General features: G+C 72.3%; 51 protein-coding genes and 1 pseudogene (2 of these 52 cut by a window edge). 23 read left to right on the forward strand and 29 right to left on the reverse strand.

Annotation, left to right across the window (positions count from 1 at the left end):
- Positions 1-850, reverse strand: the 5' portion of a protein-coding gene (locus AB0910_RS01020) for an ROK family transcriptional regulator (RefSeq protein ID WP_366742346.1). The gene continues 509 nt to the left of window position 1, outside the view; the window shows 850 of its 1,359 coding nt (coding positions 1-850); it begins with the start codon at positions 848-850; its stop codon lies beyond the left edge, outside the window.
- Between the two features lie 142 nt (positions 851-992).
- On the opposite strand from AB0910_RS01020, the gene AB0910_RS01025 reads away from it, so the two are divergent.
- The 4 genes from AB0910_RS01025 to AB0910_RS01040 are packed head-to-tail and all read left to right on the forward strand — an operon-like array spanning position 993 to position 5,574.
- Positions 993-2,318 (forward strand): sugar ABC transporter substrate-binding protein, encoded by a 1,326-nt coding sequence (locus AB0910_RS01025; RefSeq protein WP_366742347.1) that lies wholly within the window; start codon positions 993-995, stop codon positions 2,316-2,318.
- A 10-nt stretch (positions 2,319-2,328) separates the two neighbouring features.
- Positions 2,329-3,336, forward strand: coding sequence for a sugar ABC transporter permease (locus tag AB0910_RS01030; RefSeq protein ID WP_366742348.1), 1,008 nt, complete (start codon positions 2,329-2,331; stop codon positions 3,334-3,336).
- Positions 3,329-4,192, forward strand: a complete 864-nt coding sequence (locus AB0910_RS01035) for a carbohydrate ABC transporter permease (protein ID WP_366742349.1) — start codon at positions 3,329-3,331, stop codon at positions 4,190-4,192. Before AB0910_RS01030 ends, AB0910_RS01035 begins: the two co-directional genes overlap by 8 nt.
- A 20-nt stretch (positions 4,193-4,212) precedes the next feature.
- The gene (locus AB0910_RS01040) at positions 4,213-5,574 is read left to right on the forward strand and encodes a GH1 family beta-glucosidase (protein ID WP_366742350.1); all 1,362 of its coding nucleotides are present in this window, start codon (positions 4,213-4,215) and stop codon (positions 5,572-5,574) included.
- A gap of 100 nt (positions 5,575-5,674) precedes the next feature.
- Here AB0910_RS01040 and AB0910_RS01045 read toward each other — a convergent pair whose 3' ends face one another.
- The 6 genes from AB0910_RS01045 to AB0910_RS01070 form a co-directional block, all read right to left on the reverse strand.
- Complete coding sequence (locus AB0910_RS01045; protein WP_366742351.1) at positions 5,675-6,616, reverse strand: PfkB family carbohydrate kinase; 942 nt, start codon at positions 6,614-6,616, stop codon at positions 5,675-5,677.
- The gene (locus tag AB0910_RS01050) at positions 6,613-7,602 is read right to left on the reverse strand and encodes a zinc-dependent alcohol dehydrogenase family protein (RefSeq protein WP_366742352.1); all 990 of its coding nucleotides are present in this window, start codon (positions 7,600-7,602) and stop codon (positions 6,613-6,615) included. Before AB0910_RS01050 ends, AB0910_RS01045 begins: the two co-directional genes overlap by 4 nt.
- On the reverse strand, positions 7,599-8,498 hold the full coding sequence (locus AB0910_RS01055) for a carbohydrate ABC transporter permease (protein ID WP_366742353.1): 900 nt from the start codon (positions 8,496-8,498) through the stop codon (positions 7,599-7,601). The genes AB0910_RS01050 and AB0910_RS01055 overlap by 4 nt, the downstream gene beginning before the upstream one ends.
- Positions 8,495-9,469, reverse strand: a complete 975-nt coding sequence (locus tag AB0910_RS01060) for a sugar ABC transporter permease (RefSeq protein WP_366742354.1) — start codon at positions 9,467-9,469, stop codon at positions 8,495-8,497. The genes AB0910_RS01055 and AB0910_RS01060 overlap by 4 nt, the downstream gene beginning before the upstream one ends.
- A complete protein-coding gene (locus tag AB0910_RS01065) occupies positions 9,466-10,830 on the reverse strand; it encodes a sugar ABC transporter substrate-binding protein (RefSeq protein WP_366742355.1) in 1,365 nt (454 codons plus the stop codon). The genes AB0910_RS01060 and AB0910_RS01065 overlap by 4 nt, the downstream gene beginning before the upstream one ends.
- A 129-nt stretch (positions 10,831-10,959) precedes the next feature.
- Complete coding sequence (locus tag AB0910_RS01070; RefSeq protein WP_366742356.1) at positions 10,960-11,721, reverse strand: DeoR/GlpR family DNA-binding transcription regulator; 762 nt, start codon at positions 11,719-11,721, stop codon at positions 10,960-10,962.
- 333 nt (positions 11,722-12,054) lie between these two features.
- Here AB0910_RS01070 and gndA point away from each other — a divergent pair, with 333 nt between their 5' ends.
- Positions 12,055-13,497: an NADP-dependent phosphogluconate dehydrogenase gene (gene gndA / locus AB0910_RS01075; protein WP_366742357.1), complete on the forward strand. Its 1,443-nt coding sequence runs from the start codon at positions 12,055-12,057 to the stop codon at positions 13,495-13,497.
- Positions 13,498-13,580: 83 nt separating this feature from the next.
- On the opposite strand, the gene AB0910_RS01080 is transcribed toward gndA, so the two are convergent.
- The 3 genes from AB0910_RS01080 to AB0910_RS01090 all read right to left on the reverse strand — a co-directional run bounded on the left by AB0910_RS01080 (position 13,581) and on the right by AB0910_RS01090 (position 14,926).
- A complete protein-coding gene (locus AB0910_RS01080; RefSeq protein ID WP_366742358.1) occupies positions 13,581-13,793 on the reverse strand; it encodes a hypothetical protein in 213 nt (70 codons plus the stop codon).
- A 129-nt stretch (positions 13,794-13,922) separates the two neighbouring features.
- Positions 13,923-14,267 (reverse strand): GNAT family N-acetyltransferase, encoded by a 345-nt coding sequence (locus AB0910_RS01085; protein WP_366742359.1) that lies wholly within the window; start codon positions 14,265-14,267, stop codon positions 13,923-13,925.
- 101 nt (positions 14,268-14,368) lie between these two features.
- Positions 14,369-14,926, reverse strand: a complete 558-nt coding sequence (locus AB0910_RS01090) for a DoxX family protein (RefSeq protein WP_366742360.1) — start codon at positions 14,924-14,926, stop codon at positions 14,369-14,371.
- 218 nt (positions 14,927-15,144) lie between these two features.
- Between AB0910_RS01090 and AB0910_RS01095 the strand changes: the two genes are divergently transcribed.
- Both AB0910_RS01095 and AB0910_RS01100 read left to right on the forward strand, forming a co-directional pair.
- The gene (locus AB0910_RS01095) at positions 15,145-15,429 is read left to right on the forward strand and encodes a DUF4235 domain-containing protein (protein WP_366742361.1); all 285 of its coding nucleotides are present in this window, start codon (positions 15,145-15,147) and stop codon (positions 15,427-15,429) included.
- Between the two features lie 53 nt (positions 15,430-15,482).
- On the forward strand, positions 15,483-16,121 hold the full coding sequence (locus AB0910_RS01100; protein ID WP_366742362.1) for an endonuclease: 639 nt from the start codon (positions 15,483-15,485) through the stop codon (positions 16,119-16,121).
- A gap of 160 nt (positions 16,122-16,281) precedes the next feature.
- Here the strand turns inward: AB0910_RS01100 and AB0910_RS01105 are convergent, their stop codons facing one another.
- Entirely contained in the window at positions 16,282-16,476 is a 195-nt protein-coding gene (locus AB0910_RS01105; protein ID WP_366742363.1) for an antitoxin, read from the reverse strand.
- A gap of 87 nt (positions 16,477-16,563) precedes the next feature.
- Entirely contained in the window at positions 16,564-16,956 is a 393-nt protein-coding gene (locus AB0910_RS01110) for a luciferase family protein (protein WP_366742364.1), read from the reverse strand.
- A 174-nt stretch (positions 16,957-17,130) separates the two neighbouring features.
- Here AB0910_RS01110 and AB0910_RS01115 point away from each other — a divergent pair, with 174 nt between their 5' ends.
- Positions 17,131-17,523 carry a PPOX class F420-dependent oxidoreductase gene (locus AB0910_RS01115; protein WP_366742365.1) on the forward strand — a complete coding sequence of 131 codons (393 nt, stop codon included), beginning with the start codon at positions 17,131-17,133 and terminating at the stop codon, positions 17,521-17,523.
- Between the two features lie 21 nt (positions 17,524-17,544).
- Here AB0910_RS01115 and hpnH read toward each other — a convergent pair whose 3' ends face one another.
- Positions 17,545-18,546: an adenosyl-hopene transferase HpnH gene (hpnH, locus tag AB0910_RS01120; protein ID WP_366742366.1), complete on the reverse strand. Its 1,002-nt coding sequence runs from the start codon at positions 18,544-18,546 to the stop codon at positions 17,545-17,547.
- Between the two features lie 118 nt (positions 18,547-18,664).
- Between hpnH and AB0910_RS01125 the strand changes: the two genes are divergently transcribed.
- Positions 18,665-19,303, forward strand: a complete 639-nt coding sequence (locus AB0910_RS01125; RefSeq protein WP_366742367.1) for a helix-turn-helix domain-containing protein — start codon at positions 18,665-18,667, stop codon at positions 19,301-19,303.
- 69 nt (positions 19,304-19,372) lie between these two features.
- Here the strand turns inward: AB0910_RS01125 and AB0910_RS01130 are convergent, their stop codons facing one another.
- Positions 19,373-20,062 (reverse strand): helix-turn-helix domain-containing protein, encoded by a 690-nt coding sequence (locus AB0910_RS01130; protein ID WP_366742368.1) that lies wholly within the window; start codon positions 20,060-20,062, stop codon positions 19,373-19,375.
- Between the two features lie 179 nt (positions 20,063-20,241).
- On the opposite strand from AB0910_RS01130, the gene AB0910_RS01135 reads away from it, so the two are divergent.
- Positions 20,242-22,458 (forward strand): MMPL family transporter, encoded by a 2,217-nt coding sequence (locus AB0910_RS01135; protein ID WP_366742369.1) that lies wholly within the window; start codon positions 20,242-20,244, stop codon positions 22,456-22,458.
- A 45-nt stretch (positions 22,459-22,503) separates the two neighbouring features.
- Here AB0910_RS01135 and AB0910_RS01140 read toward each other — a convergent pair whose 3' ends face one another.
- The 6 genes from AB0910_RS01140 to AB0910_RS01165 all read right to left on the reverse strand — a co-directional run bounded on the left by AB0910_RS01140 (position 22,504) and on the right by AB0910_RS01165 (position 30,065).
- Positions 22,504-24,438, reverse strand: coding sequence for a cellulase family glycosylhydrolase (locus AB0910_RS01140; protein ID WP_366742370.1), 1,935 nt, complete (start codon positions 24,436-24,438; stop codon positions 22,504-22,506).
- A 97-nt stretch (positions 24,439-24,535) separates the two neighbouring features.
- A complete protein-coding gene (locus AB0910_RS01145; RefSeq protein WP_366742371.1) occupies positions 24,536-25,612 on the reverse strand; it encodes a LacI family DNA-binding transcriptional regulator in 1,077 nt (358 codons plus the stop codon).
- On the reverse strand, positions 25,609-26,436 hold the full coding sequence (locus AB0910_RS01150) for a carbohydrate ABC transporter permease (protein WP_366742372.1): 828 nt from the start codon (positions 26,434-26,436) through the stop codon (positions 25,609-25,611). The genes AB0910_RS01145 and AB0910_RS01150 overlap by 4 nt, the downstream gene beginning before the upstream one ends.
- Before the next feature lie 16 nt (positions 26,437-26,452).
- Positions 26,453-27,385 carry a sugar ABC transporter permease gene (locus tag AB0910_RS01155; protein ID WP_366742373.1) on the reverse strand — a complete coding sequence of 311 codons (933 nt, stop codon included), beginning with the start codon at positions 27,383-27,385 and terminating at the stop codon, positions 26,453-26,455.
- 64 nt (positions 27,386-27,449) lie between these two features.
- On the reverse strand, positions 27,450-28,721 hold the full coding sequence (locus AB0910_RS01160) for an ABC transporter substrate-binding protein (RefSeq protein WP_366742374.1): 1,272 nt from the start codon (positions 28,719-28,721) through the stop codon (positions 27,450-27,452).
- Between the two features lie 294 nt (positions 28,722-29,015).
- Positions 29,016-30,065 (reverse strand): NAD(P)-dependent alcohol dehydrogenase, encoded by a 1,050-nt coding sequence (locus AB0910_RS01165; RefSeq protein WP_366742375.1) that lies wholly within the window; start codon positions 30,063-30,065, stop codon positions 29,016-29,018.
- A 337-nt stretch (positions 30,066-30,402) separates the two neighbouring features.
- Here AB0910_RS01165 and AB0910_RS01170 point away from each other — a divergent pair, with 337 nt between their 5' ends.
- The gene (locus AB0910_RS01170; protein WP_366742376.1) at positions 30,403-31,296 is read left to right on the forward strand and encodes a helix-turn-helix transcriptional regulator; all 894 of its coding nucleotides are present in this window, start codon (positions 30,403-30,405) and stop codon (positions 31,294-31,296) included.
- A 34-nt stretch (positions 31,297-31,330) separates the two neighbouring features.
- On the opposite strand, the gene AB0910_RS01175 is transcribed toward AB0910_RS01170, so the two are convergent.
- The 4 genes from AB0910_RS01175 to AB0910_RS01190 all read right to left on the reverse strand — a co-directional run bounded on the left by AB0910_RS01175 (position 31,331) and on the right by AB0910_RS01190 (position 36,904).
- Positions 31,331-31,708 (reverse strand): ATP-binding protein, encoded by a 378-nt coding sequence (locus tag AB0910_RS01175; RefSeq protein WP_366742377.1) that lies wholly within the window; start codon positions 31,706-31,708, stop codon positions 31,331-31,333.
- A gap of 121 nt (positions 31,709-31,829) precedes the next feature.
- Positions 31,830-33,269 (reverse strand): glucose-6-phosphate dehydrogenase, encoded by a 1,440-nt coding sequence (gene zwf / locus AB0910_RS01180; protein WP_366742378.1) that lies wholly within the window; start codon positions 33,267-33,269, stop codon positions 31,830-31,832.
- A gap of 89 nt (positions 33,270-33,358) precedes the next feature.
- On the reverse strand, positions 33,359-35,041 hold the full coding sequence (locus AB0910_RS01185) for a SpoIIE family protein phosphatase (RefSeq protein ID WP_366742379.1): 1,683 nt from the start codon (positions 35,039-35,041) through the stop codon (positions 33,359-33,361).
- Between the two features lie 180 nt (positions 35,042-35,221).
- Positions 35,222-36,904 carry a hypothetical protein gene (locus AB0910_RS01190; RefSeq protein ID WP_366742380.1) on the reverse strand — a complete coding sequence of 561 codons (1,683 nt, stop codon included), beginning with the start codon at positions 36,902-36,904 and terminating at the stop codon, positions 35,222-35,224.
- A gap of 151 nt (positions 36,905-37,055) precedes the next feature.
- Between AB0910_RS01190 and AB0910_RS01195 the strand changes: the two genes are divergently transcribed.
- From AB0910_RS01195 to AB0910_RS01210, 4 genes are all read left to right on the forward strand, one after another.
- Entirely contained in the window at positions 37,056-37,490 is a 435-nt protein-coding gene (locus tag AB0910_RS01195) for a MarR family winged helix-turn-helix transcriptional regulator (protein ID WP_366742381.1), read from the forward strand.
- 71 nt (positions 37,491-37,561) lie between these two features.
- Positions 37,562-38,536 carry an NADP-dependent oxidoreductase gene (locus tag AB0910_RS01200; protein ID WP_366742382.1) on the forward strand — a complete coding sequence of 325 codons (975 nt, stop codon included), beginning with the start codon at positions 37,562-37,564 and terminating at the stop codon, positions 38,534-38,536.
- Positions 38,537-38,644: 108 nt separating this feature from the next.
- Positions 38,645-40,801 (forward strand): SMI1/KNR4 family protein, encoded by a 2,157-nt coding sequence (locus AB0910_RS01205; RefSeq protein WP_366742383.1) that lies wholly within the window; start codon positions 38,645-38,647, stop codon positions 40,799-40,801.
- A 275-nt stretch (positions 40,802-41,076) separates the two neighbouring features.
- Entirely contained in the window at positions 41,077-41,850 is a 774-nt protein-coding gene (locus AB0910_RS01210; protein ID WP_366742384.1) for a polysaccharide lyase family 7 protein, read from the forward strand.
- Between the two features lie 61 nt (positions 41,851-41,911).
- Here AB0910_RS01210 and AB0910_RS01215 read toward each other — a convergent pair.
- A pseudogene (locus AB0910_RS01215) lies at positions 41,912-42,019 on the reverse strand (SAM-dependent methyltransferase); the annotation flags it as partial.
- 218 nt (positions 42,020-42,237) lie between these two features.
- On the opposite strand from AB0910_RS01215, the gene AB0910_RS01220 reads away from it, so the two are divergent.
- Positions 42,238-43,035: a helix-turn-helix domain-containing protein gene (locus AB0910_RS01220; protein ID WP_366742385.1), complete on the forward strand. Its 798-nt coding sequence runs from the start codon at positions 42,238-42,240 to the stop codon at positions 43,033-43,035.
- Between the two features lie 68 nt (positions 43,036-43,103).
- On the opposite strand, the gene AB0910_RS01225 is transcribed toward AB0910_RS01220, so the two are convergent.
- Complete coding sequence (locus AB0910_RS01225) at positions 43,104-44,483, reverse strand: MFS transporter (protein WP_366742386.1); 1,380 nt, start codon at positions 44,481-44,483, stop codon at positions 43,104-43,106.
- A gap of 211 nt (positions 44,484-44,694) precedes the next feature.
- Between AB0910_RS01225 and AB0910_RS01230 the strand changes: the two genes are divergently transcribed.
- From AB0910_RS01230 to AB0910_RS01260, 7 genes are read left to right on the forward strand one after another with little or no spacing between them, the layout of a single operon-like run.
- On the forward strand, positions 44,695-45,585 hold the full coding sequence (locus AB0910_RS01230; RefSeq protein ID WP_366742387.1) for a DUF6282 family protein: 891 nt from the start codon (positions 44,695-44,697) through the stop codon (positions 45,583-45,585).
- Positions 45,586-45,633: 48 nt separating this feature from the next.
- Entirely contained in the window at positions 45,634-46,548 is a 915-nt protein-coding gene (locus tag AB0910_RS01235) for a hypothetical protein (RefSeq protein ID WP_366742388.1), read from the forward strand.
- Positions 46,545-47,330 (forward strand): aldolase/citrate lyase family protein, encoded by a 786-nt coding sequence (locus AB0910_RS01240; RefSeq protein WP_366742389.1) that lies wholly within the window; start codon positions 46,545-46,547, stop codon positions 47,328-47,330. Before AB0910_RS01235 ends, AB0910_RS01240 begins: the two co-directional genes overlap by 4 nt.
- Positions 47,331-47,385: 55 nt before the next feature.
- Entirely contained in the window at positions 47,386-48,315 is a 930-nt protein-coding gene (locus tag AB0910_RS01245) for a 3-keto-5-aminohexanoate cleavage protein (RefSeq protein ID WP_366742390.1), read from the forward strand.
- Positions 48,312-49,073, forward strand: coding sequence for an SDR family NAD(P)-dependent oxidoreductase (locus AB0910_RS01250; RefSeq protein ID WP_366742391.1), 762 nt, complete (start codon positions 48,312-48,314; stop codon positions 49,071-49,073). Before AB0910_RS01245 ends, AB0910_RS01250 begins: the two co-directional genes overlap by 4 nt.
- On the forward strand, positions 49,066-50,322 hold the full coding sequence (locus tag AB0910_RS01255; RefSeq protein WP_366742392.1) for an iron-containing alcohol dehydrogenase: 1,257 nt from the start codon (positions 49,066-49,068) through the stop codon (positions 50,320-50,322). Before AB0910_RS01250 ends, AB0910_RS01255 begins: the two co-directional genes overlap by 8 nt.
- Positions 50,319-51,746 (forward strand): aldehyde dehydrogenase family protein, encoded by a 1,428-nt coding sequence (locus tag AB0910_RS01260; RefSeq protein ID WP_366742393.1) that lies wholly within the window; start codon positions 50,319-50,321, stop codon positions 51,744-51,746. Before AB0910_RS01255 ends, AB0910_RS01260 begins: the two co-directional genes overlap by 4 nt.
- A 72-nt stretch (positions 51,747-51,818) precedes the next feature.
- Here AB0910_RS01260 and AB0910_RS01265 read toward each other — a convergent pair whose 3' ends face one another.
- The 3 genes in view from AB0910_RS01265 to AB0910_RS01275 are tightly spaced (at most 14 nt apart) and all read right to left on the reverse strand, a layout consistent with a single transcriptional unit that may run on beyond the window.
- Positions 51,819-53,519 carry an ABC transporter family substrate-binding protein gene (locus tag AB0910_RS01265; protein WP_366742394.1) on the reverse strand — a complete coding sequence of 567 codons (1,701 nt, stop codon included), beginning with the start codon at positions 53,517-53,519 and terminating at the stop codon, positions 51,819-51,821.
- Positions 53,520-53,533: 14 nt separating this feature from the next.
- On the reverse strand, positions 53,534-55,660 hold the full coding sequence (locus AB0910_RS01270) for an ABC transporter ATP-binding protein (RefSeq protein ID WP_366742395.1): 2,127 nt from the start codon (positions 55,658-55,660) through the stop codon (positions 53,534-53,536).
- Positions 55,657-56,201, reverse strand: the 3' portion of a protein-coding gene (locus tag AB0910_RS01275; RefSeq protein WP_366742396.1) for an ABC transporter permease. 412 nt of this gene lie beyond the right edge of the window; the window shows 545 of its 957 coding nt (coding positions 413-957); the start codon falls outside the window, past its right edge; the stop codon is at positions 55,657-55,659. The genes AB0910_RS01270 and AB0910_RS01275 overlap by 4 nt, the downstream gene beginning before the upstream one ends.

Here is a 56,201-nt window from a genome sequence, read left to right on the forward strand (position 1 = left end):
ACCGCTCACGCATGGCCTCGGCGCCCGCGTACGCCTCGAGGCAGCCGATGGAGCCGCACCGGCAGCGCCGCCCGCCCATGTGCACGGTGGTGTGCCCCCACTCGAAGGCCGTCCTGCGGCGGCTCTCCTCGACCAGGGCGTGCCCGTTGATGACACTGGCGCCGACGCCCGAGCCGACGAGGGCGATGGCGGCGGTCTCGGCGCCGCGGCCGCCGCCGAACCACATCTCGGCCTGGCCGAGCGTCTTCGCGCCGTTGTCGATGAAGAGCGGCACCTCGGCCGGGACGCCGAGCGCCGACCTCAGGAGCCGCTCGAAGGGCACTTGGCTCCAGCCGATCGTGGGTCCGTGCACCACGGCGCCGTCAGGACCGCCCGACTCGATGATGCCGGGGGTGCCGATCCCGATGCCGAGCAGCCGCGCCGGGTCGGCCCCGGCGGCCGCGAGCACCTCGGCGACGCCGCCGCCGACATGGGAGACGATGAGCTCCACGTCGTAGTCGTACTGTTCGAGGAGCCGTTCGGTGCGGGCGAGTTCCGTCAGGGACAGGTCGAAGAGCTCGACGCGCACCCGGGTCTCGCCGATGTCGACGCCGATGAGCAGCCCGCCCGCGGCGGCGACGCGCAGCAGCGTGCGGGGGCGCCCGCCGTCGGAGTCGACGACTCCGGCCTCCTCCAGCACGCCCTCCGCGGCGAGTTCGGCGACGACGTTGCTGATGGAACCTGAACTCAGGCCGGTGCCGGCGCCGAGCTCCTGGCGGCTCAAGGGCCCGTCGAAATACAACCGTTGCACGACCCGGGCGCGGTTGCCCCGCCGCAGGTCACGCACCGTTCGTCTGCCGCGCTCAGCCATGTGGCTCCTTCCCGTGACGCAACATACCCCCGTCACAAACCTTGACGCGACCTTCTCTCACCTCTTAAATCACGGCATAAATTAAGTCATGGAGGCCGTTCGACTCTCGAACGCTGCCACCCCCGGAAAGGGGCCACCTCACATGCGCAAGACCAGAGCCGCAGCAGCCGTCACCGCCGTCTCCGTCATCGGATCCCTCCTCGCCGCCTGCGGCGGGGGTTCGTCGTCGGACGGCGGCGGCAGCAACGAGTCGCCGAAGACGCTCACCTACTGGGCGTCGAACCAGGGCCCCAACGTCGACTACGACAAGAAGACCCTCGGTCCCGAGCTGGCCAAGTTCCAGAAGCAGACCGGCATCAAGGTCAAGCTGGAGGTCATCCCGTGGTCCGACCTGCTCAACCGGATCCTCGCGGCCACCACGTCGGGCCAGGGCCCCGACGTCCTCAACATAGGCAACACGTGGTCCGCCTCGCTCCAGGCGAGCGGCGCGCTGCTGCCCTGGAACAAGGCGAACTTCGACGCGATCGGCGGCCGTGACCGGTTCAACACCTCGGCGGTCGCCGCGGCGGGGTCGCCCGACAAGGACCCGGCGGCGGTCCCGCTGTACTCCCTTGCGTACGCGCTCTACTACAACAAGAAGATGTTCAAGGACGCCGGGATCACCACCCCGCCCACCACCTGGTCGGACGTGGTCGAGGACGGCCGGAAGATCTCGAAGAACGGCACCTCGGGCAAGTGGGGCCTCGGCCTGGAGGGCAGCAACCTCCAGGAGAACATCCACATCTCCTACGTCCTCGCCAAGCAGCACAACGCCGACTTCTTCGACACGTCGGGCAAGCCCACCTTCACGTCCCCCGGCGCTGTCGACGCGGTCATGCAGTACGTCGACATGATGCAGAAGAACAAGATCATCAACCCGGGCAACGCGGAGTACGCCCAGAACCAGTCCCTCCAGGACTTCGGCAAGGGCAAGACGGCCATGGTCATGTGGCAGGCCGCCGCCAGCAACTTCACCTCCCAGCACCTGTCCGCCGACGACTGGGGCGCCGTCCCGATGCCCGTGCAGTCCGGCACCCCCGGCACCGGCTCGCAGGTCAACTCGATGGTCGCCGGCATCAACATGGCGATCTTCAACAACACGAAGAACATCGACGGCGCGAAGAAGTTCGTGAAGTTCATGACCAGCGACACCGAGCAGGTCATCCTCAACAAGGCGTACGGCTCGGTCCCGCCGGTGAAGGCCGCCGACGGCAACGCCGCCTTCCAGCAGAGCGACATCCAGGTGATGGCGAAGACGCTCCAGACCAGCGCGACGCCGCTGCCCCAGGTGCCCTCCGAGTCGCAGTACGAGACCCAGGTCGGCACCGCGCTCAAGAACCTCTGGGCCGACGTGGCGGCGGGCAAGACCGTCACCAAGGACACGGTCAAGAGCGAACTGTCCAAGGCCCAGCAGCAGATGACCCAGTGAGGCCGGCTCCATGACCGCCACCGTGACATCCCCCAGTGCGCGCGACGCGGGCGGCGAGGAGCCGGGGACCGGGGGTGCGCGCAAGAGGCCGCGCATCCCCGGCCGGCTGCGCCGCATCGGGCTGCCGTACCTGCTGCTCCTGCCCGCGATCCTCTTCGAACTGCTCGTCCATGTCATCCCGATGGTCGTCGGGGTCGTCATCAGCTTCCGCCAGCTCACCCTGTTCTTCATCCACAACTGGGGCGCGGCGCCCTGGTCCGGGCTGTCGAACTACAAGGTCGCCGTCGACTTCGACAGCGCGGTGGGCAAGGCGCTGCTGCACTCCTTCTTCATCACCGTCCTGTTCACCGTCCTGTCGGTGGGGCTGTGCTGGCTGTTCGGCACCACCGCCGCGGTCATGCTCCAGGACAAGTTCAGGGGCCGCGGCACGCTGCGGACGATCTTCCTCATCCCGTACGCGCTGCCGGTCTACGCCGCCGTCATCACCTGGGCGTTCATGTTCCAGCACGACAACGGCATGGTGAACCACCTGCTCCACGACCAGCTGCACCTCACCGACCAGCCGTCGTTCTGGCTGATCGGCAACAACAGCTTCTACACGCTGCTCGTGGTGTCGCTGTGGAAGGGCTGGCCGTTCGCCTTCCTGATCGTGATGGCCGGCCTGCAGAACATCCCGTCCGAGCTGTACGAGGCCGCCTCGATCGACGGCGCGGGCATCTGGCAGCAGATCCGCAAGATCACCCTGCCGTCGCTGCGCTCGGTCAACCAGGTGCTGGTCCTGGTGCTGTTCCTGTGGACGTTCAACGACTTCAACACCCCGTTCGTGCTGTTCGGCAAGAACGGCAACGCGCCGGGCAGCGCCGACCTGATCTCGTTCCACATCTACCAGTCGTCGTTCTCCTCCTGGAACTTCGGCTCCGGCTCGGCGATGTCCGTCCTGCTGCTGCTGTTCCTGCTGGTCGTCACCGGCGTGTACCTGGCCGTCACCTCGCGCGGAAGGAAGGCCTCCGATGTCTGACACCACCAGGTCGGCCATGGCGCCGCCGCGCTCCTTCCTGTGGACCCGCCGGATCGTGCTGACGATCCTGGTGCTGTTCACCCTGCTGCCCGTGTACGTGATGGTCTCCAGCTCGCTGAAGCCGCTGGAGGACGTGCAGGGCAAGTTCACCTGGATCCCCTCGCACCTGACGATCCGGCCGTACATCGACATCTGGTCGACGGTGCCGCTCGCCAAGTTCTTCGTGAACTCGGCGATCGTCTCCGTCGCCGCGACGGCCTGCTCGGTCGTGATCGCGGTGTTCGCCGCGTACGCGGTGAGCCGCTACCGCTTCCGCGGCAAGCGGCTGTTCACCGTGACGGTGCTCTCCACGCAGATGTTCCCCGGCATCCTGTTCCTGCTGCCGCTGTACCTGATCTTCGTCAACATCGGCAAGAGCACCGGCATCGACCTGTACGGCTCGCGCGGCGGACTGATCATCACGTACCTGACCTTCTCGCTGCCGTTCGCCATCTGGATGCTCATCGGCTACTTCGACTCGGTGCCGCGCGATCTGGACGAGGCGGCCATGGTGGACGGCTGCGGCCCGTTCGGGGCGCTGTTCCGCGTGGTCGTGCCGGCCGCCGTGCCCGGCATCGTGGCGGTCGCCGTGTACGCCTTCATGACGGCGTGGGGCGAGGTGCTGTTCGCCTCCGTGATGACCAACGACAACACCAAGACCCTGGCGATCGGCCTCCAGAGCTACTCGACGGAGAACAACGTCTACTGGAACCAGATCATGGCCGCCTCGCTGGTGGTCAGTGTGCCCGTCGTCGTCGGGTTCCTCCTGCTGCAGCGCTACCTGGTCACAGGACTCACCGCGGGCGCGGTCAAGTGACCCTTTCAGAAAGGCAGTTCGTGAACGAGCTCGACGCCCTTCCGGCGGACTTCACCTGGGGCGTGGCCACCGCGTCGTACCAGATCGAGGGGGCGGTGGCCGAGGACGGCCGCGCCCCCTCGATCTGGGACACGTTCTCGCACACCCCGGGAAAGATCGCCGGCGGCGACAACGGCGACGTGGCCTGCGACCACTACCACCGGGTGCCCGAGGACATCGGCCTGATGCAGGGCCTCGGTGTCGACGCGTACCGCTTCTCGCTCGCGTGGCCGCGGATCGTGCCGGACGGCGGCGGCCAGGTCAACAAGGCGGGGCTCGACTTCTACGACCGGCTGGTCGACGGCCTGCTCGAAGCGGGCATCCGCCCCTTCGCCACGCTGTACCACTGGGACCTGCCCCAGGCGTCCCAGGACCGCGGCGGCTGGCCCGAGCGCACCACCGCCGAGCACTTCGCGCGGTACGCGGGCATCGTGGCCGAGCGCCTCGGCGACCGCGTAAAGGACTGGGCGACCCTCAACGAGCCGCTGTGCTCGTCGTGGATCGGGCACCTGGAGGGCACCATGGCGCCCGGCGTGCGCGACCTGACGGCCGCCGTACGCACCTCGTACCACCTGCACCTGGGCCACGGCCTCGCGGTGCAGGCGGTCCGCGCGGCGTCCTCCGACGCCCGGGTCGGCATCGTCAACAACCTGAGCCCGATCCTGCCCGCCTCGGACAGCGAGGCGGACCGCGCCGCCGCCGTGCGGGCCGACGGACACACCAACCGCTGGTGGCTCGACCCGATCCACGGCCGCGGCTACCCGCAGGACATGGTCGAGGTGTACGGGGTCGACCTGCCGGTGCGCGAGGGCGACCTCAAGACCATCGCGGCGCCGCTCGACTGGCTCGGACTGAACTACTACTTCCGGCAGTTCGTGCAGGACGACCCCGAGGGGCCCGCGCCGTTCGCGAGGATGGTGGACGCGCCGGTCGCGGACCGCCCCCACACGTACATGGGCTGGGAGGTGTACTCCGACGGCCTGGAGGAGCTGCTGCTGCGGCTGAGCGACGAGTACGGGGCCCGCCGCCTGTACGTCACGGAGAACGGCTCCGCCTACCAGGACACCGTACGGGCGGACGGCACGGTCGACGACCCGGAGCGCACCCGCTACCTGGAGGACCACCTGGCGGCCGTGGCCCGCGCCGCCGCCAAGGGCGCGCCGGTCGCCGGGTACTTCGCGTGGTCGCTGCTCGACAACTTCGAGTGGGCGTACGGCTACGACAAGCGCTTCGGCCTGGTGCACGTCGACTACAAGACCCAGGTCCGCACGGTCAAGTCGAGCGGGCACCGCTACGCCGGGATCATCAGGGCCGCGCGGGAGCGGGCGGCGCGCGCCGCCTGACCCGTGCCCCCGCCGGCCGGTGTCAGGACGGCCGGAAGCCGCGGGGCCGCCGCCCTTCCCCCTCGGGGAGTGCGGCGGCCCCGTCGTCATGGGCCGGGCCTCAGGCCCGTGCGGGCACCGGTCCGGCCAGCGCGGTGCCGGGGCTCGCCACCACGGAGGCGGCCGCCCGCCCGGCGAACTCCAGGATGTCCGCGGCCCGTTCACGGCTCACCCGGACCGGGGCGCCGGGCTCGGGGCCGAGCGCCACGATCCGGTGCAGGGCCCCCGCTGCGAACGCGTCGCCCGCGCCGATGGTGTTGACCACGGTCACGGGCGCGGCGGCCACCTCGACCCGCTCGCCGTCCGGGGTGAAGGCGACACTCCCCCGCGCTCCCCTGGTGAGCAGCACGAGCTTGTCCCGCGCCGCGAGGTCGGCGCAGGCGTCCTCGGGCGCGCGGCCCGGCCACAGGACGGCGATGTCCTCGTCGCTCACCTTGACGACCTGGGCGGTGGCGCACAGGTCGCGCAGCCGCAGCGCGCCGCTCACCGGGTCGATCGTCCGGTCGCTGCGCACGTTCGGATCGACCACCAGGACGCTGGAGCGTGCGGCGGCGCGTGCCGCCGCGGCGACCGCGGTCGCCGCGGGCTCGACCACGGCGGCCAGGCCGCCCGCGTAGACGGCGGCGAAGCCGTCCACGCGGGCGGACAGGTCCGCGATCCTGAAGGTCGCGGTGTCCGCCAGGTGGAAGTGGTACCCGTTGGTCTCGGGCCGCGGGTCGGTGACGGCGAGCGTGGTCGGCAGCGGCGAGCGCGCGGTGAGTGTGAGGTCCACGCCCGCGCCCGTGAGGACCGCCTCCAGATCGCCGGCGAAGGCGTCGCCGCCGAGCGCGCCGGCGAACCAGCTGGGGGTGGCGAGCCTGGCGAGCCCCACGGCGACGTTGACGGGCGCGCCGCCCGGCTCGGCCGCGTAGCGCCGCGCCGCGCCCGGCGCCCGCCCCTGCGGTACGAGGTCGATCAGCGCCTCGCCCAGCACGAGGACGGCGCCCGGCGGCGGCGTGCTCACGGCTCGACCACGATCTTGCGGCCCTTGCCCGCCTTGAAGCGGTCGAGGGCCTGCGGGTAGTCCTCCAGGGACAGCCGGTCGCTGATGAACACGGACGGGTCGAGCACCCCCGTGGCGAAGAGCGCGGCGGCCCGCTCGTAGCTGTGCAGCACCGCCATCGAGCCGGTGATGGTGATCTCCTGGTTGTAGATCTTGTACGGCTCGATCACGGCGGTGGTCGCGTAGTCGGCGACCCCGAACTGGAGGAACGTGCCGCCCTTGGCGACCCGGCCGAGGCCGTCCTGGATGGCGCGCGCGTTGCCGGTGGCGTCCACGACGACGTCCCAGCCGCGCCGGGTCTCCAGCTCGTCGGCGCTGCCCGCGGAGCGCGAGCAGCCGAGCTTGACCGCGGTGGCGAGGCGGTCGGGGTTGACGTCGAGCATGTCGACCGAGGCCGCGCCGGTCCGCTTGGCGAGCTCCAGCATCATCAGGCCCATGGTGCCGGAGCCGTAGATCAGCACCTCCGCGCCGAGGGTGGAGCTGAGCACGTCGTAGCCGCGCACCGCGCAGGAGAGCGGCTCGATCAGCGCGGCGTCGTGGACGTCGACGTGGTCGGGCAGCTTGACGCAGTTGGCGACCGGGGCGACGGCGAACTCGGCGGCCCCGCCCGGCTTGCTGACGCCGATGGCGTTCCACCGCTCGCAGAGGTTGCCCCGGCCGATGCGGCAGTAGTGGCACTCGTGGCAGTGCAGCGAGGGGTCGACGGCGACCCGGTCGCCCACCGAGAGCTCGGTGACGTCGGTGCCGAGCGCGACGATCTCACCGGCGAACTCGTGGCCGGGCACGATCGGCAGCGTCGGGGCGAACTCGCCCTGAAGGATGTGCAGATCGGTGCCGCACAGGCCGCAGGCCGCGACCTTGACGAGTACGTCGCGGGGGCCAGGCGTGGGATCGGGCACCGTTTCGACGGACACCTTGCCGGGAGAGGCGATGATCGCTGCCCTCATTTGACTGCTCCAAGAGACAGGCCCTGGACGAGTTTGTCCTGGGCGGCGAAGCCGGCGGCGAGCACCGGCAGGGACACGACGACGGACGCGGCGCACAGCTGGGCGAGGAACAGGCCCTGGCTGGTGACGAATCCGGTCAGGAACACGGGCGCGGTCTCGGCGCGCACACCGGTGAGCACCCGTGCGAACAGCAGCTCGTTCCAGCTGAAGATGAAGCAGATCAGCGAGGTGGCGGCGATACCGGGCGCGGCGACGGGCGCCACCACCCGCAGCAGCACCGTGGGCAGCCGCGCGCCGTCGACCTGCGCGGCCTCGATGATGGAGACCGGCACGTCGGCGAGGAACGACTGCATCATCCACACCGCGATGGGGAGGTTCATCGAGGTGTAGAGGATGACGAGCAGCCAGACGTTGTCCAGGAAACCGGTGTTGCGCGCGAACAGGTACACCGGGAGCAGGCCCGCGACGATGGGCAGCATCTTCGTGGACAGGAAGAAGAACATCACGTCCGTCCACTTCTCGACGCGCCTGATGGACAGCGCGTAGGCGGCGGGCAGCGCGAGGACGAGCACCAGGGCGGTGGAGACCACCGACGTGGTCACCGAGTTGATCAGCGGCGGCCAGGGGCTCGCGCCGCCGCCCGAGCCGAAGAAGACGCGGTAGGCGGAGAGCGTCAGGGGCGCGCCCGGCGAGGGCGGGTTGGTCGCCGCGTCCGCCTCGGAGTGGAAGGACGTCAGCAGCATCCACAGCGCGGGCGCGCAGAAGAGGATGCCGATGATCCAGGCGACGAGTCCGGTCCAGGCCGTCCTGCGCCGCTCCTTGCGGGAGCGCGCGGTGTGCGGGGACGCGGGCCTCGCGGGGGCCGCCGCGGTCGCCGGAGTGATGGTGGTGGTCATGCCCGTCCCGCCTCCTCGGTGAACAGGGACGAGACGACGCGCAGCGCGAAGGTCGCGATGATGATCGTGCCGATCACCACGACGACGCCTTCCGCGGAGGCGAGTCCGTACTCGTGGGCCTGGTAGAAGGTCTGGTAGATGGTGTAGGGGAGGTTGGCGCTGCCGAGTCCGCCCGCGGTGATGGTGAACACGGCGTCGAAGTTCTGGACGATGTTGATCGAGCCGAGCAGGATGCCGAGTTCGAGGTAGCGCCGCAGGTGCGGCAGGGTGATGAAGCGGAACATCTGCCAGGGTCCCGCGCCGTCGAGGCGCGCGGCCTCGATCGCCTCGGCGGGCCTGCTCTGGAGCCCGGCGAGCAGGATCAGCATCATGAAGGGGGTCCACTGCCACACCAGCGCGATCTCCACCGCGGTCAGCGGCATGTCGGAGATCCAGTCGGGCTGGGCGGCGGAGTGGTCGCCGAAGAGGGACGCGATCCAGCTCCAGGCGCCGTTGAGGAGCCCGTACTCGGGGTTGTAGAGGACGTGCTTCCACAGCAGTGCGGCGGAGACGGGCACCAGCAGGAACGGTGTGATCAGCAAGGTGCGCACCAGGCCGCGGCCGAAGAACTTACGGTCGAGCAGGAGCGCGAGCAGCAGCCCGACGACGACGCTCGCGACCACGACGGCGACGGTGAGCAGGATCGTGGTGAAGACCGCGTCGCGCAGGTCGGGATCGGTGAAGACAGTGGCGTAGTTGCCGAGGCCGTGGAAGGTGCGGCCCCGGGGGGAGAGCTGGTTCCAGTCGAAGAGCGAGATCACCAGGGTCGCCACGAAGGGCAGCTGGGTGACCGCGATCAGGAAGATCAGGGCGGGCATCAGCGGTGCCCTGGTGGCCCAGGCGCGCGCCCTGCCGGGGGTGCGTCCTGAGCGGGCCGCGCGGCCCCCGGACGCGGGGGCGTCCGGCGCGGTGGGGACGGTTGTCGTGGTCATCGCTGCTCCTGTGCGACCTTGTCGGCGAGATCCTGCGAGCGCTTCAGCGCGGTGCCCACGGACTGCTTGCCCGCGATGGCCGAGCTGATCTCCTGGGACACCTTGGTGCCCAGGTCCGTGAAGTCGGGGATGTCCACGAACTGGATACCGGGCGTGGGGCGCTTCTGCACGCCGGGGTTGCGCGGGTCGACGCCGGCGATGGACGACTTGGTGACGGCGGCGAACGCCTCGGCGCTGTTGAGGTAGTCGGGGTCGGCGTAGGTGGAGGCCCGCTTGCCTGCGGGCACGTTGGACCAGCCGAAGGTCTTGCCCGCGAGCCGCTCGTACTCCTTGCTCGACGCCCAGGAGATGAACTTCCAGGCGTCGTCCTTGTTGCGGGACGCCTTCTGCACACCCCATGCCCAGGTGTAGAGCCAGCCGGAGTGCTGGGTCTTGTCGACGGGCGCGGGCACGTAGCCGATCTTGCCCTTGACCGGGGATCCTGAGCCTTCGAGGGAGCCGGCGCCGGCCGTCGAGTCGTACCACATGGCGGTCTTGCCCTGGGTCATGTTGTTGAGGCACTCGGCGTAGCCGGACTGGGCCGCGCCCGCCTCGCCGTGCTTGCGGACCAGGTCGACGTAGAACTTGGTGGCCTTCTCGAAGGCGGGCGAGGTCAGCTCCGCGTTCCAGTCCTTGTCGAACCACGTGCCGCCCATGGTGTTCACGACGGTGGTGAGGGGCGCGATCATCTCGCCCCAGCCGGGCAGGCCGCGCAGGCATATCCCCTTCACGCCGGGCGAGGCGCCGTCCACCTCGGCGGCGAGGTCGGCGACCTGCTGCCAGGTGGGGTGGGCGGGCATCGTCAGGTGCTTCTTGGCGAAGAGGTCCTTGCGGTACATGAGGAACGACGACTCGCCGTAGAAGGGCTCCGCGTACAGGTGCCCGTCGGTGCCGCTGAGCGACTCGCGCATGGGGGCGAGGACGTCCTGCTGGTCGAAGGCGGCGTCCTTGGCGGCGTAGCCGTCGAGCGGGGCGAGCCAGCCGTACTTGGCGTAGAAGGGCACCTCGTAGTTGCTGATGGTGGCGATGTCGTACTGGCCCGCCTGGTTGGAGAAGTCCTGGGTGAACTTGTCGCGGGCGTCGTTCTCGGGGAGCACGGTGAAGCGGACCGTGATGCCTGTCTTCTTGGTGAAGTACTTGGCCGTGAGCTTCTGCAGGTCCGTCATCTGCGGGTTGTTCACCATGAGGATGTTGAGCGAGGGCCCGCCGCCGGAGCCGAGTCCCCCGCCGCCCGCTCCCGCGCACCCGGCGAGGAGCACCAGAGCCGTCGTACTCGCGCCAAGACGTACGTACCTTCGACGGCCTCGCCGCTTGAGTGCCATGGGGGTTCTCCCGATCGTCGTCGTTCGGTGGATGGTTGTCGGTGGATGGTCATGGGTGGGTGAGGGGGCCCGCCGGTCCCGGTGGTACGTGCGGGAGCGCGGCGGGCGGGGCCCGGGGGCCCGGCCCGCTCAGACGCGCAGGACCTGCGGGCCGAGCAGGGTGTAGCGGTGGGCCTCGGCCGAGGAGAGCCCGGCGTCGGTGACGATGGCCTCGAAGTCGGAGACCTCCGCGAACCGGCAGAAGCTGACCGCGCCGAACTTGGTGTGGACACCGGTCAGGACACGGCGCCTGGCGCTGCGGATGGCCTGCGCCTTCACCTCGCTGACCGCGGGGTCCGGGGTGGTCATGCCGTACTCGCGCGAGATGCCGTTGGACCCCATGTACGCGAGGTCGATGACGAACTCCGAGAGCATGCGGGTGGTCCAGTGGTCGACGGTCGCCATGGTGGCGCCGCGCACCCGGCCGCCGAGCAGCAGCACCGACGTCTTCTCCGCGCCTGCCAGGACGGTCGCCACGGCGAGGGAGGCGGTGACCACGGTCAGCTGGCGGTCCCTCGGCAGCGCCTCTGCCACCAGCTTCGGTGTGAAGCCCTCGTCCACGAACACGGTCTCCGCGTCGCCGAGCAGGTCGGCGGCGGCGCGCGCGATCCGCGACTTCTGCGGGACGAGCCGGGTGGTGCGCACGGCGAGCGTGGTCTCGAACCCGGCGCTCTCCACCGGGTAGGCGCCGCCGTGGGTCCTGCGGACGAGGCCGTGCTCCTCCAGGGCCCGCAGGTCGCGCCGTACGGTCTCCTTGGCGACGCACAGCTCGGCGGCGAGCTCCGTCACCTCCACGGAGCCGTCCCTGCGGGCGACGTCGAGGATCGCTCGTCGGCGTTCGTCGGGGTCCACTTGCACACTTCCCTGCTTGCTGCTCACACGGCCCTGTGCCCGGTCGGGTCCCCTACCCGTTCGGGCGCATGCGTCGTTTGTACAAGCAAGGACCCCCGCTCGACCAGGTTCTTCGCCATGGCTGCTGTGTCCGTTCACGCCCGTTTCACAGGTCGCCTTTGAGCAGGTCATGACCGATCGGGCGCCCGGCAGGGCCCGCCGCCGTGCCCGATCGGGCCCGCGGGCCGCCCGCTCCGTGCCCGCGGCACGTGGATCGCGGAATGAACGCCGCTGCCCGACCATTGGTGATCAGATGGAAGCAGACATCAGCGGACACGCATCAGGAGTACTCGTATGAGTGGTACTGCCCAGATCGGCGTCACGGGCCTCGCGGTCATGGGCCGCAACCTGGCCCGCAACTTCGCACGGAACGGGCTGACGGTCGCCCTGCACAATCGCACCACCGCCCGCACCCGGGCCCTCGTCGACGAGTTCGGCGACGAGGGCTCCTTCGTGGCGGCGGAGAGCGCGCGCGCGTTCGTCGACGCGCTCGAACGGCCGCGGCGGCTGATCATCATGGTCAAGGCGGGCGAGCCGACCGACGCCGTCATCCAGGAGTTCGCCCCGCTCCTCGAAGAGGGCGACGTGATCATCGACGGCGGCAACGCGCACTACGAGGACACCCGGCGCAGGGAGCGGGAACTGCGCGAGCGCGGCATCCACTTCGTCGGCGTCGGCATCTCGGGCGGCGAGGAGGGCGCGCTGCACGGCCCGAGCATCATGCCGGGCGGCTCGGCCGAGTCGTACGCGTCGCTCGGCCCGCTGCTCGAACGGATCGCGGCGAAGGCGCCCGACGGCACCCCGTGCGTGACGCACGTCGGCCCGGACGGCGCGGGACACTTCGTGAAGATGGTGCACAACGGCATCGAGTACGCGGACATGCAGCTGATCGCGGAGGCGTACCACCTGCTGCGGTCGGTCGCGGGCTATTCGCCGCAGCGGATCGCCGACACGTTCCGCCGCTGGAACACCGGGCGCCTCGACTCGTATCTGATCGAGATCACCGCCGAGGTGCTGTCCCACACGGACGCGGCGACCGGCGGCGCCTTCGTCGACATCGTCGAGGACCGGGCCGAGCAGAAGGGCACGGGCCGCTGGACGGTACAGACCGCGCTCGACCTCGGCGTCCCGGTCTCGGGCATCGCGGAGGCCGTGTTCGCGCGCTCCCTCTCCGGCCACCCGGCGCTGCGCGAGGCGTCCAGGTCACTGCGGGGCCCGGTGGCGGAGCCGCTGGACGAGGAGGCCGCGGCCCGCTTCGCCGACCAGGTCGAGCAGGCGCTGTACGCGTCGAAGATCGTCTCGTACACGCAGGGCTTCCACCAGATCCAGGCGGGCGGCGAGGAGTACGGCTGGGACATCGACCTCGGGTCGGTGGCCGCGATCTGGCGTGCGGGCTGCATCATCAGGGCCGCGTTCCTCGACCGGATCCGCGGCGCGTTCGACTCCCGCCCCGACCTGCCGAGCCTGCTCCAGGACAAGCAGTTCGCCGAGGAGATCGGCGCGGCCCAGGACGACTGGCGGGCCACACTCGCCACGGCGGTGCGCCAGGGCGTGCCGACGCCCGGCTTCTCCGCCGCGCTCGCCTACTACGACGCGCTGCGGGCCGAGCGGCTGCCCGCCGCGCTCACCCAGGGCCAGCGGGACTACTTCGGCGCGCACACCTACCGGCGCACCGACAGGCCCGGCTCGTTCCACACGCTGTGGGGCGGCGACCGCACCGAGGTCGCCGCGGACTGACCGCCGGGCCGCGGGCTGCGCGCGGCACGAGGAGGGGCAGGACCCGGCGTGCGGGTCCTGCCCCTCCTCGTGCGTGCCGGGACTCAGCCGAGCGGCCCGGGCGCGGGCTCCGGTTCCGGCACCGGGTCGGGCCCGGGCGGCTTCGGGATCGGATCGGGCGAGGGGAGCGGCTCGGGCGGTACGGGCGTCGGCCCCGGCACGGGTCCTGGAGCAGGGCCCGGCTCGGGTCCTGGACCCGGGGGGCCCGGCGGCGGGGTGGGCGTGGGAGGCACCGGGTCGGGGTGCGGACTGGTCATGTCGGACCTCCAAACACGGGACGTCTCCGACAAAGGGGACGTCTTCTCCACTGTCTCCCCGTCGCGTGCCCAGCCGCGCAGCGCCCACGCATGATCCGCCGGGATCGGCCGCCCCGCCGGCTCACCGCGTCACGCGCGGCCCCGGCGCGCCGCCGCCTGCCGCCTGGCCTCGGCCACCAGCGCGGCGGGCGGCTCGGGCGCCTCGTCGGGGTAGCGCTCGGCCCAGCGGGCGGCGTACGGGCACAGCGGCACGACGGGCACGCCCTCTGCGGCGGCCATCCGGTAGAAGTGCCGTACGAGCGCGCCCGCGATGCCCCTGCCCTCGTGCGCCTCGTCGACGACGGTGTGCACGGCGACCAGCGCCGGCGGGTCCGCGTCGAGGACGAAGTAGGAGACGGCGCCTGCCTCGGTGCCGTCCTCGCGTGCCGTGAGCCGGCCGCGCGGGCGGTCGTCGCTGATGTCGATGTCTGCCATGCCGTGAGTCCTCTCCGGCCGGCCGCGGAGCCAATCCTCCGTGCATACGCGGCGCGGCGTGCGCGTCAGGAGTGGCGTGCGCGTCAGGAGTGGCGTGCGCGTCAGGAGTCCTGCGCGCCGTCCGGCTCGGCGGGGGCCGCCTGGGCGAGGGCGGCGGCCCGCCTGCGGATGACACAGGCGGCGGCGATCCCGCTCACCACGAAGGCGGCCGGGACCATCCAGGAGCGGTCGAGCCGGTGGCCCGTGACATGGTCGAGGCTGTAGCGGCCCGCCCCGGTCAGGCCGAGGGCCGCGGCGCTCCAGCCGAGGTAGCCGGGGTGTTCGAGGCCGCCCGAGGTGCTGAAGAAGCCGTTGGGGGCGTGCACGGACGCGGCGCCCGCCATCGTCCCCGCGGCCGCCGCGCCCGCCGCGGGCGTCGCGAGCCCGAGCGCGATCAGCACCCCGCCGCCCGCCTCGCCGAGCCCGGCGGCCAGGGCGTTCTGCCGGCCCGGCTTGAAGCCCATGGACTCCATCGCCTGGGCGGTTCCTTCGAGGCCGCCGCCGCCGAACCAGCCGAAGAGTTTCTGCGCGCCGTGCGCGGCGAGCACCGCGCCGGTGCCGAGCCGCAGGGCGAGCAGGCCGAGGTCGCTGTGGTCACGGTGGAGGACACGCTTCTTCATCGGGCGACTCCCAGAAAGTGGAGGACGGTGGGACCTGGCGGTACGGGGCGGCCTCGGCGGCGCGCCCGCGGTTCCCACTCTCCGCCCGGCGGTGCCGCACGGCAGCCGTGCGGTACGCCGATCGGGTGGGCCGCGCGGCCGCGGTCCGCTCGTGTGCCGGGTCCAGTGTGCCCGACCGCGTCCGGGGAACCCGGTGCCGCGTGAGGAAAAAGAAGAAGATGAAACTGCCGCTGATGTACAAGCCCCTCGGGTTCGCACTCGGCTGGGCCGGCGGAGCGGTGGCGGGCGCCCTGTTCCACACCACGTGGAAGGCGATGCGCCACGAGGACGACGCGCCGGACGCGCTCGACCGCGAGCGCGGGTGGGGCGAGGTGCTGATCGCCGCCGCGCTGGAGGGTGCCCTGTTCGCGGTGGCACGCAGTGTGGTGGACCGCGCGGGCGCGAAGGCCGTGGAGCGGGCGACCGGCACCTGGCCCACGAAGGACGAGGGCGGACGGAACTGAGGGCGGCCCGCCGGCACGCGGCAGCCGCCCACGACGACACGGAGGTGGACGCGATGGCTCGCAGGAGCCAGGGGGACACCGTCGAGCAGCTGCTCGACACCTACGGGAGGACCTACGCCGACGAGGCGGGTATCCGGCTGCGGGACACGCCCCAGCCGCTGTACCGCCTCCTGGTGCTCTCACTGCTGCTCAGCGCGCGGATCAGCAGCGGGATCGCGCTGGCCGCCGCGCGTGCCCTGTCGGACGCGGGGATGCGCTCGCCGCGCGCGATGGCGGACGCGACCTGGCAGCAGCGGGTGGACGCGCTCGGCGAGGGCGGCTACCGGCGCTACGACGAGCGGACCGCGACGCAGCTCGGCGAGGGCGCCCGGCTCCTTCTCGACCACTACGGCGGCGATCTGCGCCGCATGCGCAAGGAGGCGGACGGGGACCGGGACGCGCTGCACCGGCTGCTCCAGCAGGTGCCGGGGATCGGCCCGGTCGGCGCCGACATCTTCCTGCGCGAGGTGCAGGACGTCTGGCCGGAGGCCGCGCCCTATCTGGACGCCAAGTCCCGCAAGGGCGCCCGCTCGGTCGGGCTGCCCGACGACCCGCGCAGGCTGGCCGGGCTCGCGGGCGACGACCCCGCGGTCTTCGCCGCCGCGCTCGTCCGCGTCTCGCTCGACCGGCACGCCGAGCTCGCCGGCGCCTGAGAGCCGGCGGCCGTACAGGCACCGCCGCCCGGGTCCGCGGCTTCGCCGACCAGGGCGGCGGTGTGCGCGTCCGCTGTCACGGGCAGGAGCCGCGGGCGGGCGCCGGTGTGCGCCGCACACGGGGTGCGGCGCACACCGGCGCCCTGGGCACGAGGGGGGATCAGCCGCGGCCGTGCTCCCCTGACGAGGAGTCGTTCCCGATCTGCTCGTCCATCTTCTTCTGGGCGGAGTCGACCTGGCTCCCGTACTTGTTGCCGGTCTTCTTGTCGACGGCGTCCCCCGCCTTGTCCACGCCCTTGCGGGCCGTGTCCTCGTGCCCCTTCATCATGCCCTTGAGCTTGTCGAGCATCGACATGGCTTGGCTCCTCACTCGGGACGTACTACTCCCCACCATCCATGCCGGGCGGCGATCCCGCATCCGCAGGAGGCCGCGGCGCCCGCGTCAGGGCGCGTACGAGTAGGCGCGGGCCCTGCTGCACGGGTCGGTGCGGTGCCCGCTCGCCGCGTCCACCGCGTCGTCGGGCAGCCGGGCCGCGCCCTGGAGCGCGGCGCTCACCAGGGTGACGAGGAGGTCGATGTCGGCCCCTGTCTCCAGCCGGACGGTGACCCATCCGGAACCGGGCCGCAGCCGCAGCGCGGTCGAGTTCTTGAGCGCGGGACGCAGCTTGGTGATCATGGCCCCGGTGAGGTGCACGTCGGCCTCGTGCTCGCCGTGGAAGTGCACGATGTCGCGGGCGCCCGCGCGCAGGCACGCGTCTGTGCCGCAGTAGCCCTGTCCGGCGCTGAGACCCGGCCAGGCCATCAGCCGTTCTCCGGCATGTCTGGCACCGTTCATGCGTTCAGCCTGCCCTATCGGGGGCGCCCGGCACAGGGGATCGCGATAACGGAGCGGACTCGGAATCGGGCCCGGGCCCGGCGCCCGCCCGCCGCGCGTGCGGCCCGCCGGGGCAGCGCCGGTTCACCCGTACGTGGCCCCGGCGGCGGCGCCTGCGGGTAGGGTGCGGCCACCATGGAACTCACCGATCACGTGACCGCGCTGCTGCGCGGGCCGAGCACCTGTTACCTGACCACGCTGATGCCCGACGGGTCTCCGCAGATCACCCAGGTCTGGGTCGACACGGACGGCGAGCACGTCCTCGTCAACAGCGTGCGCACCCACCTCAAGACGAGGAACGTCACCCGCGATCCGCGCGTGGCGCTGGCCGTGGCCTCGCCGAAGGACCCGGCGCGGTACCTGCAGATCCGCGGCCGGGTCGTCCGGGTGACGGCCGAGGGCGCGGTGGACCACGTGGAGGCGCTGGCCCACAGGTACCTGGGCGGCCCCTACCCCTGGTACGGCGGCCGGGACCAGGAACGCGTCCTGCTCGTCATCGCGGCGGACAGCGTCACCGCCTCGCCCTGAGCCCCGGCCGCCGGGCGGGGCTCAGCCCGTCACCGCGCGCAGGGACTGCTTGAGCGAGCCCATGGTGGCGAGGACCGCCGTCGGCTCGTAGCCGCAGTGCGCCATGCAGTTGTCGCAGCGCGGGTCCTTGCCGCGGCCGTACTTGTCCCAGTCGGTCTCTTCGAGGAGCTCGCGGTAGGTCTTGGCGTAGCCGTCGCCCATCAGGTAGCAGGGCCGCTGCCAGCCGAAGAGGGAGTACGAGGGGACACCCCAGGGGGTGCACTCGAACTCCGCCTTGCCTTCGAGGAAGTCGAGGAACAGCTCGGAGTGGTTGAGGCGCCAGCGCTTGCGCCTGCCGTCGGCGAACGCCTTGCGGAAGACCTCGCGGGTCTGCTCGACGCCGAGGAAGTGGTCCTGGTCGGGGGCCTTCTCGTAGGCGTAGGCGGGCGAGATCTCCAGCCGGTCGACCTTCAGCTCGTCGTTGAGGAAGTCCAGCACCTCGATGACGCTCTCGGGGGTGTCCGTGTTGAAGAACGTGGAGTTGGTGTAGACGGCGAAGCCCGCGGCCTTGGCCTGCTTGATCGCGGCGACGGCCTTGTCGAAGACGCCTTCCTTGCTCACCGACTCGTCGTGCCGCTCGCGCATCCCGTCGATGTGGACCATCCACGCGAAGTTGCGGTGCGGGGTGAACTTGTGGATGTGCCGCGGCAGCAGGACCGCGTTGGTGCACAGCACGACGAACTTGCCGCGGTCGAGCAGCTCCCGCGTGATGACGTCGATCTGCGGGTGCATCAGCGGTTCGCCGCCGGCCAGGGAGACCATCGGCGCGCCGCACTCCTCGACGGCCCCGATGGCCTGGGCGACGGGCATGCGCTGCTTCAGGACGCCCGCGGGGTGCTGGATCTTGCCGCAGCCGTTGCAGGCGAGGTTGCACGCGAACAGCGGCTCGATCTCGACGATGAGCGGGAATTTCTCGACCCGTTTCATCTTCTGTTTGACGAGGTGGCTGCCCATCTTGACGGTCAGGTTGAGCGGGAGGGCCATGACCTTTTCTCCGTTCTCACGGAGCCGGGCTCCGTCGCGGACGCGTACCGTGCATGCCCCTGTTCTCACGCATACACGATGCTCTGAACATACAGACTGTATGGGACAGAATAAAGGCATGCCAGCGCAACCGAAATCCGTGCCGAGCCGCCGTGCCGACCATGTCGCCGACACCCGGGGGGCGCTGCTGGGCGCGGCGCGGTCCCTGTTCGCGAGCCGGGGATACGCGGCCACGGGCACGGAGGACATCGTCTCCGCCGCCCGGGTGACCCGCGGCGCCCTCTACCACCACTTCCGGGACAAGGCCGACCTGTTCACCACGGTGATGGAGCAGTGCGCGCGCGAGATGGCGGAGCGGCTGATCGAGCAGGAGACGCGGCGCGCCGAGGCGGAGCACCAGGAGGACACCTGGAGTCTGCTGCGCACCGGCTTCCAGTCCTTCCTCGACGCGTGCGCGGACCCCGACTTCCAGCGGATCGTACTGATCGAGGGGCCCGCGGTGCTCGGCCACAGCGCGTGGGACGCACTGGTGGAGAAGCACGGGTACGTGCTGCTCGAAGAGGTGCTGTCACAGGCGGTCGCCGAGGGCCGGGTCGACCCGATGCCAGTGCGTCCGCTGACCCGGATGCTCGGGGCGCTGATCTCCGAGGCGAGCCTGTACATCGCGCGCTCCGAGGACCAGGAGCGGGCGCGCGCCGACGCGGGCGCGGTGCTCGACCGGATGCTCCTCGGCCTGCGCAGGCAGGACGCGGGCTGAACCGCCCCGGCGGGCGGTGGCCCCGCCCTGAGGTGCGGTGCGGTGGCCCCGCCCGGTGGCGTGTGCCCGTCAGCCGTCGCCCATCGCCGTGTACGCCTCGTCGAGCAGGTCGTTGACGCGGGCGACGGTCCGCTCCTCCTTGGGGAGTTCGACGCACGCCTTCAGCGCGGAGAGCAGCGGCGAGATGGCCGCGCTCGCGAGGACGCGGGCCCGGAACGCGAGGTCGGGCGGCGACGCGGGGCCGGGGGGCGGGGGCGGCGCGGCCTCGGGCTCCGCTTCCCCGCAGGGGGCGAACGGCAGGGCGAGCAGGCGCACGGTCGGCGCGGCCGCCCCCGCGAGCCGGGGGCGCAGCCCGTCGGCGAGGCCCTCGCAGAACTCCTCGATCATGCGGTGCATGCCGGGTCCCGACTTGTCGAGCAGCCGCTCCCCCATGTCCCGCACGAGCAGGCCCATGACATGCGGATGCAGGTGCTGGAGGGTGCGCAGCGCCCGCCACACGGCGGTGAAGGGGCGCTCCTCCCGCGGCCGGCCGGCGGTGAGGTCGCGCAGGATCGGGATCAGCCCGCGGACCTCGGCGAGCACCAGGTCGTCCTTGAACGGGAAGTAGCGGTACACGGTGCGCTCGGTGAGCGCGCAGGCGTCGGCGATCTGCCGCATGGTCGTCGCCTCGAAGCCCTGCTCCCCGAAGAGGCGCAGCGCCGCCGCGAGGATCCTCGCGCGCGTGGTCTCTCGGCCGCCCTGCCGTTCCACATCCGTCACGCGGACAGTTTCGCACGCCGGTCAGCCGGGGCGGCCCGGCAGATGTCAGGTCTGACAGGGGGGCGATGTCAGGTCTGACACGAGTGCTAGCGTAGGCCCGGATGTCAGACATGACATCGGGCGCGTCCGCCTGTATGCCTGTACGCCACCGCACCCGTCAACACTTCCGGAGAGCCAGCATGGCGAGTCTTCTCTACCGTCTCGGACGTTTCTCCTTCCGCCGCCGACGGCTTCTGCTCTCGATCTGGCTGGCCGCGCTCGCGGCGATCGTCACCGGGTTCGGGGTGGCGGGCAGCGCGCTCGACGAGCAGTTCTCCATCCCCGGCTCGCAGTCCCAGCAGGCGCTCGACCGGCTCAAGGAGGTGGAGCCCGCGGCGGGCGGCGTGAGCGGCCAGATCGTCTTCACCGCTCCCCCGGGCCACCGGCTCACCGAGCGGGCGTACGCGGCGGGCATGCAGGCCACGCTGCGGGAGGCCGCCCACGCGCCGCAGGTCGGGGCGGTGATCCCGCCGCAGAAGACCGGCACGGTCACCCCCGACGGGCGGACGGCACTCGCGCAGGTGCAGTACGCGGTCTCCGCGCCCGCTGTGAAGACCAGCAGCCTCGACGCGCTCAAGGACACCGCGGGGCCCGCGGAGAAGGCGGGGCTCACGACGCGTGTGGGCGGCGCGGTCTTCGGCACCCGGGGCGTGCAGATCGGCTCCACCGAGGTGATCGGCGTCGTCGTGGCGCTCGTGGTGCTGGTGATCACCTTCGGCTCGCTGCTCGCGGCGGGGATGCCGCTGGTCACCGCCGTCGGCGGGCTTGCCGTTGCGCTCTCCGGCCTGATGCTGCTGACCCATGTCTTCTCGATCTCGTCCACGGCCATCACCCTGGCGGTGATGCTGGGCCTCGCGGTCGGCATCGACTACACGCTGTTCATCCTCTCCCGGCACCGCTCGCAGCTGGCCAGGGGCATGGAGCCGGAGGAGTCGGCGGGGCGGGCGCTCGGCACGGCGGGCAGCGCGGTCGTGTTCGCCGGGCTCACCGTCGTCGTGGCGCTGGCCGGGCTCTCCGTGGTCGGCATCCCGTTCCTGACCGTGATGGGGCTCAGCGGAGCGGTGACCGTGGTGGTGGCGGTGCTCGCCGCGACCACGCTGCTGCCCGCGATGCTCGGCTTCGCGGGACGGCGGCTCGTGCCGAAGCCCACCTCGCGCGCCGCGCGCCGCGAGCGCAGCGACCGGCCCGCCATGGGCGCCCGGTGGATCACGGCCACCACGCGCAGGCCGCTGGTGACGGTCCTCGCCGGCGTCGCCGCCCTCGTCGTACTGGCCATCCCGGCACGGGAGTTGCAGCTCGCGCTGCCCGACAACGGCTCCGCGCCCCAGGGTTCGACCCAGCGCGAGGCGTACGACACGGTGTCGGACGCCTTCGGCCCCGGGTTCAACGGGCCGCTGCTGATCCTCGCCGACACCGCGCACGCCGACGGCGGCGCCCGGGGCGCGCGCTCCGAACTCACCCAGGTGGCCTCGGATCTGAAGAAGCTGCCGGGCGTGGCCGCTGTCACCCCGCCGCAGCCCACCTCGTCCCGCACCGACCAGGTGCTCCAGCTGGTGCCGGCCACGGCGCCCGACGCCGAGGGCACCCAGGACCTGGTGCACACGGTGCGCGACTACGCGGACGGCGTGCGGGACCGCTCGGGCGTCTCGCTCGCGGTGACCGGCACGACCGCGGTCAACGCCGACGTGTCGAGCAAGCTCAGCGCCTCGCTCGTGCCGTTCGCCGCGGTCGTCGTGGGGCTCTGCCTGATCATCCTGCTGATCGTGTTCCGCTCGCTGGTGGTGCCGCTGAAGGCCACCATCGGATTCCTGCTCTCGGTGGCCGCCGCCTTCGGCGCGGTGGTCGCGGTCTTCCAGTGGGGCTGGCTCGCCGACGCGCTCGGCGTGACGAGGACGGGCCCCGTGGTCAGCTTCCTGCCGGTGATCCTGATGGCCGTGCTGTTCGGACTCGCCATGGACTACGAGGTGTTCGTGGTCGCGGGCATCCACGAGGAGTACGCGCACCGCGGGGACGCGAAGGAGGCGATCAGGCGCGGGGCGCCCGGCGCCTTCCGCGTGGTGACGGCAGCCGCGCTGATCATGATCGCGGTGTTCGCCGGATTCGTGACGCTCGACGACGCGATCGTGAAGCCGATCGCGTTCGCCCTGGCCTTCGGTGTGCTGGTGGACGCCTTCGTGGTGCGCATGACCCTGGTGCCGGCCGTGCTCGCGCTGGTCGGGCGGGCCGCCTGGTGGCTGCCGGGGTGGCTGGCCCGGATCCTGCCCACGGTGGACATCGAGGGCCGGGGCCTGCCGCCCCTGGCGGCGGACGGCGCGGCGGACGACGACCGGGCGCGCGAGGTCTCGCGCGGGCGGTGACGGGCGGCCGGGGGCGCGGCGGACGGGGCCGCGCCCCCGGCTCGGTCAGCCGAGCCGCAGGACGCGCACGCCGTACGGCGGCAGGGTGACCTCGTCGACCGGCGCGCCGCCGCCCAGCTCCCGCAGGGCGGCCCCGGCGCGGGGGCGCACCGTCTCGTCGGCGCCGCTCTGGCTCACCAGCCACACGAAGCGCCGCCCGTCCTCGTGCCGCACGGTGTCGGCCCCGACGAACGGCGAGTCGACGGTGACCGGCCGTGCGGCGCCCGCGACCTCGGCGAGGGCCGCGTACAGGCGGTGGGTCGCGTCCGGGTTGACCCGCGCGGTGCGGGCCGCCATGTGCTCGACCGGGTAGGTCGCGAGGACCGTACGGCCCCGGCCCACGGCGTGTTCGAGCAGGGCGGGCCTGCCGTGCGCGTCGGTGGCGAGGACCCGCGCGCCGCGCGGCTGCACCGGGAGGTACGCGCGGCTGTCCTCGTTGCCCGCGACCGGGAAGCGCAGGGTCTCCCCCGCCGCGATGCCGCCGAAGTCCGCGGTGAAGGTGAGCGCGAGCTCCCGGTCGTCGACGGGCTCCGCGACCCCGTAGGTGAGCTGGTGCTCCACCCCGAACAGGCCGTCGAGGCCGTCGAACCAGGGGCCGCGGGTGCCGGGGTGCTCGCCCGAGCAGAACGACAGGTAGACGGTGGCGCCCGTGCGCGCCCTGCGCTCCAGCTCCCTGCGGGTCCTGGTGGTGAACTGCCGGGTGGCGGGCAGCAGATAGAGCGCCGCCTCGCCCGGCAGGCCGTCCGCCTCGCGGGTGAGCGCGACCGGCAGGTCGGCGGCGCGCGCCGCCACGTACGCCTGGTGCAGCGAGGAGAAGATCAGCGGCCGGTCGGCTGGGCGGCTGTAGGGGTAGCCGCGTTCGAGGAAGGCGGGGACCACCAGGGCGGCGTCCGCGTCCGTCCGGTGGCAGCGCACGTAGTCGGTCGCCTCCAGCACCTCGGCGAAATCGGCGAGTTCGCGCAGCGGCGGCTTGGGGCGCCCGTCGGCGTCGGTGATGCCGAAGTGCATCTCGAAGGGGTGGTGGTCGTACGGGGAGCGGTCCCACAGGGCGTCGTAGTCGGTGTTGTTCCAGGCGATCCAGCCGGTGGCGCCGCCGAGCAGCGAGTTGTGCAACGTCTGCCGGTAGTAGACGGCCGCGGCGTCGGCCGAGACGGTGTCGGTGGACACCCCGAACTCCTCCAGGACCACGGGCTGTCCGGTGACGGAGGCGAGTTCGCACTCGAAGGCGGCCCGGTAGTGCTGGCGCACCCGGTCGGTGTCGGAGCGGTAGACGTGCGGGCCGACGAAGTCGACGTACTCCGCGGTGTCGCGCAGCGAGAAGCCGTTGTCCCTGCCGGTGACCTCGATGCCCCAGGCGCCGTCGCCCAGCGAGACGGGCTGGGTCCCGCCGGCCGCGCGCACCGCGTGGCACATGGCCTGCGCCCAGGCGGTGACGACGTCGCTCGACGGCGGGTCGACCTGGTAGACGCGTCCGTACCCGGGCATCTCGTTGGTGATAAGCCAGCCGGTCACAGCCGGGTGGTCCTTGAACCTGCGGGTCATCTGGTGGACGAACCACGCCTGGCGGCCCACCATCCACACGTCCTCGTAGAGGTCGCGGCCGCCCCGCCAGGCCGGGTCCCAGTTCTCGCCCGACATGTGGCCGACGATGAAGGTGGGTACGGTGGCCATGCCGCGTTCGGTGTGCGCGTCCAGGAAGTCCCGGAAGCGGTCGCACAACTCCTCGTCGATCCGGTGGGGTTCGGGGTGGAAGTCGGGCCAGTAGAAGAACGACCTGGTCATGGTGAGGCCGTGGTCGCCGAGTACGGCGAGCTCCTGGCGCACCACCTCGGGGTCGTAGTCCCGCCACATCAGCGGCCCGCCGGTGCGGGACCAGAAGTTGGCGCCGAGCCAGGGCAGCACGGCGGCGTCGTGGGTGAGGTGGGCGGTGTGGCGTCGCATACGGGTTCTTTCCTCGGTGCGTGCGGTGTGCCCCGGCCCGGGCGCGGCGCGGGCGGTGTGCCGGTGCGGCCCCGGGGGCCGGTGGTGCTCGGTGCGGTCAGGGTCCAGGCGCCCGGCAGGTGGACTCGCGTACCACCAGCCGGGGCGGCCCGGTCGGCGGGGCCGGTTCTGCGTCCTCCCCGCACCGCGCGAGCAGTGCCCGCGCCGCGGCGGCGCCGACCTGCTGCACCCGCTGGTCGACGGTGGTGAGGCGGGGGTGCATCCAGCGGCCGAGCGGCAGGTTGTCGTAGCCGACGACGGAGAGGTCCTCGGGGACGCGCAGCCCGGCGCGCAGCATCGCGCCGATGCCGCACACGGCCATCGAGTCGTTGGCGTAGACGACGGCGGTGGGCCGCGCGGCGGCGGCGAGCAGACGCTCCGTCGCGGCGAGCGCCGCCGCTTCGGAGAAGTCCGTTTCCAGCACGTCGGCGGGCTCGGTGCGCGCGGTGGCGAGGGCGTCGCGGAAGGCGGCGAGCCGCAGCCGGGTGTGGAGGAGTTCGGCCGGCCCTGTGACGTACGCGATGCGGCGGTGGCCGAGCAGCAGCAGGTGCTCGACGGCCTCCCTGACGCCCGCGCCCTGCCGCGGCAGTCCGACGCTCGGCACGGGCGGTCCGCTGTCGGGCGCGCCGAGCAGCACGGCGGGCAGGCCGAGCCTCCGCAGCAGCGCGGGCCTGGGGTCGTCGGCGCGTGCGTCGGTGAGGACGGCGCCGTCCACCCGGCCCTCGGCCGCGAGCCGCTCGTACAGGGCGCGTTCCTGCTCGGGGCCCGCGACCAGGTGCAGCAGCAGGCCGTAGCCGCGCGGCGCGAGTTCGCCTTCGAGGCCGGTGATGAGCTCGCCGAAGTGCGGGTCGGCGCCGAGCACGTCGGTGGGCCTGCGCACGACGAGCGCGAAGGTGCGGGTGCGGGCGCTGCGCAGCGCGGTCGCGGACGCGTGGGGCGACCAGCCGAGCGAGGCCGCGGCGGCGAGCACCCGGTCGCGGGTGGCCTCGGAGAGCCGTCCGGTGCCGTTGACGGCCTGGGAGACGGCCGCCGTGGACACCCCGGCGGCCGCGGCGACCGCCTTGATGGTGGGCCGGGTGCCGCCCCCGGGGGCCCGGCCGCCGCTTGCACCCCCCGGTGCCTGACTGCCGCTCACATCTTCACCGCCCCGCTGACCAGTGCCTGCTGCATGCGCCTCTGGAGAACCGTATAGACGATCCAGACCGGGATCAGCGTGAGGACCGTGCCGGCGGTCAGGACGCCGTAGTCGGTGCCGGTCAGCGCGCGCAGCGTGGGCAGCGCCACCTGCACGGTGCGCTGGTGCGGATCGGGGCCGATGATGACGAGCGAGTAGAGGTACTCGTTCCAGAAGGACAGGAAGTTCAGCAGCACCACGGTCGCGATGCCCGGCAGGCACAGCGGTGTGTAGACGTGGCGCAGCAGCGCGAAGGTGGTGGCGCCGTCGAGGCGGGCCGCCTCCTCCATCTCCCTGGGGATCGTCCGCATGAACTGCACGAGGATCACCACCGCGAGCGGCAGGGCCGTCGCGGGCAGGAACAGCATCATGAACAGCCGGGTGTGGAAGAGGCCGGTGGCCGCGGCGAGCAGGAACGTCGGGAACAGCGCGGCGAACGTCGGCACCAGGAAGCCGAGCGAGAAGATCCGTTCTGCCGCGGCGCCGAAGGGGCCGTCCGAGCGGGCGACGGCGAAGGCGGCGGGCACCGCGAGCACCACCGTGACCAGCAGCGCGACGGCCGTCACCAGGACCGAGGAGAGGATCGCGGCGCCGAGGCCCGCGCTGGTGAAGGCCCGGCCGAAGTTGTGCGGCGACAGGGAGGTGGGCAGCGAGAACGGCGCGGCGAAGATCTGGTCGTTCGTCTTGAACGCCGACACCAGCAGGTAGTAGAGCGGTACGAGCAGCAGCAGCGCGTACAGCCAGGCGAGGACGTGCGCGGGCAGCCAGGACTTGCGGAGCTTCACGGGTGCCTCCTTGACGTCAGTGGGCCGGGCGGAAGACGCGGCGGATGGTGAGCAGCCCGGCGAGTCCGACGAGGAAGAGGACGACGCCGACGGTCTGGCTGTAGCCGAGGTCGGCCGCGATGAACGCCTTCTGGTAGACGAGGAAGGAGAGCGTCGTGGAGGAGGAGCCCGGCCCGCCCTGGGTGAGCAGCAGCACGTTCTGCGCGGAGTCGAAGAGGGTCCACAGGAACTGGAGCATCGTCACCACCCCGGCGTAGTCGCGTATGACGGGGAAGTGGATGCGCCACATGGTGCGCCAGTGGCCGGCGCCGTCGAGCTGGGCCGCCTCGCCGATCTCCCCGGGCACGCTGCCGAGCCTGGCCGCGAACAGCACGGCGGTGAAGCCGATGCCGCTCCACACGTCGAGCAGGATCACGCAGGCGAGCGCCGTGGAGGGGGAGGCGAGCCAGGCGTCCTCCAGGGACCCGAGACCGGCCGCGCCGAGCGCGCCGTTGAGCAGGCCGTCGGGCGAGAGGACGGCGTAGAAGACCATCGCCTTGGCGGAGGTGGAGATCAGCCCGGGGATGAACAGCAGGTAGCGCAGGACCCGGTGGCCCGGCGGGCGCTGGACGACGTAGTAGCCCAGCATGTACGCGCACACGAGCATCACGGGCAGGGCGACGGCGAGTTGCACCGCGGTGTTGCGCACCGCGTCCCAGAAGACCGGATCGCCCAGGACCGTGCGGACGTTGGAGAGGCCGGCGAAGGACACCGGCTGGAGCATCCCGGGCCAGCGCAGGGCCGCGATGACGAACATCGCGGCCATCGGGCCGAGCATGAAGACGGCGTACCAGACGAGGGCGGGCACGGCGAGCACCGCGCCGCCCTGGCGGCGCACGCCGCGCGGCCCCGGGGGCGAGGGGCGGCGCGCGGGACGGGCGGCGGCCGGGGCCGAGGACGGCATCGTCATGAGTGGGCTCCCCTGGGGGCGTGTCGGGGCCTGCGGATACGGCGGGTCGGCGCGCGAGGGCCGGTCAGCCCTGGCGGTACGCGGACTCCAGCGCGGCCCTGACCCGGGCTGCGCTGGTGCCCGGGGTGAAGGCGGTGCTGGTCGCGGTGATCAGCGGCTGGTTGGCGGTGGGCGGGACATGGACGTCGGGCAGCACGACGTCGCTGACCCGGTCGCCGAGCCGCGCCGCGGCGGCGACCAGCGGGAAGCGGGTGGCGAGCGCTTCGGACCGCACCGCCATGTCGCGCCCGGCCTCGGTGATGAACCGGGCGACGGTGTCGGGCCGGTACATGAAGCGCAGGAACTTCTCCACCGCGTCGATCTTCTTCGTGCCGTTGGGGCTGATCCAGAAGGCGATCAGGGTGTAGGTGCGCAGGGCGGTGGGGCGGCCGTGGACGGCGCCGGGCGCGAGGGGGAAGCCGCCGACCGCGGTGTGCTTCGCGATGTCCGCGGGGACCTGGGCGAGCGCGGAGGACATGGCCGACTCCACGGCCGCGCGGCCGGTGTTGTACTGCGTGAACATCGAGTCGGATGTGAGGCCCTGGGCCTTGTCCGCGAACACCCCGGCGTCGCGCAGGTGGACGAAGTACTCGATGCCCTCGCGTGCGCCCCGGCTGCCGAAGTCGCCCGTGCTGTAGGCGTGTACGGCCTCGTCGGCCCGCAGGAAGGTCTGGATGGTCTGCGCCAGCAGCTTCTGGCCGGTCCAGTCCTCGCCGCCCACGGTCACGAGCATGCTGCCCTTGGCCCGCAACGCCCGCGCGGCGCTGATGAGTTCACTCTCCGTGGTGGGGATCGCGCGGACGCCCGCGCGCTCCAGGAGGCGGGTGTTGTACGCGACGGGCCAGTTGGTGGCGAAGTAGGGGAAGGCGCGCAGGCGCCCCTTCGGGTCGGTCCACTCGCGCAGGGCCTCGGGCAGGATCCGCCCGCGCAGGCCCCAGTCGTCGAGGTAGGGCGTGACGTCGACGGTCGCGCCGACGTCCGTCCAGGCCAGCGTCTTGTCGTAGAGGTTGACCATGACGACGTCGGCTTCCTTGCGGGCCAGCCGCGAGGTCTCGTAGACCTGCGCGAGGTCGTCGCCGTTGACGAGGTTCCGTACGGTGAGCCCGGGGTGCTCCCGGTGGAAGTCGGCGACGGCGGACAGATAGGTCGCGGAGCCCGCGGCCGTCGTCCCGAGCTGGGTGTGCACGACCAGCGTGTCGGGTCCTGCGCCGTCGCCGGCGAGCGCGGCGCCGCAGCCGGCGAGCGGCACCGCGGCGGCGAGGCCCGAGCCCGCCGTGAGGAGGCGCCGCCGGGTCATCGGTGGGCGCGCAGGCGTCGGTCGGGGCACGGCGGAACGCCTCCAGCCTGGGAAGAGAGGGAGAAAGAGAAGGGGGTACGAGCGGACGGAGCAGTGGGGCGACCCGGCTGGTTAATCGATATATCAGCGAGGTGGCTGCACTGTACGGCCGCGCTTCACGGCCGGTCAACCCCCTGCGCGGGGCCGCCCCCGCCGCTCTGCCCTCCCTGGCCCGCCCCCTGCGGCGCGAACGGGGGCCGGAGCGGTTCCGGCCCCCGTTCGGGGTGGTGGTGCGGCGGAGCCGGGGCCCCGGGCTCAGATGGTGGCGGTGTCGATCACGAACCGGTAGCGCACGTCGCTGGCGACGACGCGCTGGTACGCCTCGTTGATCTGGTCGGCGCGGATCAGCTCGATCTCGGCGCCGATGCCGTGCTCGGCGCAGAAGTCCAGCATCTCCTGGGTCTCACGGATGCCGCCGATGGAGGAGCCCGCGAGCGTCTTGCGGCCCGCGATCAGGGAGAACATGTTGACGGAGTTCGGCTCCTCGGGGGCGCCGACGTTGACGAACGCGCCGTCGACCTTGAGCAGCCGCAGGTACGCGTCGATCGGGAGCGGCGCCGAGACCGTCGAGACGACCAGGTCGAAGCGGCCGCGCAGCTCGGTGAAGACCGACTCGTCGCCGGTCGCGTAGTAGTGGTCGGCGCCGAGCCGCAGCCCGTCGTCCTTCTTGCGCAGCGTCTGGCTGAGGACCGTCACCTCGGCGCCCATGGCGTGGGCGAGCTTGACGGCCATGTGGCCGAGGCCGCCGAGGCCGATCACGGCGACCTTCTTGCCGGGCCCCGCGTTCCAGTGCCGCAGCGGGGAGTACGTGGTGATGCCCGCGCACAGCAGCGGCGCCGCCACGTCGAGGGAGAGCGCGCCGGGGATGCGGACGGCGTAGCCCTCGTCGACGACGAGGTGGGTGGAGTAGCCGCCGTACGTCGGTTCGCCGTTCTTCTCGCGGCCGTTGTAGGTGGCGACGGTGCCCTTCAGGCAGTACTGCTCAAGGCCCTGCTCGCAGTACTCGCACGCACGGCAGGAGTCCACGAAGCACCCGACGCCGACCCGGTCGCCCACCGCGTAGCGCGTCACGGCGGATCCGGTCTCGGTCACCACACCGGCGATCTCGTGGCCGGGGACCATCGGGAAGATGGCCTCGCCCCAGCCCTCGTTGGCCTGGTGGATGTCGGAGTGGCAGATGCCGGCGAACTTGATGTCGATCAGGATGTCGTGTGCGCCGACCTGGCGCCGGGCGATGGTGGTGCGCTCCAGCGGCGCCTTCGGCGCGGGGACGGCGTAGGCGGGCACGACAGAGAGAGTGGTCATTCCTGGTTTTCTCCAGAGAGCAGCGGGAGTGTTGTTGACCTCTCCCACCCTGCAGGCTGACGCGGTGGCCGCCCAGACCACTGTTTTGCGTACGTTCGCCGTGCGTACCACCAGCAGGCTCACGCTCCCGGCACCCTTACGGGAATACGGAGGTCGGCGCGGCGCCGTGTGGCACCTCCGCGCGCCGCGCCGGGTGGCACTCGGGCGCGCTGGGGCACACCGGCGCGCGGACTGACACTGTGTCCGGACGGCGAGAGGCCGGACGGAGGGGCGGCCGTCGGCCATGGCCGGTTTCCAGGCATACGCCTCCGGTGCGGCCGCGCCCATACTGGGACGTATGACCGAGCAGTCCGAACGCCGCGCCGTCGACCCGAAGGCCGAGCTCACCGAGTTCCTGCGCACCCGGCGCGCCCGCCTCAAGCCCGGCGACGTGGGCCTGCCCGACATCGGCAGGCACCGCAGGGTGCCGGGGCTGCGCCGCGAGGAGCTGGCGCAGCTCGCCGGCGTGTCGGTGGCGTACTACACACGGCTCGAACAGGGCAACGCCCAGAACGTCTCGGCCGGCGTCCTGGAGGCGATCGCCCGCGCCCTGCGCCTTTCGCCCGCCGAGACGCAGCACCTGATGCACGTGGCGAAGCCGAAGCGGCACGGCAGGAAGAAGGTCCAGGTGCCGCCGCAGCACCCGCGCCCCGCGCTCGGCGCCCTGCTGGAGTCGATGGAGCTCGTGCCGGCCTACGTGCTGGGCAACAGGACGGACATCCTCGCCTGGAACCGGCTCGCGGCCGCCGTCTTCCACGACTTCACCGCCGTCCCCGACAAGCACCGCAACTACGCGCGGCTCGTCTTCCTCGACCCCGCCATGCGCACCCTGTTCGCGGACTGGGAGGCGAAGGCCGCGGAGACGGCGAGTTCGCTGCGCATGTATGCGGGCTACTGCCCGGACGACCCCGAACTGTCGGCGCTCGTCGGGGAGTTGTCCGTCAAGAGCGAGGACTTCCGGCGGCTGTGGGCGGCGCACGAGGTGCCGGAGAACAGCTACGGCACGAAGCGCCTCGACCACCCGCTGGTGGGCGAGTTGGAGCTCTCGTACGAGTCGGTGAAACTGCCGGACGACCCCGGCCAGACCCTGCTCCTCTACCACGCGGAGCCGGGCTCGCCCTCCGCCGAGTCGCTCCGGCTGCTGGCGAGTTGGGGCGCCGACGCGTCCCGCCCCGGCGTGGTCGCCGGCTGACGCCGCACGGCGGCGCGGGGGGCCGCCCGCCGCGTCAGCCGCCGCGCTGCGCCGGCAGGACGGGCCACCACACGCTGACGGTCTTGCCGTGCGACGCCGGTGTGACCCGCACCCGGCCCGCGAGGCGCTCGACGATGTGCAGGCCGAGGCCGCCCTGCCCGTCGAGTGCCAGGGGCCGGGCGTCGGGCGGTGTGCCGTCCTCGTCCCTGACCCCGACGGTGAGCAGCCCCGGCTGCTTCTCCACCTCCAGGGTCCACGCACCTCCCGCGTGCCTGACGGCGTTGGTGATGAGTTCGCTGACGACGAGGCGCACCGACTGCCCGTCCACTCCGTGGCAGTGGTCCTCCAGATAGACGCCCACGAGATCGCGCGCGTCCGCCAGGGACGCCTCGTCGGACCGCAGTGTCAGCATCTGACCTCCCGGGCTCGGCTCACAGGCCGTGTGCCCACGCCTGCGGGCGGCACTCCAGGCGTCGTGGACGGATCACCGGGACGGCGGCACCGGGCCGCGCGGGACCCGGGCCGGACCGCGCTCACGCCTCGGGTACGCGCCAGCCGCGCGCGCCGGGGAGCGCGAGCGCCTCCCGTGGACCCCAGGAGCCCCTGGCGTACGGCAGCGGGCGCGGCGGATCCCGCAGGACGGGGGCGCAGACCTGCCAGAGCCGTTCGATCTCGGCGGCTCCGGTGAACAGGGTCTGGTCGCCGTGGAGCGCGTCGAGCAGCAGCCGCTCGTACGCCTCCAGAGGCCGGGCCCGTGCGAACACCTCGTCGAAGCCGGCCTCCATGGCGGCCCGGCCCACGCGCATCCGGGTGCCCGGCACCTTCGCCCGCACTTCGAGGCGCACCGCCGGCTCGTCCGTCAGCTCGAAGACCAGCTCGTCGGGGAGGTCGGCGCCGTGCCCTGCGGCGAACAGGGCCGCCCTGGGCGGCCGGTGGAAGCCGACCGTCACCACCCGCCGTGTCGCGCCGAGGCACTTCCCGGTCCGCAGCAGGAAGGGCACGCCCCGCCAGCGCCAGTTGTCGACCCACAGGCGCAGGGCGACGAAGGTCTCGACGCGGGAGCCCGGGTCGACGCCCTCCTCGTCGCGGTAGCCCTCGTACTGCCCGAAGACGGTCTCTGCCGGGTCGAGGGGACGCATGGCGCGGTACAGCTTGTACTTCTCCGCCCGCAGGTCGCTCGCGTCGAGCGCGGCAGGCGGTTCGAGGGCGGTGAAGCCGAGGAGCTGGCACAGGTGGGTGGAGATCATGTCGCGGAAGGTGCCGGTGGACTCCATGAAGGAGGCGCGCCCCTCGATCCCGATCCCCTCGGGGACGTCGATCTGCACGTACGCGATGTGGTCGCGGTTCCAGAGCGGTTCGAGCAGGCCGCCGGCGAAGCGCATGGCGAGGATGTTCTGCACGGCCTCCTTGCCGAGGAAGTGGTCGATCCGGAAGACGCGGTCCTCGGCGAAGACCTCGTGCACGGCCGCGTTGAGGGCGCGGGCGCTCTCCTCGTCCTCGCCGAACGGCTTCTCCAGGACGACCGAGGCTCCCCCGGCGATGCCCGTGCGGCCCAGCATGCCGATCATGGGGCGCATCGCGGCGGGCGGCACGGACAGGTAGACCAGGGTCCTCGTCCCCTCCCCCAGCTCCTTCTGCCGCTCCCGCACGGCGGCGGCGAGGTCGTCGCCGTCCTTTGCCGACGAGGCGCGGAAGGCCAGCCGCGCGGCGAAGTCCCGGTAGGCGGCGTCGTCGAAGGCGTCCCCCGCGTGCTCGCGCAGGGCGTCCCCCACCAGGGCGCGGAAGTCGTCGTCCGAGCCGGGCGCGTGCCGGCCCGAGCCGACGACCGCGAAGCGTCCTGGCAGCAGGCCGTGCCGGTGGAGCCGGTACAGGCCGGGGAAGAGTTTGCGGCGCGCGAGGTCGCCGGTGGCTCCGAAGACCACGAGGACGCAGGGCTCGTCGGGGGCGTGCAGGGACGCGTCGGCAGTGGACATGGGCTTCGCTCACTCTCCCTGGGGGCGCTGTACCCGGCGGGTGCTCACGGGCCGCGGCGGCAAACCGGGCACGCCGGGACGGACAGGGCCTAGGGGGTCAGCGTCGCGAGCAGCAGGGCCACGTCGTCCTCCTGCGCGCGGCTGTCGGCGACCGCCCCGACGATGTGGCGGGCGAGCGCCGCGGGGTCTGCGGGCCCCGCGCGCAGGGCGTCACGCACCCGGCGGATCCCGGTGTCGATGCTCCGCCCGCGCGACTCCAGCAGGCCGTCGGTGCACAGCAGCAGCGTCTCGCGCGGCCTGAGGCGGTGGCGGGTGGTCGGGAACGGCACGCTCCCCGCGGGGCCCTGCACGCCGAGGGGCAGGCCCCCGTCGGCTTCGAGCTGCGCGACGTGCCCGTCCGCGTACCGCACGAACGGCGGGGGGTGGCCCGCCCGGGCCGTGAGGATCTCCCCGGTGGCCACGGCGACCGTGACGTACACGCAGGTGGCGAGGCGTTCGGTGTCGAGTTCCGCGAGGTAGGAGGAGGCGCGGGCCAGCACGGCGGACGGCGGGTGCCCCTCGGAGGCGTAGGCGCGCAGTGCGGTGCGCAGCTGCCCCATGACGGCCGAGGCGTCGATGTCGTGGCCCTCCACGTCCCCGACGACGAGGCCGATGCCGCCGTCGGGCAGTGGCACCACGTCGTACCAGTCGCCACCCACCTCCTGGCTGTTGCTCGACGGCTGGTAGTGGACGGCGGTGGCAAGCCCGTCGACCTGCGGGATGTGGGCGGGCAGCATGGCGCGCTGGAGCCCCACGGCGACGGCGTGCTCCTGGTCGTACAGGCGCGCGCGCTGGAGGGACTGGGCGACGGCGGCGCCGGTGGCGAGCAGCAGGTCGCGGTCGAGCGTGGTGAAGCTGGTGCGCCCCTCGTAGAGCACGGTCAGGGCGCCGGTCGGGTGCCCCTGTGCCACCAGCGGTGTGACGGCGACGGAGGTGACCTCGGTGCGCTCGATGTGGGGCCACAGGGCCGGGTACCGGGCGGCGACGTCCTGCCGCCGCACGAACAGGGGCTGCTGCGTCCGCACGGCCTGCGCGACGGGCAGGGCGTCCTGGATGTCCGTGGTCTCGAAGTTCCCGAACAGGTGGAGCGGCAGCCCCTTGGTGACGAGGAGGTGGCTGCTGTCCTCGGCGAAGGTGGTCAGCGCGAGGCCTGCGGCGCCCACGGCGTCCAGGGTCTCGTCCGCGGTCAGGGAGGAGAAGACGTCCTCGAAGGTCAGGGCGTCGGCCAGGGCCGCGGTCGTCGCCTGGACGACATCGCTGTGGCTGCGGCGTACGGTGTCGGCGGTGGCCTGGTCCATGGCGCCCTGGAGCTCCCCCGAGGCGTCCCTGAGGACCCCGACGACCTTTCCCGCGGCCCCCGTGCCGTCCCTGATGACCTGCACCTGGGCGTGGGCCCACCGGTGCTCGTGGCGCGGCGGGCAGCACGCCCTGAAGTGGAAGCTCAGCCCGGACCTGCGGCCTCCCGGGCCGACCACGGCCCGCCTGAGGCCGGACATCTCCCGGGGCACCACCCGCCTGGCGAGCGTCAGCACGTCCCCGTCGAACTCCTCGGGCGTCAGGCCGAACAGCGCGAGCGCCCCCGGGTGCATGAAGACGCCGCCGGAGCGGACGTCCCACAGGAACGCCCCCATCCCGCCGCGCGCCATCGCCCCCGGCAGCTCCGCGCGCAGCTCCGCCTCCAGCTCGCTGGACGGCACGAGCCGACGGGACCGGTGGGACCGCAGGTCGTGCATGGGCGCCTCCACACCACCACGAGATATCCCGTTTTGACGCTTTCACCACTTTACGCCCGTCTCGCCGGGGCTCTCCGGCGCGTGGCGTGACGGGGCGTGGCCCCTCGCGCCACCGCCGTACACGGGCGCGCGCGACCGGTGCCGTCCCGTGCGCGGCGCGTCACCCCGCGCCGCCGGTCCTCACCGGGCGCGGGGCGCACCACGGCCGGACTGCGCGTCCAGCCGGTCGAGCAGCCGCAGCACGGCACCGCGCCGGTCGCTCCCTGGCGGCAGGGTGCCGAGCAGGTCGCGCAGGCCCGCCACGAGCCCCAGGGTGACGCGCTCGGGACCGGCCGCCTCCACCACGCGGCCGACCGCCTCGAGGCCCCAGTACAGGAGGAAGGGCAGCGGCTCGCGCAGCACCGCGGCGGGCAGCCACTCCACCATGGCGGCCTCGGGCCGCGCGTTGGCCAGGGCGATCCCGGCGAGCCGTGTCCCGGGGTCCCGCGATCCCAGCAGCTCCCGCGCGTCGGCGCCCGCCATGCGCGGGGTCCAGCGCAGCAGGTTGGCGAAGATGCGCTCCTGCTCCGCGGTGCGGGCGGGCCCGCCGGGCGCGGAGGCGCGCAGCGCCGTGTACCGCCGGGCCAGCCCGGCCACGACCCGTGTCGCGGTGTCCCCGGCGGCGGGCGCGGACGCCCCGGGGCGGAGCGCGCCGGGGACGCCCTGTCCTGGGGCGGCGTGGTCGGCGTGCGGAATGGTCGGTTCTGGGGTGCTCTCCCCGTCGGCCGCCGGAAGCGGGCCGGGGGCCCCTGGGCCGGACCCGGTCGGACCGGACACCCTCGGGCCGGGGCCCACCGGGCCCGGATCGGCCGAGCCGGGGCCGGCCGGGCGGTCAGCGGGGCCGGGCTCGGCGTCCGCGCTCTCCTGGTCCGGGCGGCCGGGTGCCGGCCGGTCCTGGCCGTCCCGGTGCACCGGCTTGCGACGCGCGGGAACGAGGGGGTCTGCGTCGCCCCGCGGCTCAGCCCCTTGCTCCGCCCGGTCCCGATCACCGCGCTCGGAGGCCGCGGGGTCCTGTCCCGCCGGGCCCGTGGGGTACGCGGCGCCGTACCCGCCGCCCGCGTACGCGGGATCCTGACCGCCGCGGCCCTCCCGGCCGGGCCCGGCCGCGTCAGGCTCCGGGCTGCCGCCGCCGGACCGCTCGGACGGCGCGGGCCACGCATGGGCACCGGCGTCCGTGCCGTAGGAGCCGGCCGGCGGGCCGTAGGGGTCCGCGCCGGGGCCCTGGGGCTCGCGCGGCACCCCGAACGGGCCCGGCGGCACGCCGTACGGCTCGGGGTAAGCCCCGTACGGACCGGCATCCGCGCCGTACGGACCCGGGGCAGCGCCGTACGCACCGGCGTCGGCCCCGTACGGGCCGGAGCCGGTCGCCCCGTACGCACCGGAGTCGGCCCCGTACGGGCCGAGGGCCGCGCCGTCCGGGCCGGTGAGGCCCGCGAACACCACCCGGGTGGTGGCGGCGAGGCCCTCCATCTCGTGGCCGAGCCGGGCCCCGCGCTCCTGCGCGGCCCGCGCGAGCTCTCCGGTGTCGCGCATCTGCTCCTCCAGGTTCTGGAGGTCGCGGAAGGTCACCGAGGCGCCGCCGGGCAGGGTGATGGTGGAGAAGATCCCGCCGAGCCAGGGGGCGGCAGCGGCGGCGAGCAGCACGGCGGTCACCGCGTCCACCCGCAGGTCGGGCCAGAGGGCATGGGCGACGGCGGCCAGCAGGGCGAGCGACGAGACACAGACGCCCGCCACCCCGACACGGCGCAGCGCCGTGCCCCGTGCCGCCCCGGGCGCGCGCCCGTCCCGGCCGAGCGGTCCACCCGTCCCCCGTGTGCCGCCCATGGCACCTCCCCCGTCGCAACGCCTCAGCCGTACGCACACCAGCCTGTCAGACGGCGGCAGTTGGACCGCCACGGGCCACACAGGGAAAAATGCTATAGCGCTAATCCAATTAGCGCTATAGCATTCTCGCGACGCCGGAAGGAGACCACCCATGGACCTCTCGGGGGTCTTCGACGACCTGGTGCGCCTGGAGACCGACCTGTGGAACACCCTCGACGCCGAACTGCGGCGGGAGACCGGTGTACCGCTCGGCAGCCTCGAAGTGCTGCGGGTCGTCGCCCGTACGGACTCCTGCCGGGTGGGCGACATCGCGGCCGCCCTGTCGATCACCATCGGGGGTGCGAGCCAGGCCGTCGACCGGCTGGCGCGGCGGGAGCTGTGCCGCAGGCGCCCGCACCCGGCCGACCGCCGCTCCACGGTCGTCGAGCTGACGCCCGCGGGCCTCGGCCTCACCGCTTCCGCGGGCCGGGTCTTCACCGGGGCCCTGTCGTCCCTGCTCGCCGACGCGCTGCCCGAGGCGGAGTTCGAGCGCCTCGGCGCCGCGCTCGCCGCGCTGCGGGCCGCCGTGTCCGCCGCGGCTCGCTGACCGCACACCCGTACCCCCTCCCACACCCACACACCCCCACACCATCAGAGTTCCGCCGCAAGGGAGTTGTCATGGCCGACCGCCGCACCCAGGCCAGGTCCGTGCGCCTTGAGCGCTACGGGGACCGCGATGTCCTCGACGTCGTCGACACGCCGGTGCCGCGCCCCGCGCCCGGCGAGGTGCTCGTCGAGGTCAGGGCCGCGGGCATCAACCCGGGAGAGGTCTCCCTCCGCACCGGGGCCCTGCACGGGATGTTCCCCATGGACTTCCCGTTCGGCCAGGGCAGCGACCTCGCCGGGGTCGTCGCCGAGGTGGGTGAGGGCGTCACCGGTTTCGCGGCGGGCGACGAGGTGCTCGGGTACTCCTGGCAGCGGTCGAGCCACGCCACCCACACCGTGGTCCCGGCCGCCCAACTGGTCCGCAAGCCGCAGGAGCTGAGCTGGGAGGTGGCGGGCAGCCTGTACGTCGCGGGGTCCACCGCGTGGGCCGCCGTCGAGGCGGTCGGCCCGGTGGAGGGCAGGACCGTCGCCGTTTCGGCGGCGGCCGGCGGCGTCGGCGCCATCGCCGTCCAGCTGCTCGCGCTGCGCGGTGCCCGCGTCCTCGGCATCGCGTCCCCCGCCAACGCCGCCTGGCTCAGCGCCCACGGAGCGGTCCCGGTGGCGTACGGCGACCGCATCGCCGACGATCTCGTCGCCGCCGCATCCGATGCGGCGGCCGGGAAGCCGGGCCACCTCGACGCGTTCATCGACCTGTTCGGACCCGAGTACGTACAACTCGCCCTCGATCTGGGCGTACCGGCCGACCGGATCGTGACCGTCATCTCCTTCGCGAAGGCCGCGGCGACCGGTGCCCGTGTGACGGGCAGCGCCGAGGCGTCGTCCGCCGAGGTCCTCGCCGAGCTGGCCGGGCTCGCGGCGGGCGGCAGGATCGAGATCCCGGTGGCGGCCACCTACCCGCTGGAACGGGTACGGGACGCCTTCGCCGAACTCGAACAGCGCCACACCCGCGGCAAGATCGTGCTGCTGCCCGGCGGACAGCAGCCCTGACCGGACACACCTGATCCGGCGGCCGGACGGCGGGCGCGGTCCGATTGTCAGTGGCGGCTCCTAGCATCGGCCGTGCCGCAGTCGATCACGGAGTGTCAGGAGCAGAGCATGACCGCAGTACCGGAGGCGCTCGCCTTCCGCACGGAGCGCCGACTGCCCCAAGGACGCGAATGGGTCGCGGACCGCGGGGTGTTGGTGGTGTTCGCGCCGGGCGAGCCGGTCGAGCTCGCCCAGCTCGGCTGGCGGGACCGGGACGGGGCCGAGGCCACCGTGGAGTTCGACCGGGAGACGGGCGGTTTCCTCGGTGTGCGGCTCGCCGCCGACGGCACCTCGTACGCCTGGCGCGGCCACCGCGAGGACGACCCGCCGCAGCGCGCCCCGCACCGCCTGCACGCCCTGCGGCCCGAGGATGAGGGCGAGTTGGTGCTGCTGGTGGAGGACGGCGGCGCGCCGGTGGTGCGCGTCTCCTGGACGGACACGTCAGGGGGCGGCGGCTGCGTCACCCTGCGGGGCGAGCCCCTCACCTCGGGCGAACTGACCGGCCGGGTGCGGGCGGTGGCGGCGAGCGGCGAGCACACGGCGGCGGGCGAGGTCGCGGAGAACGTGCTGGACGACACCTCGGCCAAGTGGCTCACGCGCCGGCGCAGGGAAGGCGATCTGCTCGACTTCACCCTGGCCGAGCCGGTCCGCGTCCGGCACTACGCGCTGGCCTCGGCCAACGACGCGCCGGACCGCGACCCCCGCTCGTGGGTCCTCAAGGGGTCCGCGGACGGCCTGACATGGACCGCGCTCGACAAGCGGGCCGAGGAGTCCTTCCCCGGCAGGCACCAGGAGCGCGGCTTCGACGTGACCTCGCGCGCGGGCGACGCGGCGTACCGGCACTTCCGGCTGGAGATCGTCGCGAACTGGGGCTCGCCGCACACCCAGCTCTCCCGGTTCCGCCTGTTCGCCGAGCCGCCGGCCCCGGACTCCTTCGCAGGCCAGCGGCGGCGGGCCGGCCGGCCGCCCGTGCCGTACGAGGGCACCGCAGAGCGCCCCGGCCCCGCGCTCACCACGGTCGAGCAGTGGCGCGCCTACCTCACCGAGTACAGCGCGGACATGCTGCGGGTCGCCGAGGAGGGCGAGATGGACGAGGTCACGCCCGAGCAGCGGGCCGCGTCCTGGCTCGGCGGCCCCGGCGCCTCCGAGGAGCGGATCGCGGCCCTGGAGGAGCGCCTCGGCACCCCGCTGCCGCCGAGCTACCGCTCGTTCCTCGCCGCGTCGGACGGCTGGGGCCAGATCAGCCTGTTCATGTGGGAGCTGCGGGGCACCGACTCCGTCGCCCTGCTGCGGGACGCGGAGCCCGGGACGTGGGAGATCGTCCGCGGCGATGACGACGACGAGTGGGAGGAGGACCGGGCGCTGATGGACCGTGCGGTGCTGGTCTCCGCCTACGGCGACGCCCAGTACTGGCTGCTCGACCCGGGTGACGTCTCCCCCGACGGCGAGTGGGCCGCGTACGTGTGGGCCAGCTGGTATCCCGGGCTCGGCGAGCGGTACGCGTCGTTCGCGGCGCTGGTGGCGAGCGAGCGGGAGTCGTTCGAGGAGATACGGGGGAAGGAGGGCCGTCCGGTGCGCCCCGACGGCGCGGATGAACTCCTGGCGCAGGGCAGGGACTTGGCGCTGCGCGGCGAGGTGGATGCCGCGCTGGCCGCGTTCGGGCGCGCCGCGGAGAAGGGGTCGGGCGCCGCCTCCTATCTCAAGGTGGTCCTCTCGGCGTTCCTCGGCAGCAGGTCGACCCACCACGAGCTGCGCGGTGTGCTGCACCACGGCCATGTGGTGGAGGCGATCGGCGAGGAGCAGATCAGGGCGGAGGCGGTGCCGCTGCTGCTGCGGTCGGCGGAACAGGACCGGCCGGGCTCCGCCGGCCTCTCTGCGCGCTTCCTCGCCGACGCCCTGCCCGGGCTCCCCGGGCTCCCGGTCGATGCCGCGGACGACGCGATCATCCCCGCGTGGGAGGCGTGGGCCGCCGCGTACGACGCTCCGCCGCTGCCCGAGCCGCCGGCCTTCGAGGCCGCCCTCGAAGCGGCGCGCCGTCTCGCGCTGAGCGGGCGGACGGACGAGGCGTGGGCGGTCGTCGAGGAGGCGCTGCCCGGGTGGCGGCCGCTGTCGCAGCACCGGGTCGCGCCGGCCGTGCTGCTCACCGACCCGGTGCTGCGGCCGGTGCTGACGCCGCGCCGCGCGCGGGCCGTGGTGTGCACACCGCGGGGCGCGCAGCCGGCGTGACCCGGACGGGCCAGGGCTCCGACACCGCCTCACATGTTCACTTACATGAACAAGCGTGGGCCCCGCCGCATACGCCGCCGGAGCTCGCGCCGCAGCGCCGCCGTCCGTCCCGCACGCCCGCACATCGCCGCAACCGCCCTGCCCAACCGGCTGCATGAGGATCCGCGGTGCGCGATTCGTTGACGCGAAAAGGGGGCCGTGCTATTCAGATCAGACCCCCATTGGACTGGACCTGATTCATGTAGGTGAACAATGAGCGTCGGAAGGGCCCCACAATGAAACACCACTCCAAGCTCCTCACCGCCGCCGCTGCGGCCGGCGTCGCCGTCGCGCTCGGGCTGGGCGGTACGGCCGACGCCGCCAACCCCGGCGTCGCCCCCGGCGGGAACTTCAACCTCTCGGTCTGGGAGCTCCAGGAACCGGTCGGCGACCCGGGATCGCCCACCACCGTCCCCTCGTCCCGGCTCCAGGGAGCGAACGGCTTCCAGGACTCGTACTTCTACACCGACACACGTGACGGCGCGATGACCTTCTGGGCCCCGGAGAAGGGCGTCACCACCCCCAACTCGAACTACGCGCGCTCCGAACTGCGCGAGATGAACCCGGACGGCAGCGCGGCGAACTGGTCGCTCAGCGGCAGCCACAAGCTGAGCGCCACGCTGCGCGTGGTGTCCGTGACCTCCAACGTCTGCGTCGGACAGATACACCTGGGCACGGGCGGCTCCTCCACCAAGCCGCTGATCGAGCTGTACTACCACGCGAACGGCGACATCGTCGCCGGCACCGAGAACTCGCCCTCCGGCGGCCAGACACTGCACACGGTCGGCCATGTGTCGATCGGCAAGACATGGACGTACTCGATCGGCGTCTCCGGCGGCCACACCATCGACCTGACGGTCAACGGCAGCACCACGCACTACGCCATCCCGTCGTCCTTCGACCCCTACAAGCAGTACTTCAAGGCGGGTTCCTACAACCAGTCCTCCTCGAACAGCACCACCAACGGCGCCCGGGTCGCCTTCTACGGCCTGACCGTCTCGCACAGCTGAGTGCCCGCGGCGGCAGGGACGGCACGGCCCCGCCCGTACGGCCCCTGCCGCGTGCCGGGCGTCAGCCCTGCTTGCGCCAGACGGAGACGTGCTTCTCAAAGTCCTGGGTGAACGGCCGTCCGTCCCCGTCCCCGAGGCGGCGCTCCAGGGCGAGCCCGGCGAGCCGCGCCCCTGTCGACGCGTTTCCCGGCGCCCGTCCTGCGGGCGTCGCGGAAGGGGCCCGCTGCCCGCCGCGTCGTCGGCCCCTGGCGGAGGCCGCCGCGGGAAGGGGCCCCGGCGCGGCCCGCCGGTGCGCCGTGGAGGGCCACGGGTGTCGGCGGCCACGGGCCCGTGCGGGCCTTTGGGTAGGATGGCACGACCCACGAACACCGTCCGGCGGAGGCCCCTGTGACCAGATCGACGCGGCCGTCCGCCCCCGATCGCGGCGACCAGGCCGACATCCAGGCAGTCAGCCGGGTCAGCCAGATCCTCTCGCTGTTCGACACGGCCACCCCCGAGGTGACCGCAGCCGGGGTCGCGGAGCGGCTCGGACTCAACCGCACCACCGCTTACCGCTACTGCACCTCGCTCGTCGCGGCCGGCCTCCTGGAGCGCGGCCGCGAGGGCGGTTACGTCCCGGGCGGCCTGCTGCTCCAGCTCGGCGCGCACGCCATCGGCCACCGCCGCGTTCTCAACCTCGCGCCCCACCACATGCAGGCGCTCTCGCGCGCCACGCGCAGCAGCGTGGTGCTCAGCCTGTGGGGGCTGACCGGCCCCGTGGTCTCCCGGGTCGAGGAGGACATCTCGTCGGTCGTCATCGTCTCGGTGCGGGTCGGCAGCCACTTGCCGCTCGACACGGCCCAGAGCAAGATCTTCCTCGCCTACCACGCCGACCAGCTGTCCATGGAGCGGCTCATGGCCAACCTGCCGGGGGCGGCCCGCGAGGAGCTGCGCGCCGCCGTCGAGCGGGTGCGCGCCGTCGGCCACTGCTCGGCGATGAGCACCCCCGGCGTCGTCGCGGCGGCGGCGCCCGTCTTCGACGAGTACGGCATCTGCGCCAGCATCGCGGTGGTGGGCCCCGACAACACCCTGTCGATGTCCGACGACGCCCCCGAGCTGCGCGCCATCACCGACACGGCGCGGGAGCTCACCCACGAGCTCGGCGGCCACTACCGGCCGGACGACCTGGACCGGCAGGCGGGCTGACCCGTTGCGCGCAGCCGTGTGCGCGGGCCCCGGGGCCCGCGCACACGGGGGAGAGTCGTGCGCCGCCGTCAGGACAGTGCGGGGATCGTACGGTCGTCGGCCATGTCGACGTCCTTCGTCTCGGGCCCGATGAAGCCGCCGACGCCGATCAGCACGCCGGCCAGCGCGAGCAGGACGGCCGGGGCCAGATGCGCCGGCATCACGCCGTCGAACTGCTGAAGGTAGAACTGGTAGAAAGCGGGCGCGATCAGCGCGAGGCTGTACCCGACGCCGTACCCGGTGGAACGCACGCTCGACGGGAACCGCTCGGTGAGGTAGGCCGCTATCGGCCCGAACGTGCCGATCGTGAAGACACCGATCAGGACGCCCCAGCCGAGCGCGGCGCCGAGCCCGCCGCCCGAAGTCATCAGCAGGGTGTAGGAACCGGTGCCGATCACCACGACCGCGGCCCCGTAGCCGATGTAGAACCGCCGCCGCCCGATGCGCTGCGAGAGCAGACCGAAGAGGGGGAAGGCCACGGTGGCGCAGCCGTTCATCACGAGCATGGCCAGGGTCACCTGCTGGCTCGTCAGCTGCAGGTGCGACTTCAGCTGGGCGGGGGTGACGGCGGTCTCCACATTGGTGGCCAGCCAGGTGCCGGTCATCAGCACGAAGACCTGCCCGAGCGCCCTCGGGTACTTCACCAGCAGCCGCAGGAAGGGCAGCTTGTGCCGCTGGCCGGTCGTCTCGGGCGGCGGCTCGTGGACCTGGGTGAGGTAGTAGCGGAACAGCAGGGCCGCGAGCACCGCGCCGATCAGGAAGGGCACCCGCCACCCCCACTGCACATAGGCGCCGTGCAGGTTCCCCGAGTCCATCAGCTGGAGCATCAGCAGGGTGATCGCGGCGATCACGACGTAGGCGAGAGGGGAGGTCGCCGTGATGAGGGAGGCGTAGAGGCCGCGCTTGTGCCGCGGGCTCCACTCCATCGCGAGCGGCACGGCGGTGGTGTACTCGCCGCCGAGGAAGATGCCGTCGACGAACCGCAGGGCGACCAGCAGGCCGATCGACCAGGTGCCGATCGTCTCGTGCCCTGGCAGGCAGGCGATGAGCAGTGTGGTGACACCGAACCCGCCCACCGCGACGAGCGTGGTGTGTTTGCGTCCGACGGTGTCCGCGAAGTGGCCGAACACCACCGCGCCGAGGGGGCGGCCGATCAGCGTCGAGGCGAAGACGAGGGAGGAGAGCAGGGCGGTCGTGCTCGCGCTCAGCCCCGCCGACTGGAAGTAGATCATCGCGGGCGCCAGGACGATGATCGGCAGGTAGATGTCGTACTGGTCGACGAAATAGGCGAGCGTTCCGCCGCGGACGGCGGCGCGCGTCTTGGCGGCGTCGGGCCCGTGCGGGGGCCGTGGGCCTGTCTCGTCCTCAGCCGCCGGATGCGGCTGCATGGCGGGGGGCGGTGCGGACATCGTCGTCCTCCGAGGTGAGCGGTCGGCTACGCGCAGCTCGCGGGCCACCACACACGGTCGAGCGCGAACCACCTGTTCACAAAGCGAACCGTGGCCACGGTAAGGGCGGCTTTCTTTCGGCACAAGACTCCGGACAGGGTTGACATCGGGTCTCATACTGAACGCATACTTCATAATCCGAACGCCGGATGAGTCCCTGGATCGGAGTCCCATGAAGCCGAGCCCCGCCCTCGCCTCTGTCCTCGACGGCCTGGTGGACATGCACGTCCACTCGGGCCCCAGCCCGTTCCCCCGCCGCTTCGACCATGTCGACGCCGCGCAGGACGGCGCCCGTATCGGCATGCGCGCCATGGTCGCCAAGTCCCACCACCACAACACCCAGATGGACATCCTGGCGATGAAGGACCGCTTCACCGGCGTCGCCGCGACCGCCTACGGGGGCATTGCCCTCAACAGCACCGTCGGCGGCCTCAACGTGCACGCCGTACGCATGTGCCTGCGCATGGGCGGCAAGATCGTCTGGTTCCCCACCATCTCCTCGGGCCGGCACCTGGAGTGCCACCCCGAGGACGGGTCGTTCCCCACCACCACGGTGCCGCTGACGCTGGAGCGGATCGACATCGTCGACGACCGCGGTGAGCTCAAGCCCGAAGTGGGTCTCATACTCGACGAGATCAAGGAGAGGGAGGCCGTCGTCAACGGCGGGCACATGTACCCGGAGTACATCCGCACCCTGTTCCAGGCCGCCAAGGAACGCGGAATCACGCGCATGGCCGTCAGCCACCCCGACTTCGTCATCGGCGCCGAGCCCGGCCTCTGCCGCGAACTCGTGGGCCTCGGCGCGTACATCGAGCACGAGGCTGCCATGTACGACCCCGAGGGCCCCGAACGGTGGGACGTGCGGCAGCTGCTGGACTGGATCGAGACCATCGGCCCCGAACACACCGTCCTCGCCTCCGACCTCGGCCAGGCCTCCAACCCCAAGCCGGTGGACGCCTGGCTGCGGGTCGCGGGCGCACTGCTCGATCTCGGCCTGCCCGAGAAGGACCTGCGCCGCATGGTCCGCGACAACCCGTCCTACCTGCTCGGCCTCGACAGCTGACCGGCCGCCCCGCCCCCACCAGCACCGCACCCGAAGGGACCCACCACCGTGTACGCCAAGGACGACCCGCGCTCCTCGCTCGTGTCGGCGACAGCGACCGCGCCCCTGCCGGACGCCGGTACCGCGATCGCCGCCGCCCAGTACTTCGACCTCCCCGCCCTCGCCCCGCGGGACGGCGCCTCCTCCGACGCCCGTACGGCCGTCGTCCGCGCCCAGAACGTCGTGCTGGTGCACACCGAGGCGCACACCGGCGACCGCCTCGACAACGGGACACTCGACGGCGAGTGCGCCGTGGTGGCCACCGACGACTCCCCCGCCTTCTCCGTGCACACCGACGACGGCGAGACGCGCATCGACGAGGCCGGGCTGGTGGTGGTGGTGCCCGGCGCCTCCCGGATCACCGTGCACGGCGACGGCCCGCTCGTCCGTCTGATCGAGGCGGGCGAGCCGGCGTGGCGCGAGCGCGCGGCCAACGCCGTGGCCTACGCGCAGGACCACCCGCGCGTCGCGCCGCTGCGCCGCTGGCCCGAGCCGGCCGGCGGGCGGGCCGTCAGGTTCTATCCGCTCTCCGCCGTGCCGGACGACCCGCAGCGGTTCGGCCGGATCTTCCGCACGCGCTCCTTCATGGTGAACTTCCTGCCCCCGCAGGACGGTCCGCGCGACCCGACCCGGCTCTCGCCGCACACCCACGACGACTTCGAGCAGCTGTCGCTCGCGGTGCGCGGCACGTACGTCCACCACATCCGCACGCCCTGGCTGGGCGACAGCACCGGCTGGCGCGACGACGAGCACGTACGTCTGGGGAGCCCCTCCCTCGCAATCATCCCGCCGCCCACCGTCCACACCTCGGCGGCCGAGGACCCCGGCGTGAACCAGCTGATCGACATCTTCAGCCCGCCGCGGGCCGACTTCTCCGCCAAACCCGGCTGGGTGCTCAACTCCGACGACTACCCGATGCCGTGAGCGCGCCACGACGCACCGGCGCCGGGCTGTTCGCCGCCGACCGTGCACACACTCCCCTCGGCACCTGGCTGAAGATCGCATCGAGCGAACCGGTCGAGATCATGGCGTACGCCGGTTTCGACTTCGTCGTCATCGACCTGGAACACGCGCCCCTCGACCTGCAGACGGCGTACCGGCTGATCAACTCGGCGGCCGCGCTGGGCATGGTGCCGCTGGTACGGGTGCCCGACACCACGGCGTCGACCGTCCAGAAGGTCCTCGACGCGGGCGCCATGGGCATCCTCGTGCCGCATGTCGACACGGTCGAGCAGGCCGCCGCCGTCGGACGGGCCTGCCGGTTCCCGCCCTACGGCGTGCGCGGCGCGGGCGGCACCAGCCGGGCCGGCGCCTGGGGACTGCGCCCGGACGCCGACTACCGCGCCACCGGCAACGACGACGTGCTGTGCATCCCGCAGTTGGAGAGCGCGGAGGCCATCAGGTCGGCGCCGGAGATCCTCGCCCTCGACTGCGTCGACGCGGTGTTCGTCGGCGCCGCCGACCTCTCGCTCTCCCTGGGCACGACACCCGCGTCGGCCGAGGTGCTCGCGATGATCGGCTCGGCGGCCGAGGCCGCGCACGCCGTGGGCAAGCGGCTCGGGCTCGCCTTCGGCGGCGTGCCCGAGCGGGCCGCCCACGCGGTGCGCGAGGGCTGCGACTTCGTCCTGCTCGGCAACGACACCTCGATGCTGGCCGGGGCCGCCCACGGGCTGGTCACGGCGTTCCGGAAGGCCGAGGCCCACTGATGCGCACGACACCGCCGCCCGCACGTCCCGCCCGCCACACCCACAGGAGGACCTGATGCGGAAGGCCGAGAAGGTCATCGTCACCACCGCGGTGACGGGTTCCGTGCACGTGCCGTCGCAGAGCCCCCATCTCCCGCTCTCCGCCCGGGCGGTGGCCGAGTCGGCGCTCGGCGCCGTCGCGGCGGGATCCGCCGTCGTGCACCTGCACGCGCGGCAGCCGGACGGCAGGCCCACGGCGGACCCCGAGGTCTTCGAGGAGATCGTCAGGACCGTCACCGAGCGCACCGACGCCGTCATCAACATCACCACGGGCGGCGCCTCGTCCATGACGATGGAGGAACGCCTCGCCGCACCGCTCAGGCTCAGGCCCGAGCTGGCGTCCATGAACATGGGCTCGATGAACTTCGTGTACGCCGGGATCGCCGACAAGGTGTCCTCCTGGCGGCACGACTGGGAGAAGCCCTACGTGCTCAACACCTACGCGAGGCCGTTCGTCAACACCTTCGAGTCCATCGAGCACACTCTGCGCACCCTCGGCGCGTCCGGCACCCGCTTCGAGTACGAGTGCTACGACATCGGGCACCTCTATTCCCTGGCCCACTTCGTCGACGCGGGCCTCGCCGAGCCTCCCCTGCTGATCCAGGGCGTGTTCGGGGTGCTCGGCGGCATCGGCGCCGACCACGCCAACCTGGAGCACATGGTGCACATCGCGGACAAGCTGTTCGGCGACGACTACCTCTTCTCCGCCTTCGCCGCAGGCCGCGACCAGATGTCCTTCGCCACGCACAGCGCCTGGCTCGGCGGCCACGTGCGGGTGGGCCTGGAGGACAGCCTGTGGGCGGGCAAGGGACGCCTCGCGGAGACCAACGCACAGCAGGTCGAGAAGATCCGTACCGCGGTCGAGGACCTCGGCAGGCAGATCGCCACACCGGCCGAGGCCCGGGAGATGCTCGCGCTGCGCGGCGCCGGGACGGCGGCCCGATGAGCGCGGGGGCGCCGCTCGCCGGCAAGGTCGTCGTGGTGGTCGGCGCGAGCCTGGGCATCGGGGCCGACGCGGCGCGGCTGCTCGCCGCGGACGGCGCGTCCCTCATGCTCGTCGCCCGCGGCGAGGGCCCCCTCGCCGCACTCACCGAGGAGCTCAGGGCCCAGGGGCACGACGTCGCCTGCACCACGGGCGACGTCTCCGACCCGGCCGATGTCGCCGCCTTCGTCGACGCGACCGTCGACCGGTTCGGCCGGCTGGACGGCGCGTACAACAGCGCGGCCGTCACCCAGGGCGGGCGCCTCGACCAGGTGCCCGAGGAGGAGTTCGACCGGATCATGGCCGTGAACGTCAAGGGCACCTGGCTCTGCATCCGCGAGGAGGTGCGGGTCATGGAGCGGCAGGGCTTCGGCTCGATCGTCAACACGAGCAGCATCGGGGGCCTGCGGGGCAGCTCGGGCATGGGCGCCTACCAGGCCACCAAGCACGCGGTCATCGGGCTGACCCGCACCGCGGCCCACGACGTCGGGCCCCTCGGCATCCGGGTCAACGCGATCGCGCCCGGCCCCACCGAGACCCCGATGCTCGAACAGACACGGCGGGCGATCCCCGGGGGCGTGGAGGCGCGCATCGCCGCCACCCCGCTGCGCAAGGCGGGCACGGGCAGCGAGGTCGGGGCGGCCGCGGCCTTCCTGCTCAGCGACCGGGCGAGCCACATCAGCGGGGCCGTGCTGCCGGTCGACGGAGGATTCGGTGCCTGAGCCCGCCGCTCTCGCCGGCACGCTGCGGCTGCCCGCGCGGGTGCACTTCGGGCACGGCGCGCGTGCCCTGCTGCCTGAGGTCGTCGCGCTGCACGGCAGGCGGGTGCTCGCCGTCGTCGACCCGTCCCTCGCGACCACCCCTCACATCACCGCCGCGCTCGACGCCCTGGCAGGCGCGGGCCTCGACGTGCGGACGTACACCGGGATCGCCCCCGAACTGCCCGTGGGAACCCTGGACGCGGCCGCGGCCGCGGCACGCGACCACGGCACGGAGGTCATCTGCGCCATCGGCGGCGGCAGCGCCCTCGACGCGGCCAAACTGATCGCACTGCTGTGCGTGCACGAGGGCCCGCTCGACCGGTACTACGGCGAGGGGCTCGTGCCGGGGCCCGTCGTCCCGGTCGTCGCGGTGCCCACGACCGCGGGCACCGGCTCCGAGGTGACGCCCGTGGCCGTCGTCTCCGATCCCGCGCGCGAACTGAAGGTGGGCGTCTCCAGCCCGTTCCTGGTGCCGGCGGCGGCGGTCGTCGACCCCGACCTGACCCTGGGCGCGCCGCGCACGGTGACCGCCTTCTCCGGCGTCGACGCGCTGGTGCACGCCGCCGAGTCGTACACGGCGCGGCCCCTCACCGCCGACTGGTCGGTGCCGCCGCCGGTGTTCACGGGGCGCAACGCGCTGACGGATCACGTCTCGCTCCAGGCGGCGGCCCAACTGGGGCCGTGGCTGCCGGTCGCCGTCAGGGAGCCCGCCGACCCGCACGCACGTCGCGAGGTCGCGCTCGGCGCGCTGCTGGCCGGTATCGCGTTCGGTTCGACCGGTACGCACCTGTGCCACGCGCTCCAGTACCCGATCGGCGCCCTCACCGGGACACCGCACGGGCTGGGCACCGGCCTGCTGCTGCCCTACGTCCTCGACACGCTGCGCGCCGACGTGTCCGCCGCGGAACGCGTCGCCGCCCTGGGTGCCGCGTGGGAGCACCTCCCCGCGCGGGACGCGTCCGCCGCACGGACCGTCGCACGGGCGGCCGAGCTGGGCGACGCCATCGGGGTGCCCGCGACGCTCGCCGACATCGGCGTCGGCAGGGACCAGCTGCCGGACATCGCGGGACTCGGACTGAAATCGGCGCGGCTGCTCGCCGTCGCCCCGCTCGAACCGTCGCGGGAACTCCTCCTGGACGTGCTCGAACGGGCGCACGCCGGAATCCTCGGCGGAACGGCCCGCCACCACACGACACGGACGGTCTCATGAACCTCCACACGGACCTCTTCATCGGCGGGCGGTGGCGGCCGGGCGCGGACGGCGGCCGGTTCGACGTCGTCGACCCTGCCGACCTCTCGACGCTCGCACGCTTCGCCGTCGCCACCGAGCGCGACTGCATGGACGCCGTCGACGCGGCCGCCGCCGCACAGCAGCCCTGGGCCGCGACCGCGCCGCGCGAGCGCGGCGAACTGCTGCGCGCCGCCTACTCCGTACTCACCGCGGAGGTCGAGCAGTTCGCCGAGCTCATGGTGCGCGAGAACGGCAAGTCCTGGGCGGACGCGCTCGGCGAGGCCCACTACGCCAAGGAGTTCTTCCGCTGGTTCGCCGAGGAGGCCGTCCGCGTGCCGGGCGACTACCGCCTCTCCCCCGCGGGTGACAAGCACATCGTCGTCGACCGGCAGCCGGTCGGGGTGTCGCTGCTGATCACGCCGTGGAACTTCCCCGCAGCGATGGCGACGCGCAAGCTCGCGCCCGCGCTCGCCGCGGGATGCACGACCATCCTCAAACCCGCGGCGGAGACGCCGCTCACCGCGGCGTACGTGGTGGAGGTACTCCGCAGGGTCGGGGTCCCCGACGGCGTCGTCAATCTGGTCACCCCCGTGCCGCCCGGTCCCGCGGTCCGGCGGATGCTCGATCGCCCCGAGGTCAGGAAGCTGTCGTTCACCGGTTCGACCGACATCGGCAGGGAACTGCTGCACGCCTGCGCCGACACGGTGGTGAGCGCCTCGATGGAGCTGGGCGGCAACGCGCCCCTGATCGTACTGCCGGGTGCCGACCTGGACCTGACGGTCGAGGAGGCGCTGCTCGCGAAGCTGCGCAACGGCGGCGCCGCCTGCACCGCGGCCAACCGCTTCTATGTGCACTCCTCGCTGCACGACGCGTTCGTCGCCCGGATGGACGCCGCGCTCGCCGAGGTGAAGGCGGGCCCCGGCCTCGACCGTACGCACGCGCTCGGGGCCCTCGTCTCGGTGGCCGAGCGCGACAAGGTCGCCGCGCTCGTCGAGGCCGCGGTCGCGCAGGGGGCGACCCTCGTACGGGGCGGGCACGCCGGGCGCACCGGCGCGTTCTACGACGCGACGCTGCTCACCGGGGTGATCCACGGCTCGCCCCTCACCCGCACGGAGATCTTCGGACCGGTGACCGCCGTCATCGAGTACGACGACGTCGACGAGGCGGTGCGGATGGCCAACGACACGGTGCACGGCCTGATGGCCTACGTGTTCGGCGAGCAGCGTGCGGCGACGGCCGTGGCCCGCCGCCTCGAAGCCGGCATGGTGGCCGTCAACCGGGGCGTGGCCAGCGACCCGGCAGCGCCGTTCGGCGGGGTCAAGCAGAGCGGCCTCGGCCGTGAGGGCGGCTTCGAGGGGATCCTGGAGTTCCTCGAAGAGAAGTACCTGGCACTGACCGTGTGACGGCGGTCGCCGGAGAATGGCCGAAGGCCGGTCTCGGATGGTTCCGAGACCGGCCTTCGACGGCGGTCCTGACTACTTCTGCCAGCCGATCAGCTCGGGCCGACCGATGATGCCGTAGTTGCCGTAGAACTGGGCCGCGCCGTAGTTGGCCAGCCCCTTCTTGACGGCCCAGATGGTGGGGCCGTTGTGCGTCGGCATGATGCCGTAGGTCTTCATGGCCTCCAGCTCGGCCTTGTTGCCGGCCGCGATCTGCTGGTCAAGCGTCGGCAGGTTGGTGACGGCCTTGGTCTCCTTGTCCATGCTCTTCGGCACCGAGCGGGACACGTTGAGCGTGGAGTCGGAGCAGTACATCTGGCAGATGTAGAGCATCCCGTTCGGGTCGCTCGAAATGAAGCCCATCCCGAATATGTCGAAGGCGCGCTGGGTGAACACCTTGTTGAAGTCGGCGGACGGGTGCGCCTTGATGTCCAGCTGGACGCCGATGTCCTTCATCATCTGGGCGAGGGCGGTGGCCCGGGCCTTGACGGTGGCGCTGTCACCGATGGTGGGGAAGGTCAGTTCCAGCTTCTGGCCGCCCTTGGCGCGCACACCGTCGGAGCCGGCCTTCCAGCCCGCGGCGTCCAGGTCCTTCTTCGCCTGAGCGGCGCTGAACTTGACGAGCTTGCCGAAGTTGTCCTGGTAGCCCTTCTGGAAGGGGTAGAGGAGGAAGGACCCGGGCAGGGGCTCGGTGTAGCCGAGGCCCTGGAAGGTGATCTTCGCAAGCTGGGCCCGGTCGATGCCCTCCATCAGGGCTTTGCGTACCGCCGGGTCCTTCAGCTGTGGCGAGGTGCTGTTGAAGACCAGGAGGTTGTTGGAGGTGGTCGTGCCGCGGCGCAGGTCGGTCCCCTTCACCGACTTGACCTGGTTGAGCTCCTCCGCGTTGCCCGCCTCCACGGCGTCGATCTGGCCGTTCTTGAAGGCATTGATGCTGGCGCTGTCCTCCATCTGGACGAAGGTGAACTCGTCCAGGTGGGCCTTGGCCCCCCACCACTTGGGGTTGGGCTTGTAGGAGACGGTGCCGCCCTCGGCGTCGAACTTGGAGATGGTGTAAGGGCCCGCGCCCCACTCCGCGTGGGGCTTGTTCACGTACGCCTTGTTGAAGGCGTCTGCCTTCGCGATGTGCGGGTTGAGGACCTGGGAGAAGAGGGACTTCCAGTAGACGAACTTCCCGTCGAAGGTGACGACCGCCTCCCTGTCGTCCTTGCCCTTCTTGACCGACGCGATGCTGGAGTAGCCGTCGGTGGATCCGACGACGTAGGCCTGGTCCTTCCCGTTGAGGGCGTTCCAGGTGTCACGGAAGATCGTCCAGTCCATGGCCTGGCCGTCGTTCCACTTGGCCTTCGGGTTGATGTCGTACGTGACCTGGGTGTCGCCGCCCACCGTCGTCTGCTTGACGTCGGTGAGGTAGTCCGTGTTGTACGTGATGTTGCCCTTGGGGTCGTTGAAGGACAGCACGGGCTGGTAGAACCAGGCGATCTTCGACGTGTACAGCGACCCGTTGCCGTTGAGGGGGTTGAGCTGATCGGGGATCTCCACGATGGGGAGCGTCACCTTGCCCCCCTGCTTCAGGTTGCTCGCCGGCTGGGGGTTGTACGAGGTCAGCACCTCGTTCTCCGAGGTGGCGCCCTTGGACTGCTTCTGTCCTGAGTCGTCGGTGCCCCCACCGCTGCACCCGGAGAGGACGAGACAGGCGGTGGCGGCGAACGCCAGCCCGCTCAGAGCGATTCTTCTCATGACGGCCTTTCAGCTCAGTTGTCGACGGACGTGGGCGTGTCCGCGAAGTGACACGCGTAGAGATGGTCCCGGTCGTCCCTCCCGGTGAGCTCCGGAGTGGTTCCGCGGCACTGTGCCTTCTGCGGTTCCGGCAGCGTCAGGTGCAGAGGGCACCTGGTGACGAACCGGCAGCCCGGCCGATCGTCGGTGGGACTGGGCAGGTCCCCCTTGAGCAGGACCCGTTCCCGGGTGCGTTCTGCGGCCGGATCGGGCAGCGGAATCGCGGAGAGAAGTGCCTTGGTGTAGGGGTGTGCGGGGGCGTCGAAGACGGCGTCGATGGCCCCGCTCTCGACGATCCGCCCCAGGTACATCACCGCCACCCGGTCGGAGATGTGGCGCACCACCGAGAGGTCGTGGGCGACGAAGAGGTAGGAAAGACCCAGCTCGGCCTTGAGGTCGTCGAGCAGGTTGATGACGCCGGCCTGCACCGAGACGTCGAGGGCCGAGACCGGCTCGTCGAGGACCAGCAGCCGGGGCTTCGTGACGAGCGCCCGGGCTATGCCGATGCGCTGGCGCTGACCGCCGGAGAAGGCCGCGGGGAAGCGCTCCCGGTGCTCGGGATCGAGGCCCACCAGCTCCATGAGATCCGCCACTTGGGTCTCGAGTGATCTCCGGTCGCGTCGGCCGACGGCGCGCAGGGGTTCGGCGAGGATGTCGAAGACCGTCATCCGAGGGTCCAGCGCGCCCATGGGGTCCTGGAAGACCATCTGGATGCTGCGGCGGACCTCGCTGATGTCCTGTTTCCGCCCCAGGTCCGCCGTGTCCCGGCCGCAGACGGAGATGCTGCCCTCCTCGGGCGGCTTGAGCCCCATGATCTCCAGGAGGGTGGTCGTCTTCCCGCACCCCGACTCACCGACGAGGCCGAGCGTCTCGCCCTCGCGGATGTCCAGGTCGATGCCGTTGACGGCGAAGACGGTGCCCACCTGGCGTCGGAGCAGTCCGCCCCTGGTGAGCGGGAAGGTCTTGGTGACGCCGGAGAGTTCCAGGACCTTGGGCCGGTCCTCCCGGGGGGCGGCGATGGCCAGGTTCTCCTTCGGGGCGGGGACGGGATAGATGGGCTCGCCGCCGATGGCGGCGCCGTCGATCTCCGCGGCGCGCCGGCAGGCGGTCGCGTGCTCACCGCCGGTGCCGTCCCCTGCGATCTGCAGCAGGGGCGGTTCCGCTTCCCGGCAGGCGTCCTCCACCGCAGGGCAGCGAGCGGCGAAGGGACAGGCGTCGGGCAGGTCCACCAGGAGCGGCGGAGTCCCGGGGACGGGCGTCAGGGCGCCCTTGGCGCGCTCGTCCAGGCGGGGTATCGCCCCCATCAGGCCGATGGTGTACGGCATGCGCGGGCGGGCGAAGAGTTCGTCCACCCCGGCTCGCTCGACGGCGCGTCCCGCATACATCACCACGACGTCGTCGGCGGAGCCCGCCACCACCCCGAGGTCGTGGGTGATCATGATGACCGCGGCCCCGGTCTCACGCTGGGCGGTCTTGAGCACATCCAGGATCTGCGCCTGCACGGTGACGTCGAGGGCGGTCGTCGGTTCGTCGGCGATGATCAGGTCGGGGTCGTTCGCGATCGCCATGGCGATGACGGCGCGCTGGCGCATGCCGCCGGAGAACTCGTGCGGGAATCCCTTGGCCCGGCGGTCGGGGTTGGGAATTCCGACCAGGTCGAGGAGTTCGACGGCCCTCTTCCAGGCGGCAGCGGACGAGATGCGCTGGTGGATCTGGAGGGCCTCGACGATCTGGGACCCGATGCTGAAGATCGGGGTGAGTGACGACAGCGGGTCCTGGAAGATCATGCCGATCCGGCGGCCGCGCACCTTCGACATCTGACGGTCGTCGAGGTCGAGGAGGTTCTCGCCGCCGAGCACGACCTCGCCGGTGACTGCTGCGTAGTCGGGCAGCAGTCCCATGACGGCCATGGAGGTGACGGACTTGCCCGACCCGGACTCGCCGACGATGCCCAGGGTCTTGCCCCGGTGCAGATCGAAGGAGACACCGCGGACGGCGTCCACCCTGCCCGCCTCAGAGGGGAAGGTCACCCTCAGGTCGCGCACGGACAGCAGGGGCCGCCCGGTGTCGGGCTTGGTCGTGACAGCGCGCTGCTCGATCATGCGCGGCCTCCAGACTGCGAGGTGGGGTCGAGGGCGTCCCGCAGGCCGTCACCGATGAGCGCCATGGCCACGGTGAGCAGGACCACCATGGCCGCGGGCAGGTAGAACAGCCAGGGAGCGGTGGACAGTGTGTTCTGTCCGTCGGCCAGCATCGAACCCAGGGACACGTCGGGCTGCTTGACGCCGAATCCGATGAAGGAGAGCGCGGTCTCGGACTGCACGGTCGAGGCGACACCGAGGGTGAACGTCACGATGAGCAGGGACCCGATGTTGGGCACGAGGTGGCGGACGATGATCCGCATCGGGCTCACGCCCATGAAGCGCGCCGCCAGCACGTACTCCCGCTCCCGCAGGGACGTGGCCAGGGACCAGATCACCCGGGCGGTGAGCATCCAGCCGAACAGGGTGAGGACCACGACCAGCACCTGCCACTCGCCCCGGTAGTGCGTGCCGACCAGGGCGATGATGAGGAACGAGGGCAGGATGAGCAGGAAGTGCACGAAGCCGAGCATCACGCGCTCGACCTTGCCGCCGAAGTAGG

Origin of the sequence: Streptomyces sp. NPDC047002 (genome assembly GCF_040704505.1) — a bacterium.
Classification (GTDB): Bacteria; Actinomycetota; Actinomycetes; order Streptomycetales; family Streptomycetaceae; genus Streptomyces.

Coding starts and splice junctions, on each gene's coding strand:
- AB0910_RS01025 (WP_366742347.1), top strand. CDS start 993: ATGCGCAAGACCAGAGCCGCAGCAGCCGTCACCGCCGTCTCCGTCATC.
- AB0910_RS01030 (WP_366742348.1), top strand. CDS start 2,329: ATGACCGCCACCGTGACATCCCCCAGTGCGCGCGACGCGGGCGGCGAG.
- AB0910_RS01035 (WP_366742349.1), top strand. CDS start 3,329: ATGTCTGACACCACCAGGTCGGCCATGGCGCCGCCGCGCTCCTTCCTG.
- AB0910_RS01050 (WP_366742352.1), bottom strand. CDS start 7,602: ATGAGGGCAGCGATCATCGCCTCTCCCGGCAAGGTGTCCGTCGAAACG.
- AB0910_RS01055 (WP_366742353.1), bottom strand. CDS start 8,498: ATGACCACCACCATCACTCCGGCGACCGCGGCGGCCCCCGCGAGGCCC.
- AB0910_RS01060 (WP_366742354.1), bottom strand. CDS start 9,469: ATGACCACGACAACCGTCCCCACCGCGCCGGACGCCCCCGCGTCCGGG.
- AB0910_RS01065 (WP_366742355.1), bottom strand. CDS start 10,830: ATGGCACTCAAGCGGCGAGGCCGTCGAAGGTACGTACGTCTTGGCGCG.
- gndA (WP_366742357.1), top strand. CDS start 12,055: ATGAGTGGTACTGCCCAGATCGGCGTCACGGGCCTCGCGGTCATGGGC.
- AB0910_RS01080 (WP_366742358.1), bottom strand. CDS start 13,793: ATGACCAGTCCGCACCCCGACCCGGTGCCTCCCACGCCCACCCCGCCG.
- AB0910_RS01085 (WP_366742359.1), bottom strand. CDS start 14,267: ATGGCAGACATCGACATCAGCGACGACCGCCCGCGCGGCCGGCTCACG.
- AB0910_RS01090 (WP_366742360.1), bottom strand. CDS start 14,926: ATGAAGAAGCGTGTCCTCCACCGTGACCACAGCGACCTCGGCCTGCTC.
- AB0910_RS01095 (WP_366742361.1), top strand. CDS start 15,145: ATGAAACTGCCGCTGATGTACAAGCCCCTCGGGTTCGCACTCGGCTGG.
- AB0910_RS01100 (WP_366742362.1), top strand. CDS start 15,483: ATGGCTCGCAGGAGCCAGGGGGACACCGTCGAGCAGCTGCTCGACACC.
- AB0910_RS01105 (WP_366742363.1), bottom strand. CDS start 16,476: ATGTCGATGCTCGACAAGCTCAAGGGCATGATGAAGGGGCACGAGGAC.
- AB0910_RS01110 (WP_366742364.1), bottom strand. CDS start 16,956: ATGAACGGTGCCAGACATGCCGGAGAACGGCTGATGGCCTGGCCGGGT.
- AB0910_RS01115 (WP_366742365.1), top strand. CDS start 17,131: ATGGAACTCACCGATCACGTGACCGCGCTGCTGCGCGGGCCGAGCACC.
- hpnH (WP_366742366.1), bottom strand. CDS start 18,546: ATGGCCCTCCCGCTCAACCTGACCGTCAAGATGGGCAGCCACCTCGTC.
- AB0910_RS01125 (WP_366742367.1), top strand. CDS start 18,665: ATGCCAGCGCAACCGAAATCCGTGCCGAGCCGCCGTGCCGACCATGTC.
- AB0910_RS01135 (WP_366742369.1), top strand. CDS start 20,242: ATGGCGAGTCTTCTCTACCGTCTCGGACGTTTCTCCTTCCGCCGCCGA.
- AB0910_RS01140 (WP_366742370.1), bottom strand. CDS start 24,438: ATGCGACGCCACACCGCCCACCTCACCCACGACGCCGCCGTGCTGCCC.
- AB0910_RS01155 (WP_366742373.1), bottom strand. CDS start 27,385: ATGACGATGCCGTCCTCGGCCCCGGCCGCCGCCCGTCCCGCGCGCCGC.
- AB0910_RS01160 (WP_366742374.1), bottom strand. CDS start 28,721: ATGACCCGGCGGCGCCTCCTCACGGCGGGCTCGGGCCTCGCCGCCGCG.
- AB0910_RS01165 (WP_366742375.1), bottom strand. CDS start 30,065: ATGACCACTCTCTCTGTCGTGCCCGCCTACGCCGTCCCCGCGCCGAAG.
- AB0910_RS01170 (WP_366742376.1), top strand. CDS start 30,403: ATGACCGAGCAGTCCGAACGCCGCGCCGTCGACCCGAAGGCCGAGCTC.
- AB0910_RS01175 (WP_366742377.1), bottom strand. CDS start 31,708: ATGCTGACACTGCGGTCCGACGAGGCGTCCCTGGCGGACGCGCGCGAT.
- zwf (WP_366742378.1), bottom strand. CDS start 33,269: ATGTCCACTGCCGACGCGTCCCTGCACGCCCCCGACGAGCCCTGCGTC.
- AB0910_RS01185 (WP_366742379.1), bottom strand. CDS start 35,041: ATGCACGACCTGCGGTCCCACCGGTCCCGTCGGCTCGTGCCGTCCAGC.
- AB0910_RS01190 (WP_366742380.1), bottom strand. CDS start 36,904: ATGGGCGGCACACGGGGGACGGGTGGACCGCTCGGCCGGGACGGGCGC.
- AB0910_RS01195 (WP_366742381.1), top strand. CDS start 37,056: ATGGACCTCTCGGGGGTCTTCGACGACCTGGTGCGCCTGGAGACCGAC.
- AB0910_RS01200 (WP_366742382.1), top strand. CDS start 37,562: ATGGCCGACCGCCGCACCCAGGCCAGGTCCGTGCGCCTTGAGCGCTAC.
- AB0910_RS01205 (WP_366742383.1), top strand. CDS start 38,645: ATGACCGCAGTACCGGAGGCGCTCGCCTTCCGCACGGAGCGCCGACTG.
- AB0910_RS01210 (WP_366742384.1), top strand. CDS start 41,077: ATGAAACACCACTCCAAGCTCCTCACCGCCGCCGCTGCGGCCGGCGTC.
- AB0910_RS01225 (WP_366742386.1), bottom strand. CDS start 44,483: ATGTCCGCACCGCCCCCCGCCATGCAGCCGCATCCGGCGGCTGAGGAC.
- AB0910_RS01230 (WP_366742387.1), top strand. CDS start 44,695: ATGAAGCCGAGCCCCGCCCTCGCCTCTGTCCTCGACGGCCTGGTGGAC.
- AB0910_RS01245 (WP_366742390.1), top strand. CDS start 47,386: ATGCGGAAGGCCGAGAAGGTCATCGTCACCACCGCGGTGACGGGTTCC.
- AB0910_RS01250 (WP_366742391.1), top strand. CDS start 48,312: ATGAGCGCGGGGGCGCCGCTCGCCGGCAAGGTCGTCGTGGTGGTCGGC.
- AB0910_RS01260 (WP_366742393.1), top strand. CDS start 50,319: ATGAACCTCCACACGGACCTCTTCATCGGCGGGCGGTGGCGGCCGGGC.
- AB0910_RS01265 (WP_366742394.1), bottom strand. CDS start 53,519: ATGAGAAGAATCGCTCTGAGCGGGCTGGCGTTCGCCGCCACCGCCTGT.
- AB0910_RS01270 (WP_366742395.1), bottom strand. CDS start 55,660: ATGATCGAGCAGCGCGCTGTCACGACCAAGCCCGACACCGGGCGGCCC.